At 61.4% G+C, this 56447-nt stretch carries 56 protein-coding genes (2 of these 56 cut by a window edge); 29 read left to right on the top strand and 27 right to left on the bottom strand.

Annotation, left to right across the window (positions count from 1 at the left end):
* Positions 1 to 1073: the 3' portion of an efflux RND transporter periplasmic adaptor subunit gene (locus EA797_RS16755; protein WP_122167242.1), read on the top strand. 229 nt of this gene lie to the left of the window's left edge; the window shows 1073 of its 1302 coding nt (coding positions 230–1302); its start codon lies off the left edge, out of view; the stop codon is at positions 1071 to 1073.
* A gap of 2 nt (positions 1074 to 1075) precedes the next feature.
* Positions 1076 to 3175, top strand: coding sequence for a site-2 protease family protein (locus EA797_RS16760; protein ID WP_122167244.1), 2100 nt, complete (start codon positions 1076 to 1078; stop codon positions 3173 to 3175).
* 12 nt (positions 3176 to 3187) lie between these two features.
* On the opposite strand, the gene EA797_RS16765 is transcribed toward EA797_RS16760, so the two are convergent.
* Positions 3188 to 4084, bottom strand: a complete 897-nt coding sequence (locus EA797_RS16765) for a peptidoglycan DD-metalloendopeptidase family protein (protein WP_122167246.1) — start codon at positions 4082 to 4084, stop codon at positions 3188 to 3190.
* Between the two features lie 167 nt (positions 4085 to 4251).
* Positions 4252 to 5166 carry a response regulator gene (locus EA797_RS16770; RefSeq protein ID WP_122167248.1) on the bottom strand — a complete coding sequence of 305 codons (915 nt, stop codon included), beginning with the start codon at positions 5164 to 5166 and terminating at the stop codon, positions 4252 to 4254.
* A 181-nt stretch (positions 5167 to 5347) separates the two neighbouring features.
* On the opposite strand from EA797_RS16770, the gene EA797_RS16775 reads away from it, so the two are divergent.
* The 6 genes from EA797_RS16775 (at position 5348) to EA797_RS16800 (ending at position 11189) form a co-directional block, all read left to right on the top strand.
* Entirely contained in the window at positions 5348 to 6133 is a 786-nt protein-coding gene (locus EA797_RS16775) for a universal stress protein (RefSeq protein ID WP_122167250.1), read from the top strand.
* Between the two features lie 460 nt (positions 6134 to 6593).
* On the top strand, positions 6594 to 7802 hold the full coding sequence (locus EA797_RS16780; protein ID WP_122167396.1) for an ABC transporter substrate-binding protein: 1209 nt from the start codon (positions 6594 to 6596) through the stop codon (positions 7800 to 7802).
* A 2-nt stretch (positions 7803 to 7804) separates the two neighbouring features.
* A complete protein-coding gene (locus EA797_RS16785) occupies positions 7805 to 8614 on the top strand; it encodes an ABC transporter ATP-binding protein (protein WP_122167251.1) in 810 nt (269 codons plus the stop codon).
* Positions 8607 to 9317 carry an ABC transporter ATP-binding protein gene (locus EA797_RS16790; protein WP_122167398.1) on the top strand — a complete coding sequence of 237 codons (711 nt, stop codon included), beginning with the start codon at positions 8607 to 8609 and terminating at the stop codon, positions 9315 to 9317. Before EA797_RS16785 ends, EA797_RS16790 begins: the two co-directional genes overlap by 8 nt.
* The gene (locus EA797_RS16795; RefSeq protein WP_122167253.1) at positions 9317 to 10204 is read left to right on the top strand and encodes a branched-chain amino acid ABC transporter permease; all 888 of its coding nucleotides are present in this window, start codon (positions 9317 to 9319) and stop codon (positions 10202 to 10204) included. Before EA797_RS16790 ends, EA797_RS16795 begins: the two co-directional genes overlap by 1 nt.
* A gap of 1 nt (position 10205) precedes the next feature.
* Positions 10206 to 11189 carry a branched-chain amino acid ABC transporter permease gene (locus tag EA797_RS16800; protein WP_122167400.1) on the top strand — a complete coding sequence of 328 codons (984 nt, stop codon included), beginning with the start codon at positions 10206 to 10208 and terminating at the stop codon, positions 11187 to 11189.
* A 1-nt stretch (position 11190) separates the two neighbouring features.
* Here EA797_RS16800 and EA797_RS16805 read toward each other — a convergent pair whose 3' ends face one another.
* Entirely contained in the window at positions 11191 to 11961 is a 771-nt protein-coding gene (locus EA797_RS16805) for a ParA family protein (RefSeq protein ID WP_122167255.1), read from the bottom strand.
* Positions 11962 to 12099: 138 nt separating this feature from the next.
* Here EA797_RS16805 and EA797_RS16810 point away from each other — a divergent pair, with 138 nt between their 5' ends.
* Complete coding sequence (locus EA797_RS16810; RefSeq protein ID WP_244214144.1) at positions 12100 to 13176, top strand: transporter substrate-binding domain-containing protein; 1077 nt, start codon at positions 12100 to 12102, stop codon at positions 13174 to 13176.
* Between the two features lie 18 nt (positions 13177 to 13194).
* On the opposite strand, the gene EA797_RS16815 is transcribed toward EA797_RS16810, so the two are convergent.
* The 3 genes from EA797_RS16815 to EA797_RS16825 all read right to left on the bottom strand — a co-directional run bounded on the left by EA797_RS16815 (position 13195) and on the right by EA797_RS16825 (position 15689).
* Positions 13195 to 13989, bottom strand: coding sequence for a thymidylate synthase (locus EA797_RS16815; protein WP_122167257.1), 795 nt, complete (start codon positions 13987 to 13989; stop codon positions 13195 to 13197).
* 106 nt (positions 13990 to 14095) lie between these two features.
* Entirely contained in the window at positions 14096 to 14896 is an 801-nt protein-coding gene (gene lgt, locus EA797_RS16820; protein ID WP_122167259.1) for a prolipoprotein diacylglyceryl transferase, read from the bottom strand.
* A 10-nt stretch (positions 14897 to 14906) separates the two neighbouring features.
* Positions 14907 to 15689: a sulfite exporter TauE/SafE family protein gene (locus EA797_RS16825; RefSeq protein ID WP_122167261.1), complete on the bottom strand. Its 783-nt coding sequence runs from the start codon at positions 15687 to 15689 to the stop codon at positions 14907 to 14909.
* 155 nt (positions 15690 to 15844) lie between these two features.
* On the opposite strand from EA797_RS16825, the gene EA797_RS16830 reads away from it, so the two are divergent.
* Complete coding sequence (locus EA797_RS16830; RefSeq protein ID WP_122167404.1) at positions 15845 to 16609, top strand: NRDE family protein; 765 nt, start codon at positions 15845 to 15847, stop codon at positions 16607 to 16609.
* A 4-nt stretch (positions 16610 to 16613) separates the two neighbouring features.
* On the opposite strand, the gene ptsP is transcribed toward EA797_RS16830, so the two are convergent.
* The gene (gene ptsP, locus EA797_RS16835; RefSeq protein WP_122167263.1) at positions 16614 to 18887 is read right to left on the bottom strand and encodes a phosphoenolpyruvate--protein phosphotransferase; all 2274 of its coding nucleotides are present in this window, start codon (positions 18885 to 18887) and stop codon (positions 16614 to 16616) included.
* A 19-nt stretch (positions 18888 to 18906) separates the two neighbouring features.
* Positions 18907 to 19386, bottom strand: coding sequence for an RNA pyrophosphohydrolase (locus EA797_RS16840; RefSeq protein ID WP_122167406.1), 480 nt, complete (start codon positions 19384 to 19386; stop codon positions 18907 to 18909).
* 177 nt (positions 19387 to 19563) lie between these two features.
* Here EA797_RS16840 and EA797_RS16845 point away from each other — a divergent pair, with 177 nt between their 5' ends.
* A complete protein-coding gene (locus EA797_RS16845) occupies positions 19564 to 20217 on the top strand; it encodes a histidinol-phosphatase (protein ID WP_122167407.1) in 654 nt (217 codons plus the stop codon).
* A 39-nt stretch (positions 20218 to 20256) separates the two neighbouring features.
* Here the strand turns inward: EA797_RS16845 and EA797_RS16850 are convergent, their stop codons facing one another.
* Positions 20257 to 20697, bottom strand: a complete 441-nt coding sequence (locus tag EA797_RS16850) for a DUF2269 family protein (RefSeq protein WP_122167265.1) — start codon at positions 20695 to 20697, stop codon at positions 20257 to 20259.
* A 21-nt stretch (positions 20698 to 20718) separates the two neighbouring features.
* The gene (gene ilvA, locus EA797_RS16855) at positions 20719 to 22233 is read right to left on the bottom strand and encodes a threonine ammonia-lyase, biosynthetic (RefSeq protein ID WP_122167267.1); all 1515 of its coding nucleotides are present in this window, start codon (positions 22231 to 22233) and stop codon (positions 20719 to 20721) included.
* Between the two features lie 175 nt (positions 22234 to 22408).
* Here ilvA and rpiA point away from each other — a divergent pair, with 175 nt between their 5' ends.
* Entirely contained in the window at positions 22409 to 23080 is a 672-nt protein-coding gene (rpiA, locus tag EA797_RS16860; protein WP_122167269.1) for a ribose-5-phosphate isomerase RpiA, read from the top strand.
* 245 nt (positions 23081 to 23325) lie between these two features.
* Complete coding sequence (locus tag EA797_RS16865) at positions 23326 to 25284, top strand: autotransporter domain-containing protein (protein WP_244214145.1); 1959 nt, start codon at positions 23326 to 23328, stop codon at positions 25282 to 25284.
* Positions 25285 to 25340: 56 nt separating this feature from the next.
* Here EA797_RS16865 and EA797_RS16870 read toward each other — a convergent pair whose 3' ends face one another.
* The 3 genes from EA797_RS16870 to EA797_RS16880 form a co-directional block, all read right to left on the bottom strand.
* Positions 25341 to 26267 carry an SdiA-regulated domain-containing protein gene (locus tag EA797_RS16870; RefSeq protein WP_122167273.1) on the bottom strand — a complete coding sequence of 309 codons (927 nt, stop codon included), beginning with the start codon at positions 26265 to 26267 and terminating at the stop codon, positions 25341 to 25343.
* A gap of 90 nt (positions 26268 to 26357) precedes the next feature.
* The gene (locus tag EA797_RS16875; RefSeq protein ID WP_122167275.1) at positions 26358 to 27023 is read right to left on the bottom strand and encodes a fumarylacetoacetate hydrolase family protein; all 666 of its coding nucleotides are present in this window, start codon (positions 27021 to 27023) and stop codon (positions 26358 to 26360) included.
* A 67-nt stretch (positions 27024 to 27090) separates the two neighbouring features.
* A complete protein-coding gene (locus EA797_RS16880; protein WP_122167411.1) occupies positions 27091 to 28485 on the bottom strand; it encodes an FAD-binding oxidoreductase in 1395 nt (464 codons plus the stop codon).
* Between the two features lie 198 nt (positions 28486 to 28683).
* Here EA797_RS16880 and serA point away from each other — a divergent pair, with 198 nt between their 5' ends.
* Positions 28684 to 29913, top strand: a complete 1230-nt coding sequence (serA, locus tag EA797_RS16885; RefSeq protein WP_122167409.1) for a phosphoglycerate dehydrogenase — start codon at positions 28684 to 28686, stop codon at positions 29911 to 29913.
* A 67-nt stretch (positions 29914 to 29980) separates the two neighbouring features.
* Here the strand turns inward: serA and EA797_RS16890 are convergent, their stop codons facing one another.
* The 4 genes from EA797_RS16890 to EA797_RS16905 all read right to left on the bottom strand — a co-directional run bounded on the left by EA797_RS16890 (position 29981) and on the right by EA797_RS16905 (position 33712).
* Positions 29981 to 30253: a hypothetical protein gene (locus tag EA797_RS16890; protein ID WP_147456823.1), complete on the bottom strand. Its 273-nt coding sequence runs from the start codon at positions 30251 to 30253 to the stop codon at positions 29981 to 29983.
* 133 nt (positions 30254 to 30386) lie between these two features.
* On the bottom strand, positions 30387 to 30728 hold the full coding sequence (locus EA797_RS16895) for a hypothetical protein (RefSeq protein WP_122167279.1): 342 nt from the start codon (positions 30726 to 30728) through the stop codon (positions 30387 to 30389).
* A 125-nt stretch (positions 30729 to 30853) separates the two neighbouring features.
* Entirely contained in the window at positions 30854 to 31945 is a 1092-nt protein-coding gene (locus EA797_RS16900; protein WP_122167281.1) for an AI-2E family transporter, read from the bottom strand.
* Between the two features lie 66 nt (positions 31946 to 32011).
* Positions 32012 to 33712 (bottom strand): OPT family oligopeptide transporter, encoded by a 1701-nt coding sequence (locus EA797_RS16905; RefSeq protein WP_122167283.1) that lies wholly within the window; start codon positions 33710 to 33712, stop codon positions 32012 to 32014.
* A 280-nt stretch (positions 33713 to 33992) separates the two neighbouring features.
* Between EA797_RS16905 and EA797_RS16910 the strand changes: the two genes are divergently transcribed.
* The 5 genes from EA797_RS16910 (at position 33993) to csgH (ending at position 37017) form a co-directional block, all read left to right on the top strand.
* Complete coding sequence (locus EA797_RS16910; RefSeq protein WP_122167413.1) at positions 33993 to 34577, top strand: helix-turn-helix transcriptional regulator; 585 nt, start codon at positions 33993 to 33995, stop codon at positions 34575 to 34577.
* Positions 34565 to 34984 carry a CsgE family curli-type amyloid fiber assembly protein gene (locus EA797_RS16915; RefSeq protein ID WP_122167285.1) on the top strand — a complete coding sequence of 140 codons (420 nt, stop codon included), beginning with the start codon at positions 34565 to 34567 and terminating at the stop codon, positions 34982 to 34984. The genes EA797_RS16910 and EA797_RS16915 overlap by 13 nt, the downstream gene beginning before the upstream one ends.
* A gap of 116 nt (positions 34985 to 35100) precedes the next feature.
* The gene (locus EA797_RS16920; RefSeq protein WP_122167287.1) at positions 35101 to 35586 is read left to right on the top strand and encodes a curli production assembly protein CsgB; all 486 of its coding nucleotides are present in this window, start codon (positions 35101 to 35103) and stop codon (positions 35584 to 35586) included.
* A 44-nt stretch (positions 35587 to 35630) separates the two neighbouring features.
* Positions 35631 to 36560, top strand: a complete 930-nt coding sequence (locus EA797_RS16925; RefSeq protein ID WP_122167289.1) for a hypothetical protein — start codon at positions 35631 to 35633, stop codon at positions 36558 to 36560.
* 28 nt (positions 36561 to 36588) lie between these two features.
* A complete protein-coding gene (csgH, locus tag EA797_RS16930) occupies positions 36589 to 37017 on the top strand; it encodes a curli-like amyloid fiber formation chaperone CsgH (RefSeq protein ID WP_244214146.1) in 429 nt (142 codons plus the stop codon).
* Here csgH and EA797_RS16935 read toward each other — a convergent pair.
* Complete coding sequence (locus EA797_RS16935) at positions 37003 to 38154, bottom strand: acyltransferase family protein (protein ID WP_122167291.1); 1152 nt, start codon at positions 38152 to 38154, stop codon at positions 37003 to 37005. The two genes, csgH and EA797_RS16935, sit on opposite strands and share 15 nt — an antisense overlap.
* A 403-nt stretch (positions 38155 to 38557) precedes the next feature.
* Here EA797_RS16935 and EA797_RS16940 point away from each other — a divergent pair, with 403 nt between their 5' ends.
* From EA797_RS16940 to EA797_RS16970, 7 genes are all read left to right on the top strand, one after another.
* Entirely contained in the window at positions 38558 to 39568 is a 1011-nt protein-coding gene (locus EA797_RS16940; RefSeq protein ID WP_122167293.1) for an SDR family oxidoreductase, read from the top strand.
* Between the two features lie 133 nt (positions 39569 to 39701).
* Entirely contained in the window at positions 39702 to 40307 is a 606-nt protein-coding gene (locus tag EA797_RS16945; RefSeq protein WP_122167295.1) for an outer membrane protein, read from the top strand.
* A 67-nt stretch (positions 40308 to 40374) separates the two neighbouring features.
* Positions 40375 to 41052 carry a response regulator gene (locus EA797_RS16950; RefSeq protein WP_122167297.1) on the top strand — a complete coding sequence of 226 codons (678 nt, stop codon included), beginning with the start codon at positions 40375 to 40377 and terminating at the stop codon, positions 41050 to 41052.
* On the top strand, positions 41049 to 42446 hold the full coding sequence (locus EA797_RS16955) for an ATP-binding protein (protein WP_122167298.1): 1398 nt from the start codon (positions 41049 to 41051) through the stop codon (positions 42444 to 42446). The genes EA797_RS16950 and EA797_RS16955 overlap by 4 nt, the downstream gene beginning before the upstream one ends.
* Positions 42447 to 42533: 87 nt before the next feature.
* Positions 42534 to 42977: a ketosteroid isomerase-related protein gene (locus EA797_RS16960; protein ID WP_122167300.1), complete on the top strand. Its 444-nt coding sequence runs from the start codon at positions 42534 to 42536 to the stop codon at positions 42975 to 42977.
* A 105-nt stretch (positions 42978 to 43082) separates the two neighbouring features.
* Positions 43083 to 43739: a DUF2238 domain-containing protein gene (locus EA797_RS16965; protein WP_122167302.1), complete on the top strand. Its 657-nt coding sequence runs from the start codon at positions 43083 to 43085 to the stop codon at positions 43737 to 43739.
* A 173-nt stretch (positions 43740 to 43912) separates the two neighbouring features.
* Positions 43913 to 44224: a hypothetical protein gene (locus EA797_RS16970; RefSeq protein WP_122167303.1), complete on the top strand. Its 312-nt coding sequence runs from the start codon at positions 43913 to 43915 to the stop codon at positions 44222 to 44224.
* A gap of 179 nt (positions 44225 to 44403) precedes the next feature.
* On the opposite strand, the gene EA797_RS16975 is transcribed toward EA797_RS16970, so the two are convergent.
* From EA797_RS16975 to EA797_RS17015, 9 genes are all read right to left on the bottom strand, one after another.
* Positions 44404 to 46059, bottom strand: a complete 1656-nt coding sequence (locus EA797_RS16975; RefSeq protein WP_122167305.1) for a proton-conducting transporter transmembrane domain-containing protein — start codon at positions 46057 to 46059, stop codon at positions 44404 to 44406.
* Positions 46056 to 47552, bottom strand: a complete 1497-nt coding sequence (locus EA797_RS16980) for a complex I subunit 5 family protein (RefSeq protein WP_122167307.1) — start codon at positions 47550 to 47552, stop codon at positions 46056 to 46058. The genes EA797_RS16975 and EA797_RS16980 overlap by 4 nt, the downstream gene beginning before the upstream one ends.
* Entirely contained in the window at positions 47549 to 48973 is a 1425-nt protein-coding gene (locus EA797_RS16985) for a complex I subunit 5 family protein (RefSeq protein ID WP_122167309.1), read from the bottom strand. The genes EA797_RS16980 and EA797_RS16985 overlap by 4 nt, the downstream gene beginning before the upstream one ends.
* Positions 48970 to 49251, bottom strand: coding sequence for an NADH-quinone oxidoreductase subunit K (locus tag EA797_RS16990; protein WP_122167311.1), 282 nt, complete (start codon positions 49249 to 49251; stop codon positions 48970 to 48972). Before EA797_RS16990 ends, EA797_RS16985 begins: the two co-directional genes overlap by 4 nt.
* Positions 49241 to 50155: a hydrogenase subunit MbhD domain-containing protein gene (locus tag EA797_RS16995; RefSeq protein ID WP_122167313.1), complete on the bottom strand. Its 915-nt coding sequence runs from the start codon at positions 50153 to 50155 to the stop codon at positions 49241 to 49243. The genes EA797_RS16990 and EA797_RS16995 overlap by 11 nt, the downstream gene beginning before the upstream one ends.
* Positions 50148 to 50444, bottom strand: a complete 297-nt coding sequence (locus EA797_RS17000; protein WP_122167315.1) for a cation:proton antiporter — start codon at positions 50442 to 50444, stop codon at positions 50148 to 50150. Before EA797_RS17000 ends, EA797_RS16995 begins: the two co-directional genes overlap by 8 nt.
* On the bottom strand, positions 50437 to 50688 hold the full coding sequence (locus EA797_RS17005; protein ID WP_122167317.1) for an MrpF/PhaF family protein: 252 nt from the start codon (positions 50686 to 50688) through the stop codon (positions 50437 to 50439). Before EA797_RS17005 ends, EA797_RS17000 begins: the two co-directional genes overlap by 8 nt.
* Positions 50688 to 51179: a Na+/H+ antiporter subunit E gene (locus EA797_RS17010; protein ID WP_122167319.1), complete on the bottom strand. Its 492-nt coding sequence runs from the start codon at positions 51177 to 51179 to the stop codon at positions 50688 to 50690. The genes EA797_RS17005 and EA797_RS17010 overlap by 1 nt, the downstream gene beginning before the upstream one ends.
* 225 nt (positions 51180 to 51404) lie before the next feature.
* Positions 51405 to 53462, bottom strand: coding sequence for a methyl-accepting chemotaxis protein (locus tag EA797_RS17015; protein WP_122167321.1), 2058 nt, complete (start codon positions 53460 to 53462; stop codon positions 51405 to 51407).
* A 412-nt stretch (positions 53463 to 53874) separates the two neighbouring features.
* Here EA797_RS17015 and EA797_RS17025 point away from each other — a divergent pair, with 412 nt between their 5' ends.
* The 3 genes in view from EA797_RS17025 to EA797_RS17035 are tightly spaced (each overlapping or abutting the next) and all read left to right on the top strand, a layout consistent with a single transcriptional unit that may run on beyond the window.
* Complete coding sequence (locus EA797_RS17025) at positions 53875 to 55557, top strand: carbon starvation CstA family protein (RefSeq protein WP_122167325.1); 1683 nt, start codon at positions 53875 to 53877, stop codon at positions 55555 to 55557.
* Positions 55554 to 55817, top strand: coding sequence for a cory-CC-star protein (locus EA797_RS17030; RefSeq protein WP_122167327.1), 264 nt, complete (start codon positions 55554 to 55556; stop codon positions 55815 to 55817). The genes EA797_RS17025 and EA797_RS17030 overlap by 4 nt, the downstream gene beginning before the upstream one ends.
* Positions 55808 to 56447: the 5' portion of an ArsA family ATPase gene (locus EA797_RS17035; RefSeq protein WP_122167329.1), read on the top strand. The gene runs 365 nt beyond the window's last position; only the first 640 of its 1005 coding nucleotides appear in the window; the start codon lies at positions 55808 to 55810; its stop codon lies beyond the right edge, outside the window. Before EA797_RS17030 ends, EA797_RS17035 begins: the two co-directional genes overlap by 10 nt.

Below are 56447 nucleotides of genomic sequence, written 5' to 3' on the forward strand. Positions count from 1 at the left end.
CGCAGACGCCGGAGGCGCGGATAATAGCCCACAACACCCTCCCCGAAGCGCTCGCAAGCGACTGGAACGAGTGGCTGCCAGATCAAGCGATATGGGTGCCGCTCGGCGATGACGGCGGCGTACTGTTTGCCCGCGACCTGCCCTGGCGCGAGAGCGAAGTCGCGTTGGTGGGCGAATGGGCTGGCATCTGGCATCACGCCTGGCAAGCGCATCAGTCGCCGAAACGCTGGAGGGGCCTGAGCCGCCGCACAAAGCCGAACACCACGCCCTCGCGCCATCGCTGGTATTGGGCGCTGGCCATAGGCTTGCTCGTGCTGATCCCGGTGCGGCTGACGGTGCTTGCGCCCGGCGAACTGGTGCCGGCCAATCCGGCGCTGATCCGCGCTCCGCTGGAGGGCGTTATCGACACCTTTCATGTACAGCCAAACGAAACAGTGCGTCAGGGCCAGCCGTTGTTCGGCTTTGACGAAGCGCTGATCCAGAACCGCCTCGAGGTGGCGCAACAGGCACTTGCCACTGCTGAAGCCGAATACCGGCAGACGGCCCAGCAGGCGTTAGCCGACCCACGCGCCAAAGCACAATTGGCCGTGCTCACAGGACGCATCGAGGAGAAACGCACCGAAGTAGCCTTCGGCACCGATCAGTTGAGCCGCGCCCGAGTGCTCGCGCCACGGGACGGCATCGCGCTGTTCGACGACCCATCCGAATGGATAGGACGTCCGGTGGCAATCGGCGAACGCATCATGCGCATCGCAACACCGCAGGATGTAGAGGTCGAAGCCTGGGTGCCCCTGGCCGATGCCATCCCGCTGGCCGAAGGCAGCCGGGTCGCATTGCATCTAAACGCCAGCCCATTGGCCCCGGCCAGTGCGACGCTGCGCTACTTCGCCCACGATGCGGTGGAGCGATCTGACGGCGGCTATGCCTACCGTGTGCGTGCACGATTGGACGCACCGACCGAGCACCGTGTCGGCCTCAAAGGCACCGCCCGTTTCAGTGGCGGCTGGGTGCCGCTGGGGTATTGGGCCCTGCGCCGGCCACTCGCCAGTTTGCGCGCTATGATCGGCTGGTGAAGATGACTTGGCCTTTGCTACGAGAGGAGCTGGCGTTGCTGCCCGGCCCGAAGCTGGCTGACGGCCAGCCGAGCTGGACGCTGCATGACCCTACTCGCAATCGTTTCTTCAGCATCGACTGGTTGACGTTCGAAGTACTGCGCCGTTGGTCGATAGCCGACGCTGAGGCCATTGCCGAGAGCGTCAGCCAGAACTCGACCCTGAGTCTTAACACCGACGATGTCGAACAGGTATCGCGCTTTTTAGGCGAGAACCAACTGCTGCAGACACGACCCGGCACTGCCCGCCAGCAGGCCGAGCGCCTGAGCAAGGTCCGCGGCAGCCGCTTCAAATGGCTGCTGCATCACTACCTGTTCTTCCGAGTGCCGCTGGTGCGCCCGGATGCCTGGCTCGGCCGTTGGCAGAGTTTGGCGACCCTTTTTAGCAGCCGCAGCTTCGCCTTTCTGACGCTGGCGGCACTGCTGCTCGGGCTGACTCAGGTGGCCCGGCACTGGGAGAACTTCACCGCATCGCTGGTGAATACCTTCACCTGGAGCGGCCTGGCCGCCTACGGTTTGGCACTGATCGTGGTCAAGCTGCTACATGAGCTGGGCCACGCCTTTACCGCCAAGCGCTACGGTTGCAGGGTCCCGACGATGGGCGTGGCTTTTCTCGTGCTTTGGCCGATGGCCTATACGGACACCAACGAGACCTGGCGCCTCACCAGTCGCTGGCAGCGCCTGCGTATTGCTGCCGCCGGCATCGTCACCGAGCTCGGTGTGGCGGCATGGGCAACGCTGGCATGGGGGCTGCTGCCCGACGGCGAGCTACGCTCCGCCGCATTCGTGCTGGCAACCACCAGCTGGATAGCCACGCTGGCGATCAACGCCAGTCCTTTCATGCGCTTCGACGGTTACTTCATTCTCTCCGATTGGTTGGACATGCCGAACCTGCACGAACGCAGCTTCGCCCTGGCCCGCTGGAAGCTGCGCGAATGGTTGTTCGACCTTGGCGAGGAGCGCCCCGAACGCTTTTCACCTGGAAAGGAACGGGCACTGATCATCTTTGCCTGGATCACCTGGGCATATCGCCTCGTGGTGTTTCTCGGCATTGCCGTACTGGTCTATCACTTTGCGATCAAGGCCGTCGGCATCCTGCTGTTCGTAGTCGAAATTGCCTGGTTCATCCTGATGCCCATTCGCCAAGAGTTACGTGCCTGGCAGCAACGCTGGCCAGCGATTCGCCGCCGCCGGCGCAGCCTGTTGAGCCTCCTGTCGCTGATCACACTGATCGGTTTGGCAGTGCTACCTTGGCCAGGCCGGATCAGCGCCAGCGGCATGCTGACTCCGGTAGCGGTTTGGCCCGTGCATGCGCCAGGCCCTGCCCAATTGGAGGCCATGCCTCATGCGGAAGGCGCGATCGTCGAGGCCGGCGAACCGATAGCCCGGATGGTCTCACCTGCCCTACTTGCACGTCGCCAAACAACAGCGGCACAAATCGAGCGATTGCGCTGGCTCGCGGCGTCGGCCGGCTTTGGCAGCGACTCGCGAAACCGCCTGCAAAGTACGCAGGAAGAGCTGGCAACGGCCGAGGCCGAGCTTGCCGGCCTGGACCGTGAGCTGGCCCGCTACGAGCCCCGCGCGCCTTTCACCGGCCGCCTCTATGATGTCGATCCGGACCTCCACCCGGGCCAATGGCTCACTGACAAGGAGCGCCTGGCCCTGTTGGTCGGCGACAAAGGCTATCGGGTTGAAACCTATCTCGATGAAGAAGCGATCAAACGCATCCAGCCGGGGAACACGGCGCGATTCGTCAGTGATGGCGGTGAAGGCGCGGTACTACGCCTGCAGGTCAGCCACGTTGACATCGATACCACCCGAGTCCTCGACGACGGGCGCCTTGCAGCCCAGAGTGGCGGCCATGTATTGGTTCGTGAGAGACGTGGCCAGCTTATACCCGAGCAAGGGCTGTATCGGGTGACGCTGGCGGTGGAATCACCGATCGGTGCGCTGGCCGGCCAATCCTGGCGCGGCACCCTGGTGATTCATGGAGAGGCGGAGTCGCTGGCCGGGCGTTACCTTCGCAACGCCCTTAGTGTGCTTTTGCGCGAAGCGGGCTTCTGATTTAGGCCGGTCTCAATCGCCACCGACGGCGAAGTTGGGAAGACTGTTCACCGGCTGGGCGAAATCGAAAGGAATGGATTCAACGGCCAGTCCCACGTTGCGCTGGACCACGAAGTGCAGGTGTGGGCCAGTGCTGTTGCCGGTGTTGCCCGAGCGCGCGAGCAGGCTGCCGGTTTCGATGCGCTGGCCTTCGCGGACGTTCACCGATCCCTTCATCAGGTGCAGGTAAACGCCCATGGTGCCGTCATCGTGCAGCACTCGAACGAAATTACCGGCCGGGTTGTTACCACGCCCGGTCTGTTCATTCTCGATCTTCACTACCATGCCGCCGCGCGCTGCCACGATCGGCGTGCCTTCGGGCATGGCGATGTCAGCGGCGTAACGGCCTTTCGGCGTGAAGTGGCTGTATTTGCCGTTGGCACCCTGAGTAAGGCGGAAGGGACCGCCCCGCCAGGGCAACGGGTAGCGGTAGGGTTTGGGCAGCATGCGCGGATCACCCAGCGCGTGACGCAGCTTGGGCGTGTACTTGAGTGGCTTGGATGAGTCGAGCGGCGCGAGTGTTGCCAGTCGGATCTGGCTGCGAGGAGGCAGCACCCAGCGGATAGGTTTGTCCGGTGCGCCGACGGCGTTGTGTACGCCGGTCAGTTTGAGTTCGATATCCACTGGCGCAAACAGATCATTGCGCACCACCAGGGTCTCACCGCCGGCATGTTTGCGGGTTTCCAGCTTCACCTGCGTGTCGAGCTTCTCGACCATTCGGTCGCTGAAGGTGAACACCTTCGCGCCCGGTGCGGCCTGGTCGCTGTAGGTGACCACGCCGTTGGCGTCAGTGTATTTGTAGATGGTCAGCGCCGACGCGGACGACGCTAGCCAGAACGACCCGAGAACGAGAATGATGCGCCACGACATAACGGCAGACTTCATAGGGTTATGCAGTAAGAGGGCTGCAGACTAGCAGCGCAACGGAGCACACGCGAGCCACCGACCGTCGGCCTGTGAATTTGTTCCGGCAGCAGCGCGAGGTTTCGGATGAGCGGAGTGTCGTTCAGCTGAGCAAGGGGGATAGGCGCCCCGGTTCACGCGCCTGGTACGAAGTGCCGTTGTGCTGTGCCTCGCGCGATGAGGCGCGAGAGGTAGTCGAGTTTCTGCGGGTCGCGGTCGACGAAACGGAAGGTCAGCTGCAGCCATTCGCTGTCTGGCTTCGGCTCAACGGCCGCAACGGCGTGCAGGTAACCGTTGAGGCGCGCTACCTCACCGCCTTCGCTCTGCTCAAGATCGAGCACGGCACTTTCCAGCACCTGCGGCAAGGTCTCGCCACGCCTGACCACCAGCAAACCTTCCTTGAGGCTCAACGCCTTGATCACGCAAGGCAGCGTACCCGATGCCAGGCGCAGCTGACCTTGCCCACGTCCTGAATTCGCGGCGGCGGCCGCAGCTGGTTTGCCGGCCGGAGGTCGGATCAGAGGCGACGCTGCAGCAGGCGACGGCGCATTAGTGGCAGCGGGCTTGACGACGTCGGCCTTGCCTCCCGTCAGTGCCGCGAGCGAGTCATTGGCCATCCCTGTATTGGTCGGGCGGGCAGGCGCGCTGGCGGCCAGCGCATCGAGCTTGCCGGCCCGGCCCAGCGCCTTGCGCACCTTGGTGGTCAGCTGTTCGTTGGAGAACGGCTTGCCGATAAAGTCGGAAACCCCGGACTGGATAGCCTGGACCACGTTTTCTTTGTCGCCACGACTGGTGACCATGATGAACGGGGTGGTCTTGAGCTTGTCTTGGGCACGGCACCATGTGAGCAGTTCGAGACCGGACATTTCCGGCATTTCCCAATCGCAGAGGATGAGGTCGAAAGAATCCCGATCGAGCATCTGCTGGGCCTTGCGCCCGTTCACGGCGTCTTCGATGCGAATTCCCGGGAACTGGCTGCGCAGCCCCTTCTTGATCAGATCCCGAATGAAGGGCGCGTCATCCACCACCAATACACTGACTTTGCTCATCACTCGCTCCTGCTTGAATGGTCGTCAGCATAGCGTTAGCAGCCCAACGAAAAAAGCATTCCGGATCAACGCGCAGAAATGCGCCGCCAGCCTGAAACGTAGAGCTCCGTGCGTCATCACCACAGATCAGTTCATGCGCGGCATACTGCGCCAATCCACTTCCGCTATCGCGAGGCTCCAGATGGTTCAGCATATCCTCGTCGCCCATGACCTCAGCCCTGATGCTGACTTGGCCCTGGCCCGCGCGGCTCGACTGGCGCAGCAGGCCAGGTCCAGGCTAAGCGTGTTGCACGTTCTGGAAGGCGATGCTGACGAGCGGAACGCGCGTACCAAGTTGCATGCAGCACTCGAACAGCACGCGCCTGGTCAGCAGCAGCTCTGGATCCGACAGGGCCGCGCCGCTGACGAAATTCTCACTCAGACGGCGGGTCTCGAGGCCGATCTGTTGGTGATGGGCCGCCATCATCGCTTGTCCCCGCAAGGGTTCGCCGGCACGACCCTCGAGCAGGTACTGCAAAGCTGCCCTGCCCCGCTGCTGCTTGCGGTCGCCCCGATTGCGCCGTACTCACGTGCGCTGGCTGCGCTGGACTATTCGGGCTGCGCCAGCCGCGCGCTGCAAACGGCATGGGGGCTGCTGTCGGCAACTGGCGAACTTACGGCACTGAATATCCATGAAACCTCTGAGCTGCAGCAGCCGGACGAATCGGAGCTGTCGCTGCAACGGGAGCTGTTCGAACAACTGGTCGCCGACCTGCGTGCAGACCTCGGCGAGAACGATCGTCAACTTCATAGCAGCCTTCGCTACGGTGAGCGCAATAACTGCCTGGATTCGGCCATCGCCGCAGTACAACCGCAGCTTCTCGCACTCGGCAGCCACAGCCGCGGCGAAATCAGCGACGCATTGCTCGGCAGCTTGACGCGGCAATACCTCGACCATCCTCCCTGCGACATTCTCATCGCACGCTGATAACAGTGCGGGACCTCATCATGTCGTTTGGCCCCGAAGGGGGCTAGCCTGCGCCGCTCAGCCGCTGGGCTTCCTGTGCCGGCTTTTGCCGTTGCCTGGTCATCGCAGCGGCGCAGTTGCGTCTGCCTGATCCCCTGCTACGTTTAGTTCTACAAAACAATAACAAGAAGAACCCTATGCCAGCTCGATCCCTGTCGCAGCCTCCGGCGCTCATCGACTGTCGGCGCCAGCTCCACACGGCGCATCACGCTTATCGAAACGACCCCTTTCTCAACCTTAGCCATGTCAGGGCCGTGGGTTCTTTAGTGCGCGTTTTTGACAGCACTGCGTCATCCAGCCACCGGCGCATCTCTACCGGGCCAAGCAGCCAGGCGACCGAAACCATCCAACCGTTCAGTGCGCAGACAGGCCGCATGCTTCGCCCTGCCTGCGCTCAACCCCAGCAAGGAGACAGGCGATGATGAAGCTTCTGGCATTGGCAACGGCTACCCTGGCCGCAGCAACCGCGCTACCGGCGCTGGCAGCGGAAATTTCCGATGGCAAGGTGAAGATCGGAATCCTCAACGATCAATCTGGCGTGTACGCCGACTTCGGCGGCAAATGGTCATTCGAAGCGGCGAAAATGGCGGCGGAAGATTTCGGCGGCAAGGTTCAAGGGGCAGCCATCGAAATTGTCACCGCCGATCATCAGAACAAGCCGGACATCGCATCCAACATTTCCCGCCAGTGGTACGACCGCGAGCAGGTGGACTCCATCATGGAGCTGACCACCTCGTCCGTGGCGCTGGCCGTGCAGGGCATCTCCAAGGAAAAGAAGAAGATAAATCTGGTGACCGGCGCAGCCACCACGGAGCTGACCGGCAAGCAGTGCTCGCCGTATGGGTTTCACTGGGCCTATGACACTCACGCGCTGGCGGTGGGCACAGGCGGTGCGCTGGTTTCTCAAGGCGGCAAGAGTTGGTACTTCCTGACTGCAGACTATGCCTTTGGCTACTCGCTGGAGGAGCAGACCAGCAAGTTCGTCCAGGCCAACGGCGGTGAGATCAAAGGGTCTGTGCGCCATCCGCTGGCGACCAACGATTACTCCTCTTTCCTGCTGCAGGCCCAGTCGTCCGGCGCTGAGGTCATCGGGCTGGCCAATGCGGGGCTGGATACCGCCAACGCCATCAAGCAGGCCGCGGAATTCGGCATCGTCGCCAGCGGCCAGCGCCTGGCAGCGCTGCTCTTCACCCTGTCCGAAGTTCACGGCCTTGGGCTGGAAGCCGCTCAGGGGCTGACGCTGACCGAGAGTTTCTACTGGGACCGTGACGATCAATCGCGCGAATTCGCGCAGCGCTTCTTCGAGCGTACCGGGCGCATGCCGAACATGGTCCACGCGGGGACCTATTCAGGCGTGATGCAGTACCTCAAGGCAATCGACAAGGCCGGGACAGACGAAACCGAAGCAGTGGCCAAGGCCATGCACGAGATGCCGGTGAACGACCTGTTCGCCCGTGACGCCAAGGTCGGAGCCAATGGTCGCCTGATCAGCGACGTCTATCTGATGGAAGTGAAAAAGCCGGACGAGAGCGAGAAGCCCTGGGATTACTACAAGGTGCTCGCCACCGTGCCGGGCGATGAGGCTTACATCAAGCCCGCCGACAGCGGCTGCGACCTCGTGAAGCAATAAGCATGTCGGCCAATAGCAGAAAAGCTGAAAGGTCGGCGGCAGCGCCAGCGACAGACGAGCACTCGTCTGTCGTACTCTCGGCGCGCGGGTTGCGCCGGGATTTCAAGGGATTCGTCGCCGTCAACAATGTCGACCTGGACGTGCATCACGCCCGCGTTCACGCGTTGATCGGGCCCAACGGCGCCGGCAAAACCACGGTGTTCAACCTGCTGACCAAGTTTCTGCAACCGTCTAGCGGCACCATCACCCTGCTTGGCGAAGACATTACCCGCGCGGATCCGGCCAGGGTGGCACGCATGGGGCTGGTGCGCTCATTCCAGATTTCGGCCGTCTTCCCGCACCTGAGTGTGCTGGAGAACGTGCGCGTCGCCCTGCAGCGGCCCGGTGGGCTGGCGACGCAATTCTGGCTACCGCTGCGCTCGCTGAATCGGCTAAACGACAAGGCCATGGCGCTGATCGAGTCGGTCGGCCTGGCGGATGCCTGTAATAGCCCGGCCGCAGACCTGTCCTACGGTCGCAAACGGGTGCTGGAGATCGCCACGACCCTCGCGCTCGAACCCAAGGTGCTGCTGCTCGACGAGCCGATGGCAGGGATGGGCCACGAGGACGTGCACATCGTCTCCGACCTCATTCGCGAAGTGGCCCGCAGCCGGGCGGTGCTGATGGTCGAGCACAACCTGAAGGTCGTCGCAGACCTCTGCCACCAGGTGACTGTGTTGCAACGCGGGGAGATCCTCACGTCTGGCGATTACCGCAGCGTGAGCCAGGATCCTCGCGTGCGCGAGGCTTACATGGGGACCGATGATGAGTGAAGCGAAGCCGCTGCTGAGTGTTCGCGAACTCAACGCCTGGTATGGCGAAAGCCACGCGCTGCACGGGATTGACCTGGAGGTGCGCCAGGGTGAGACGGTCACCCTGCTCGGCCGCAACGGCGTGGGCAAGACCACGGCGCTGCGCTCGATCATGGGCATCATCCGTAAACGCTCGGGCACCATCCATTTCGATGGCCACGACATGATGCGCGTACCGCTGCATCGCGCGGCCCACACCGGTATGGGCTTCGTGCCGGAGGAGCGCGGAATCTTCGCGACGCTGACCGTCGACGAAAACCTCAATCTGCCACCCATCATCGCCAAAGGCGGCATGAGCACCGTCGAAATCTATGAGCTGTTCCCCAACCTGAAGGAGCGCCGCAACAGTGCCGGGACCAAGCTGTCGGGCGGCGAGCAGCAGATGCTCGCCATCGCACGCATCTTGCGAACCGGAGCGAAACTGCTGCTGCTCGACGAGCCCACCGAGGGCCTGGCACCGGTCATCGTTCAGCGCATCGGCGACGTGTTGCTCACGCTCAAGCAGCGCGGCATGACCATCCTGCTGGTGGAGCAGAATTTCCGTTTCGCCAGCAAGGTCGCCGATCGGTTCTATCTGGTTGACCACGGCAGGATCGTCGACAGCTTCGACGTCAGCGAACTGCCAGACCGCATGTCGCTGCTCAACGAAACCCTGGGGGTCTGATGACGGAGATCTTCGGCGTGCCCATCCAGGCCTTTCTCGGCCAGCTGCTGATCGGGCTGATCAACGGCTCCTTCTACGCCATGCTGAGCCTGGGCCTTGCAATCATCTTCGGGCTGCTCAAGGTGATCAATTTCGCCCACGGCGCGCAGTACATGATGGGAGCCTTCGCCGGTTACCTGCTGCTGGCGGTGCTGGGCATCGGTTACTGGCCGGCGTTGATCCTGGCGCCGTTGATCGTTGGCCTTGCCGGCGCGGCGGTGGAGCGGCTGGCGCTATCGCGCCTGTACAACCTCGATCACCTCTATGGCCTGCTGTTCACATTCGGTTTGGCGCTCGCGCTCGAAGGCGCCTTCCGCTACTACTACGGCTCATCCGGTCAGCCCTATGCGGTGCCGAGTCTGCTCTCTGGCGGCTACAACCTGGGCTTCATGTTCCTGCCCAAGTACCGGGCGTGGGTGGTCGTGGCATCGCTGCTGATCTGCCTGAGTACGTGGCTGCTGATCGAAAAGACCAAGCTCGGCTCCTACCTGCGCGCCGCCACCGAGAACCCCACCCTGGTACGCACCTTCGGCATCAACGTGCCGCTGCTGCTGACCTTCACCTACGGCCTCGGCGCCGGACTGGCGGGGCTGGCCGGCATTCTCGCAGCGCCCATCTATCAGGTCAGCCCGCTGATGGGTTCGAACCTGATCATCGTGGTCTTTGCGGTAGTGGTGGTAGGTGGCATGGGTTCGATCCTTGGCGCCATCATCACAGGTTACATGCTCGGCATCCTGGAAGGCCTGACCAAGGTGTTCTACCCCGAGGCATCCAATATCGTGATCTTCGTGGTCATGGCGATCGTGCTGCTCGGGCGTCCAGCGGGCCTGATGGGAAGGGATGGCTGACATGCAGCAAGCTACCGCAACGGCCGCAGCGAAGCACAAGCGCTGGAACGCCGAGACGCTACTGATCCTGCTCGGCGTCGCCACGCTGATCCTGGCGCCGCTGTACTTCTATCCGGTGTTCCTGATGAAGGTGATGTGCTTTGCACTGTTCGCCTGCGCCTTCAACCTGCTGCTGGGCTACACCGGTATTCTCTCGTTCGGTCATGCAGCCTTCTTCGGTGGTGCAGCCTATTTCACCGCCCATGCAGTGAAGGAATGGGGCCTCACGCCCGAGCTGGGCATACTCGTCGGGGTCGCAGGGGCTGCGGTGCTGGGCCTGGTAATCGGCTTTCTGGCAATTCGGCGGCAAGGCATCTACTCGACGATGATCACCCTGGCACTGTCGCAGATGTTCTTTTTCTTCTGCCTGCAGGCGCCCTTCACCCACGGCGAAGACGGCATTCAGGGCATTCCCCGCGGGCATCTGTTCGGTCTGATTGATCTGAAAGAGCCGCTTAACATGTATTTCTTCGTGCTGACGGTGTTCGTACTCGGGATGCTGGCTATCTGGCGAATCATCAATTCCCCGTTCGGCATGATCCTCAAGTCGATCCGCGAAAACGAGAACCGTGCGATATCCCTCGGCTATTCAGTCTCACGCTACAAGCTCGGCGCCTTTGTCATGTCGGCGGCACTGGCAGGGCTGGCCGGAGGACTGAAGGCACTGGTGTTCCAGTTCGCCACGCTCACCGACGTGAGTTGGCAGATGTCCGGTGAGGTGGTGCTGATGACGCTGCTTGGCGGGATCGGCACCCTGGTCGGCCCGGTTTTCGGTGCCGCACTGGTAACCAGCCTTGGCAACTATTTCGCTACGTCCGAGCTGCCGGTCACCCTGGTCACCGGCATCATTTTCATGGTCTGTGTGCTGGTGTTTCGCCGCGGCATCATCGGCGAGCTGTATGCCTCGCGCCTGGGCCGCCGAATCGAACGCTCACGTGAGGACTGAATCAACTGCCCTCCAGATGCCCGTGCAACTCTACGAACTGCTGGGTCAGCTTATGCCTGGGGTCGAAATGAATCAGCGGCATGCAGACCTGATGGGACTCCCGCATCCTCACCGAACTCATCAGGTGAACGGGCAGTACCGGCAACCCTTCAGCCAGTAACTCGTCGATCATCTGTTGCGGCAGAGCGGCCCTGGGCTGGAACTGGTTGACGATGATGCCCTCGACCTGGAGCCCTTCGTTGTGGTCTTCCTGCAGTTCTTCGATCTCGTTCAGCAGGCTGTATAGCGCCTGGCGGGAAAAGCTGTCGCAGTCGAAAGGGATCAGGCAGCGGTCAGCCGCGATCAACGCGGACACTGTGAAGAAATTCAGCGCAGGCGGCGTGTCGATGTAGATGCGTTCGTACTCTTCGGAAAGGCTTTCCAGCAGTTTCCGCAGCTTGTTGATCTTGTGCTTGGCTTCGAGCTTGGGCTGCAGGTCCGCCAGTTCCGCGGTGGCGGTGATGATGTGCAGGTTCTCGAATTGCGTTTCGGTGATTGGGGGGCGCGCCTTCTTGCCCGCGGCTCCTCCGGTCAGCACCTGTTTGAAGTAATCGGCGATGCCGGTGGGCAGCGACTCGCCCGTAAGCCCGGTGAGATAATGGCTGGAGTTGGCCTGAGCATCGAGATCGATCAATAGGGTGCGATAGCCCTGCTCGGCACTCACCGCTGCCAGATTGCACGCAATGCTCGACTTGCCGACGCCGCCTTTCTGATTGAACACCACCCTTCGCATGCTCCGCCCTCGCTGTCTGTTTTGATCTGGAGTCTATACAACGCAGATGGCATTGGGGCTACTGCTTGCCTTTCCCAAGCTCCCTGCGCCGGACACCGCTTTGCTACCCTGCGGCAAAAACAAGCACAGGAGTCGCTCGTGACCAAACCCCTGCTTTCCCTGCTGCTCTGCTTCCTGGCATACGCATCGGTGCCCGCGACCCTGGTCGCACAAGAGCGCCAGCAGGCGCTGCGTGTGGGTATCACCGAGGTTCCACCCTTCGTAATCCGGGAGGCCGACGGCAGCTGGAGCGGTATCAGCATCGAGCTGTGGCAACGGATCGCCGAGCGCAACGGCTATCGTTACGAACTTTTACCGATGCCCTTCGACAGACTGTTGCCGGCACTCGAGGATGGGCAGCTGGACGCCGTAGTCGGTGCGCTGACCATGACCGCCGAACGGGAAACGCTGATCGACTTTACCCATCCTTTCTACCGCACTGGCCTTGCGATTGGCCTTCCGGCGCAGACGAGCGGTGGCTGGAGTGCGCTTCGGGCCTTGTTCTCGTGGCAGTTCCTGAGCCTGGTGATCGGTTTGGCAGCGCTGCTTCTGCTGGTAGGCGCAGCGCTCTGGCTGTTCGAACGCCGACGCAACAGCGAACAGTTCGGCGAATCATCCGTACGCGGCCTGGGCAATGGATTCTGGTGGGCGGCGGTCACCATGACCACCGTGGGATACGGCGACAAGGCGCCCGTTACGCTTGGCGGACGGCTGATCGCGATCATCTGGATGTTTGCCGCGCTGGTCATGGTGTCGACCTTTACCGCAGCGGTGACGACCACATTGACGTTGGGCAATCTGCAAGGCGGCTTGCAGGGTCCGGAGGATCTGAGACGGGCTCATGTGGCAACCGTAGTCGGCACCGTCAGTGAGGCCTATCTGGATAATCAGCGCATTCGCGCCAGTCGTTATCCTGACCTGCGCCAGGCAATGCTCGCGGTGCAGTCAGGTGAGGCCGAAGCGGTGGTCTACGATCTGCCGATCCTGCAATACCGTAATGGCGAGCTGGACAAAGGCGGGCTGCGCCTTCTCCCGGGCACCTTCGACAATCAGTCCTACGCTTTTGCCGTACCCAGGCAGAGCCCGCTACGCGAGCCCATCAGCCAGGCTGTCCTGCAGATTACCGGGGACAATTCATGGCAGCAGATCCTGCAGCGCTACCTGGGTACGCCCTGATGCCCAGACGTTTGATCGTCAGACCGCGACCGGCGCCTTGATATGGGGGTAGGCTTCATAGCCTACCAACTCGAAGTCTTCGAAACGGAAGCCGAACAAGTCTTTCACGGTCGGATTGAGCTTCATGGTCGGTAACGGCAGCGGCTCGCGGGTCAGCTGAAGATCGGCCTGCTCAAGATGATTGGCATAGAGATGACAATCACCGCCGCTCCAGATGAACTCGCCTGGCTGCAGATCGCATACCTGGGCCACCATCAAGGTCAGCAATGCGTAGCTCGCGATATTGAAAGGCACCCCGAGAAAGATGTCTGCCGACCGCTGATACAGCTGGCAGCTGAGCTTGCCGTCAGCGACGTAGAACTGGAATAACGCATGGCACGGCGGCAGAGCCATCTGATCGACCAGCGCCGGGTTCCAGGCTGAGACGATCAGCCGGCGCGAATCCGGATTCTTCTTGATCATCGCCAGCAAATTGGCGATCTGATCGATCGACTCGCCATTGGGCGCCGGCCAGCTGCGCCACTGATAGCCATATACAGGGCCCAGCTCACCGTTCTCGTCGGCCCACTCGTCCCAGATGCGCACGCCATTTTCTTTCAGGTACTTGATGTTGGTGTCGCCCTGAAGAAACCACAGCAGCTCATGAATGATGGACTTGAGGTGGCATTTCTTGGTGGTCACCAGCGGGAAGCCCTCGGCCAGATCGAAGCGCATCTGATGGCCGAACACGCTGTAGGTGCCGGTGCCAGTGCGGTCGCTCTTGAAGGTGCCGGTCTCGCGCACATGGCGCATCAGGTCGAGATACTGTTTCATCGATGGGCTCGAAGCGGGCGCCTGGGCGCGATGGAAAGAAAACCTGCAAATAGTAAAAGTTGGCGCCCGGCTTGTCGCGTGCATGCGACAAGCCGGGCGTTGTCATTCAGGCCGATGCCTTGACCGGCTCGTGACGATAGCCCCAGACGATCATGCCGAGCCCGATCAGCACCATGGGCACGCACAGCACTTGCCCCATGGTCAGCCAGCCGAACGCCAGGTAGCCGAGCTGCGCGTCAGGGACGCGGACAAACTCGACAATGAAGCGGAAAATCCCATAGCAGACGGCGAACAGCCCGGACACTGCCATGGTCGGACGCGGCTTGCTCGAGTAGATCCAGAGAATCACGAACAGCGCGACGCCTTCGAGCGCGAACTGGTAGAGCTGCGAGGGGTGCCGCGCCAGCTGCTGCGGATCGGTCGGAAAGACCATTGCCCAGGGCACATCGCTCGCCTTGCCCCAAAGCTCGGCATTGATGAAGTTACCGATGCGGCCCGCACCCAGGCCGATGGGCACGAAGGGCGCGATGAAATCCATCAGTTCGAAGAACTTCTTGCCGTTGCGCCGCGCAAATATCCAGGTGCATAGCAGCACACCGATCAGCCCGCCATGAAACGACATGCCGCCTTTCCAGACCTGAAAGATCAACGTCGGGTCGCTGATGTAAGCGGCAAGATCGTAGAACAGTACGTATCCCAGCCGCCCGCCGACGATTACGCCCATGGCCACCCAGAACACCAGGTCGGACAGTTTGTCCTTGTCCCAGCTCGGGTCGAAGCGATGCACTCGGCGTGAGGCCAGCAGCCAGGCGCCACCGATACCGATCAGATACATCAGGCCGTACCAGTGGATTTGCAACGGGCCTAGAGAAACGGCAACAGGGTCTATCTGCGGATAAGGCAGCATCCGGGTTTCCTCAGATCAAAAAGTTGATTCCGACGCCCAACAGCAACAGCGCAAACAGGCGCCGTAGCACAAGGGGCGACAGGCGGTGCGCGAGCTGCGCACCAATACGGGCGAAATACATGCTGGTGATTGCAATGCCGACCAGCGCCGGCAGATAAACGAAACCAAGGCTCCACTCCGGCAGATGCGCATCCTGCCAGCCAACCACGGCAAAACTCAACGCACCGGCAATGGCAATCGGCATACCGCAGGCGGCCGAAGTCGCCACGGCCTGCTGAATCGGAACGCTGCGCCAGGTGAGAAAGGGCACGGTCAGCGAACCACCACCAATCCCGAATATCGCCGAAGCCCAGCCAATCACTATCCCGGCCCCCGTCAGCACGGGCTTGCCTGGCACTCCAGCGCTGGATTTTGGTTGCAAGGAAAAGCCCATCTGCACGGCGATGGTGATGGCGAACACACCAATGATCTTTTGCAGCATCGGCCCCTGAATCGCAGCAGCGGTAAGGCTCCCAAGCGCTGCGCCAATCAGAATGCCAAGTGTCATCCAGCGCACCACAGCCCAGCGAACGGCGCCCTGGCGATGATGCGTGAGAATCGAGTTGAGCGAGGTGAACACGATGGTCGCCAACGAAGTGCCAACCGCCAGGTGAGTCAGGATCAGCGGATCAATGCCTTGCGCGGTAAAGCTGAACACCAGCACTGGGACGATGATCAAGCCGCCACCGACGCCAAACAGGCCAGCCGTGATGCCCGCAAATCCGCCCAGTATCAGATAAAGCGCGAACTCCATCGGGCCACCCAGAAAAACAAAGCGGCATGTTAGCGGAAAATGCCCTGACGGCGGAGCAGGCGCCGATGCTCCAAGGGGACCCGTTACATCGTCGGCTGGCGACCTCGATGCGTTTTGGTCTAGCCTCGCAGTTCCGCTTAGCTGGTTACGCTTATATGTGTCTGATCGTATTTGCCTGGCACCCGGACCACGCGCTGCCGTTGATCGTCGCCGCCAACCGTGACGAATTCTATGTGCGCCCAACGCTCCCGCTTGGGCATTGGCAGGATGCACCTGGCATCGTCGCGGGCCGCGATCTTCAGGCCGGGGGGACCTGGATGGGCGTTAGCACGTCCAAACGCTTCGCCGCGCTGACCAATATTCGCGCACCGGGAGCGGCGGCCGGCTCGCGCTCGCGCGGTGAGCTGCCGGAACGATATCTACGCGGTCAGCTCACTCCTGAAGCGTATCTGAACGAACTGGCGGGGCATCTCGAACATTACGCTGGCTTCAATCTGCTGGTCGGCGACGAGCATGAGCTGTGGTACCTGAATTCGAACGCAGCGGTAGCCGAACAACTCCGACCGGGACTCTACGGCCTGTCCAACGCCGCGCTGGATTCGCCATGGCCAAAGCTGCTTCGCGCACGTGCCGCCCTGCAGAGCCACATTGAAGCGCCTGAAACGGTCGACTTGATGCAGATGTTGAACGACCCTGAGCTCGCCGCGGATGCGGACCTTCCGAGTACCGGCGTGCCTTACGAGTGGGAAAAGCGGCTATCGAGCATATTCATAACCAGTGCCGACTACGGGACCCGGGCGAGCACCGTACTGATCCGTCGCGCGGATGGCTCGCTGGATATCACCGAACGCAGCTTCGGCGCGACTGGCGCGCTTGGCGACAGCAACATCAGCCTGCCTCCCGCAGATTCAATCGAGTGAAGGACTAGAGCGCCGCCGATGGATTAACCATGCGATCGAGGCCGAGATTTCGCAAGGTCAGCTGCAGCGTGGCACGAATCACCTGAGGGCTGTCCATCACCATCACTTTGGCCAACAGCTCGCGGGCCGTCACCGAGCTGATCTGGCGCAGCATCCACTTCACCTTCGGCAGGTTGGTGGCGTTCATCGACAGGCTGTCGAAGCCCATCGCCAGCAGCAGCATGGCTGCACCGGGGTCGCCAGCCATCTCACCGCAGATGCTGACCGGCTTGCCCTCTTCATGGGCCTCACGCACCACACGCTGCAACGCTTCGAGAACGGCCGGATGCAAGTAGTCGTAGAGATCGGCCACCCGAGGATTGTTGCGATCGACCGCCAGCAGATATTGGGTCAGGTCATTCGAGCCGACCGAGATGAAATCCACCTGGCGCGCCAGCTCGCGGGTCAAATAGACCGCCGCAGGCACTTCGATCATCACGCCGACCGGCGGCATCTCGACGTCGGTGCCTTCGTCACGTACTTCGCCCCACGCGCGATGGATCAGATGCAGCGCTTCTTCCAGCTCACGCGTGCCGGAAATCATCGGTAGCAGGATGCGCAGGTTGTTAAGGCCGGCACTGGCCTTGAGCATGGCGCGGGTCTGGAGCAGGAAAATTTCGGGGTGATCCAGGGTGACGCGAATCCCGCGCCAGCCCAGGAAGGGATTCTCTTCCTTGATCGGGAAGTACGGCAGGCTCTTGTCACCACCGATGTCGAGGCTGCGCATGGTCACCGGCAACGGATGGAAGGCTTGCAGCTGTTCGCGATAAATCGCCATTTGCTCCTTCTCGCTGGGGAAGCGCTCTTTGATCATGAAGGGCACTTCGGTGCGGTACAGGCCGACACCTTCGGCGCCACGCTCCTGCGCCCGCACTACATCGGCCAGCAGACCGGTATTCACCCAAAGCGGAATGCGCAAGCCGTCAGTGGTTTCGCATGGCAGCTCGCGCAGGATATCCAGGCCTTCAGAAAGCTGGCGCTCCTGCTCGGCCAGGACCAGGTATTGCTCGCGCAGCACCTTCGCCGGGTTGGTAATGATCTCGCCACGGGTGCCGTCGATGATCAGCTCAATGCCATCGACCTTTGAATACGGCAGGTCTACGGCCCCCATCACCGTGGGGATCCCCATGGCGCGGGCCAGAATTGCCACGTGCGAGTTGCTTGAACCCAACACGGAAACCATGCCCATCAGCTTGCCTTCAGGCACCTCGCCGAGCATGGCCGGGGACAGCTCCTCGCTGACCAGAATGGTGTTGTCCGGATACGTCAGGGTCTGTTGGCGCGCCTGCTGCAGATAACCGAGAAGGCGGCGACCGATGTCCTTGACGTCCGAGGCGCGCTCTCGCAGGTAGGCATCGTCCATCATTTCGAAGCGCCCGACGTGATCGGCGACGACCTGGCGCAGCGCGCCCTGTGCCCACTGGCCGGTGCGGATGACCTTGGACACTTCGCCACCCAACGCGGAATCGTCGAGCATCATCAGATAGACGTCGAACAGTGCGCGCTCTTCTTTGCGCATCTGCGTCGCGAGCTTCTCCGACAGTGCCCGCATGTCGGCGCGCACAGCTTCCAGCGCAGCCTCGAACAGTTCCAGCTCTGCCGGGATGTTGGTGATGGACTTGTCCGGCACGACATCCAGATCCGCAGGCGGCAGGACGACCACTGCCGTGCCCACCGCTGCACCAGGCGCGCCGGGTATGCCGATGAAGCGGGTTTCCTGAATGCCCTTACCCTGACGACCAAGGCCGCGGATCGAACCGGTCGCCTCGGCATGGGCGATGACCCCGGCAAGCTGCGCGCTCATGGTGACGAGGAAAGCCTCCTCACCTTCGTCGAACAGGCGCTGCTCTTTTTGCTGGATGACCAGTACGCCCATCACCCGTCGGTGGTGGATGATCGGCGCGCCGAGAAAGGAGGCGTAACGCTCTTCGCCGGTCTCGGCGAAGTAACGATAACGAGGGTGTTCGGAGGCATGTTCGAGGTTGAGCGGCTCCTCGCGGGTACCCACCAGGCCAACAAGGCCCTCATTGGGGGCCATGCTGACCTTGCCGATCGCCTTCTTGTTCAGGCCCTCGGTAGCCATGAGCACGAAGCGCCCAGATTCCGGATCGAGCAGGTAGACCGAGCAGACCTGGCTGGCCATGGCCTCCCGAACTCTCAGCACGATAATGCCCAAGGCCGCCTTGAGGTCCTTGGCGGCGTTCACTTCCTGGACGATCTTGCGCAGCGTGCCGAGCATGCTCAGGGGCTTTCTCCCGTCAGTCCCGCGCCAGTAGGCGCGGAGCGAGTTCTTTTAAGGCGCGACGGTAAACCTCGCGCTTGAAGGTAACCACCTGGCCCAGCGGGTACCAATAACTGACCCAGCGCCAGCCGTCGAACTCAGGCTTGCCGGTGAGATCCATGCGTACTCGATCCTCCGCGCCGGTGAGGCGCAGAAGGAACCATTTCTGTTTCTGACCAATGCACAGCGGCTGGCTGTGAGTGCGAACCAGACGCTGCGGCAGACGATAGCGCAACCAACCCCGGGTGCAGGCGAGGATTTTCACATCCTGCTCTTCGAGACCGACTTCCTCGTTGAGCTCGCGATAAAGAGCTTCTTCTGGCGTCTCGCGTGGATTGATCCCGCCTTGCGGAAATTGCCAGGCATCCTGATTAATCCGCCGGGCCCAAAGCACCTGTCCGACATCATTGGTCAGGATGATGCCGACATTTGGGCGAAAACCATCGGAGTCGATCACGGCAACAACCTCGCAAACGCATGTCGCGGCATTGTTCCACAAAAATGCGAAAAGCAGAAAGCGCACAGCAAAGCCGTCGATCATCAGGGCTCGAGGCCAGGAGGAGGCAGTCAGTGGCTGCCATTGAGGGGTAATCCCGCTATGCTTCGCCTCCTTTCACCGACCGAGGAACGCAGCGTGCGCCTGGCCCTTTTCGATCTCGACAACACCCTACTCGCCGGCGACAGCGACCACGCCTGGGGCGAGTTTCTCTGCCAGCGCGGCCTCGTCGATACCGATTCGTATCGTGCGCGCAACGATGCCTTTTATCAGGACTACCTGGCTGGTGCACTGGATGTTCAGGCCTATCAGAATTTCTGCCAGGAACTGCTAGGGCGCAGCGAGATGGCGCAGCTCGAGCAATGGCATGCCGAATTCATGCGTGACCACATCGAGCCCATCGTCCTGGCCAAGGGTGAGGCGTTGGTGCGCCAGCATCATCAGGCCGGTGATCGGGTGGTGATCATCACTGCCACAAACCGCTTCATCACCGGGCCGATTGCCCAGCGACTTGGCGTGGATACACTGCTGGCCACCGAATGCGAGATGCAGGACGGTCGCTATACAGGTCGCCTCACCGATGTGCCCTGTTTCCAGGAAGGCAAGGTCACTCGGATCGAACGCTGGCTCCTTGAAAACGACCAGAGCCTGGACGACAGCTATTTCTATAGCGACTCGCGTAACGATCTGCCGCTGCTGGAGCGGGTCAGCCATCCGGTTGCGGTAGACCCTGACCCGACGCTGAGGGAAATCGCCCAACAGCGTGGCTGGAACATCATCAGCCTGCGCTGACCGATAGCCGCAGGCTGGTACGCGACTTCGCCGATGTGGCTAGACCGGTTTGGCGCCCATCAGGCCCATGATGGCGATCAGTATCACCAGAATAAGACCGGCATAGACCAGCGCAAACCGCGGCAGGCGTGCCGGTGCCTGTGTATCGCCTAACGCCTGCCAGGCGCGTAGTCGGCCACCGAGCAGCAGCCCGAGCGGCACCAGCACCAAGAACAGAATCGAGCTGGCAAGCAACCACAGCTGGCCAAGCGGAAAGCCTGCCAGATGCGCGAGCCACCAACCGGTCACCGGGAGCAGCAGCGCAAATACCGCGAGCAACGGCAGCGACATCAACCGGGTCCGCCGCAGCTTCTGTCGCAGCACGGCGGGATCGGCACGCCGCCACGCCTTCCAGAGCATGATGATGTGGGCGATCAGCCCTAGCGTGAGCAGGATTGCCAGTGCAGCATGGACGATATTCAGCAGCTGATAATGTTCCATCAATCCTCGCGGTATGGCTGGTCAGCCAAGAAACAGTTGGTAGGCAGGGTTGTCCGATTCGTCCCAGTAGCGATAGCCGATCTTGTCCAGCGCGGCGGGTAGCAGGTGACGTTCCTCGGCTGGCACCTGCAGGCCGGCAACCACCCGGCCATCTGCCGCACCGTGGTTGCGGTAGTGGAACATCGAGATGTTCCAGCGCCCGCCCAGGTTATTCAGAAAGTTGAACAGCGCACCGGGCCGCTCTGGAAACTCGAAGCGGTAGACCACCTCGTCGCTGACGCCGGAAGCATGTCCGCCGACCATATGCCGAGTGTGGAGCTTGGCCAGCTCGTTGTCGGTGAGATCCAGTACCGGAAAACCTTTGGCCCTCAGTCCCTCTACCAGTGCAGCGCGTGGGTCGTTCTCCGGATGGGTCTGCACGCCGACGAAGATGTGAGCCTCACGGTCCTGGTGGTAGCGGTAGTTGAATTCCGTGATCTGGCGCTTGCCGATGGCTTCGCAGAAGGCCTTGAAGCTGCCGGGCTCCTCGGGGATGGTCACAGCGATGATCGCCTCGCGCTTCTCGCCTAGCTCGGCGCGTTCGGCAACATGGCGCAAGCGGTCGAAGTTAACGTTGGCACCGGAGTCGACACCAACAAGCACCTGGCCCTCGATGCCCTCGCGCTCCACGTAACGCTTGATCCCAGCCACCGCCAGCGCGCCCGCCGGCTCGGTGATCGAGCGTGTATCGTCGTAGATATCCTTGATTGCAGCACAGATCTCGTCAGTGCTGACGGTGATCACCTCGTCGACGTAATCCTTGCAGATATCGAAGGTGTGCAGGCCGATCTGGGCAACGGCAACCCCGTCGGCAAACAATCCGACCTGCGGCAGCACCACTCGTTCGCCGGCAGCCATGGCCTGCTGCAGGCAGTTGGAATCATCCGGCTCGACACCAATGACCTTGATGTCCGGTTTCAGATATTTGATGTACGCCGCGACGCCAGCGATCAAGCCACCACCGCCCACGGGTACGAAGACCGCATCGAGCCGGCCCTGATGCTGACGGAGTATTTCCATCGCCACGGTGCCCTGCCCGGCGATCACGTGCGGATCGTCATACGGGTGGATATAGACGTAGCCCTTTTCCTCGACCAATTTCAGCGAATAGGCCAGCGCCTCGGCAAAGGCGTCACCGTGCAGCACAACCTTGCCACCACGGGCACGCACGCCCTGCACTTTCAGCTCCGGCGTAGTGCGCGGCATGACGATGGTCGCCTTGATTCCCAGTTCGCGCGCCGCCAGCGCCAAGCCTTGCGCATGGTTGCCGGCCGAAGCCGTGACCACACCGCGCGCCAGCTCCTCGGGCGATAGCTGCGCCAGCTTGTTGTAAGCGCCACGAATCTTGAAGGAGAACACCGGCTGCAGATCCTCGCGCTTGAGCAGAATCTGGTTGCCGAGCCGCTCGGAAAGCTGGCGCGCGGGCTGCAACGGAGTTTCCACCGCAACGTCGTAGACGCGCGAGGTGAGGATCTTCTTGACGTATTGTTCGAGCATCGTGGGCTATCTTGGCGGGCATTGCGGGGCAGACGAGTCTACTCTGCGAAAATCCCGCCGACCACCGGCAATCTGCGCAGAAAAAGGCCAGACAGTCTCAGCAGACAAGACCCGGCACTCGGGGCGCCGCTATACTTTCCCACCACGTTTTCTCTCAGCCCGGACCCATAACGCCATGACTCAGGATCAACTCAAGCAGGCCGTCGCCCAGGCCGCCGTCGACCTCATCGTCCCGCAGCTTACCGACCGCAGCGTCGTCGGGGTCGGCACCGGCTCGACTGCCAACTTCTTCATTGATCTGCTGGCCAAGCACAAGGGTTTCTTCGACGGCGCCGTAGCAAGCTCAGACGCTACCGCCGAGCGCCTCAAGGGTCACGGGATTCCGGTCTACGACCTGAATTCGGTATCGGAACTGGAGTTCTACGTCGACGGCGCGGACGAAACCAACAGCCATCTGGAACTGATCAAGGGCGGCGGCGCAGCGCTGACCCGCGAAAAGATCGTCGCAGCAGTCGCACACACCTTCATCTGCATTGCAGACGGCAGCAAGCTGGTCGAACGCCTCGGCGAGTTTCCCCTGCCGGTCGAAGTGATCCCGATGGCGCGCAGCCATGTGGCGCGCGAACTGGTCAGGCTGGGTGGCGATCCGGTCTACCGTGAAGGCGTGGTGACGGACAACGGCAACGTCATTCTCGACGTGCACAACCTCATGATCGGCTTCGCGCCAGACGTCGAGGCACAGATCAACAACATCGTCGGTGTAGTTACCAACGGCCTGTTCGCTGCTCGCCCGGCCGACATCCTGCTCCTCGGCACAAAGGACGGCGTCCAGACGCTCAAGCGCTGAAGCTCTTAAACAGGCGCAGCGCTGACCTGCGCCTTGTTTCGCAATAGGGCGGCTTTCATCCACTTGCTACTTTATGGATCGCCGCCGGCACATTGCCGGGGCGGAGAACTGACCGAATAACTGGTTGACGACAGCTTGTCGCCCGTCGCGCCGTACGATGCGTCATTCGTCCGCCGAACTTGCTAAATCGCCGGCCGGCGTGCTTCTTGCTTATGGCCCTTTACCATAAAGACAAGGAGGCTCCTGTGAGCAAAGCCACAACGCTTGCACTCATCATTACCAGCTTGGTTGCCGCACCCAGCGCCCTAGCATATGAATACGGCCAATATGCCGATACCACGCTTGATCGATTGATCAACGACTATCCCGGCCGCTACCGCGGCACCGCCAACTTCGAAGGTGCCAGCGATTGGATGCAGGCACGCCTGGGATCGGGCTATGCCCTGTCCCGCCAGCCCTTCTCCTGGGTGGTCGCCGGGGCCAGCCGAAGCTCACAGAATGTTATCGCCACTGCGGCCGGCGTCACCGGACGGAGCCTAGTGGTCGGTGCGCACTTCGACACCTTCTTCGGCCGCCCTACCCTTCAAGGACTGGACGACAACGGCTCCGGTGCTGCGGTGCTCACAGAGATCGCCCGAAACCTCAGCGGTCTGGACCTGGAAGATGGCTTGACCTTCCTTGCCTTTGGCGCCGAGGAAGAAGGCTTGCGGGGCTCGCGAGCTTACGTGTCTTCGCTCGATGCTGAGGCACGCGCGAGCCTGACCGGCATGATCAACATAGACAGCCTGATTACCGGAGACAAGATGTATGCCCACGCCGGGGGCAACAGCATCGCGAACCCCGCGCTCGCATCTTTGCGTGAGCATGCGTTCCGCATTGCCGAAGAGCTCGGCATCGAGCTTTTCACCAATCCAGGCCTGGACCCTGCCTACCCGATCGGGACGGGCTGCTGTAGCGATGGCGATTCGTTCAACGCCGCCCTGGCGATTCCAGTGCTTTACCTGGAGTCAACCAATTGGGAAATAGGTGATTTGGATGGCTATACACAGACCACCAACCCAGCGATCCCCGGCGGAGCGACCTGGCACAATCCTGCACTGGACAACGAGGCCGTACTGGTGAGCGCATTCGGGCGAGAGCGCATCGATCAGCGCCTGCGAGACTATTCCCGCCTGCTAACACGTTTGGTACTTGAAGCGACCAACACCGATTTGCGTTACTCGACTGCCTCGGCGGCTCACACAATGAGAGCAGTGGAAGAGGGTCTCGCCCGCCAGCACCAGAACCTCGGGCAGCTGCACGAACGCCGCTGGTTGCTCCTGCAACTCGACTCTCGGGAAGTGGGCAGCTTCGATGGAGCCATTGGCGCAGAAGGCGGTGCAAACCCTAGCGGTGGGTTTGACGATGGCGTGCAAGGTCGCGCTCGCCATGCTGGGATATATGCACTGGGCGACTATCAAATAAGCCCAACCCTTAATATCGGCGCAAGCCTGAGCTACGGTGGTGGCAAGCAGGATCTGCAGCACGGCGGAAAAATCGAAAGCGACACCTGGCAGGCTGGCGTTTACGCGCAGCTGAACGACGGTGGCCCGCTCTGGCTGAATGCCGATCTGCGCGCTGGTCGCAGCGATCTAGACCTCACACGCTCTCTGGTTATTCAGGGCAATGGTGGAGGGCCGGTTGTACTGAACCAACGACTGAGCGGCGACACAGACGCGACATTTTGGGGCGGCCGCTTATTGACCGGGTATGACTTCAGCTTTGGGCAGCTGCGCAGTGGGCCGCTGGCTGGAATCGAATACACGCGCTACGTCATCGATGGTTTCACGGAGAAACAGGCTTTGCGAACCGCACTCGACTATCAGACGGAGCGATATGATTCAGTCGAACTGAGCTTAGGCTGGCGCGCCTATGGCGATATCGAGTTCGATCGCGGGCTGAAAGTGCAGCCGTATGCGAGCCTCGCCTGGGTCGAAGAGTTAGGCGACGGCTTCTCGGACAGTTTCAGCGCCGTGAGCCGTGGCGACGGAGCCACTCGCACGACACGAGTGAGCAACGTGGACAAGCATTTTGCCCGCGCTCAAGTTGGCGCTCAGTTAGCCATCAACGAGTCGCTAGGCCTCTATGCGGAGGCCAACGGCCGGCTACAGCATGACGATGGCGAAGCTACCGGCTTTCTGATCGGCGCTCAGTGGGCGTTCTAGCTCTGGCAAAGCGGAGTCGCCGTTGACTCCGCTTTAGGCCCCACCCATGCCCCGGCCTACCTGGCGTGGCCGGGCTTGGTGAAGGTGTAGAAGAGATTAGGTTCACTGGTGATATAAATCGTGCCGTCGGGCCCCATGGTCACGCCCTCGGCTTGCGGGACATCATTGCGCAGCCCGTGCTTACTCTCTTCCAGTGACAGACTGCTGATCGCCTCGCCCTCAGCATCCAATTCCACCAACAGGCGCGACTCATCCGACAGCACCAGCAGATGATGGTATTGATCAACGTAATGCAGGCTTGAAATATCAGTCACGAACAAACCGTCGTCGCGCAACGTGTTTTCCTGCACATCTACCGCCAGCGGCTCAAGGCCCTTGGACGGCGGGAAGCCTTTGACTTCAAGAATGCGAAGAGGATTCTGTTCCTTGCCCACGAAGAGACGCCGAGTGGAAGCATCATAAGCAAGACCTTCGAAACCTTTGTTCTTTTCTCTCAGATCGAAGTTGAGCGTCAGGCGCTCGGACTGCTCCAGATCCACCGAACGGGTTTCATCATCAATCTCGATACGAACCAGCTGTTGCAAACGTTCATCCGCAATGACCAACACACCCGGCTCGATGTACTCCACAGCCTCAGGGTCGAGAAACCCAGTCAGCTCGATCTCTCGCAGCAGCTCACCTTCCAAACTCAATTCCAGCAGTAATCGGCTGCCATTGGTCACTGAGAACAGCGTGTTCCGGTGGTGATCGTAGGTCAATGCCGACAGGTCATCCTCGACGCCTTTAATCGGCTGCGCTTGGATCTGTACCTGATAGTCGTCTAGCCAGACTGATTTACCCTGCCACTGTTCGGCCCGCGCGTCCTGCCCTTGCTTGAAGAGCCACTGCTGCGCAGTAGACGAGATTGGTAACGCATACGCGAAGGAAACCAGCACAACGCCTAACAGAAGCGCTGCACTCGTGCGTTTTAGGGTAAGGAACATCGAGCTATCTCGGACTTAAAGCGGGCCAGCAGAAATACCACAACGTGGATGAATTGAAACTTAATTCTGCCAGCCCGGGTGCATCGACGGTTACAGCACACGACTCTCGAAACGCGACAGACCGAGCAGCTCCAGCACCAGTTCATCGCCTTGGTTCAGAGGGCCGACGCCGACCGGTGTGCCGGTCAACACCACATCACCTGGCTGCAGGCTGAAATGCCCGGCGATGTGCTGCAGCAGCGGCAGTATCGCGTTGAGCATCTGGTTGCTGTTGCCGTCCTGACGCACTTCACCGTTAATGGTCAGCCGAACTCCGATGTCGTTCAGGTCCTGTACCGCATCGCCCGGTACGAAAGGTGCCAGCACGCACGCGCCGTCGAAGCTCTTGGCGGTTTCCCAGGGATGACCCTTTTCCTTGAGCTTGGCCTGTACATCGCGCAGTGTGAGGTCTAACGCCGGGGCGAAGCCGGAGATCGCGTCGCGCACCTCTTCTTCGTTCGGCTTGCGTGACAGCGGCTTGCCGATCAGTACGGCGATTTCCGCTTCATAGTGCACCACGCCGCGGTCGGTCGGGATATTGAAGCCGCCTTCCAGCGGTACGGTGCAGCTACCGGCCTTAATGAACAGCAGCGGCTCGGTCGGCACCGGATTGTTCAGCTCCTTGGCGTGCTCGGCATAGTTGCGTCCGATGCAGACCACCTTGCCCAGCGGATAATGAATGAGCGTGCCGTCGGTGTACTGGTGTTGGTAATTCATCGAAGCTCTCGTCTGTAGGGCGGGACTTGCCCGCCGTTGCCGTTGGCGGGTCATCCCGCCCCTACAATCAAACCGCGAATATCTTGCCTGGATTCATGATGCCGTTCGGGTCGAATGCCGCCTTGATCGCCTTCATGTAGCCGATCTCCGCCTCGGAGCGGCTGTAGGTCAGGTAATCGCGCTTGGTCATGCCCACGCCGTGCTCTGCCGATATCGACCCGTTGTACTTTTCGACCGTCTCGAACACCCATTTGTTGACCGACGCGCACTTGTCGAAGAACTCGTCCTTCGAAAGGGCTTCGGGCTTGAGGATGTTCAGGTGCAGATTGCCGTCTCCAATGTGGCCGTACCAGAGCACTTCGAAATCCGGGTAGTTGCCCGAGACGATGGCGTCGATGTCCGCCAGGAAGGCCGGCACTTTGGATACGGTGACCGAGATGTCGTTCTTGTATGGTGTCCGGTGGGAGATGGTCTCGGAAATGTACTCGCGCAGCTTCCACAGGTTCTGCAGTTGCTGGTCGCTCTGGCTCATCACACCATCCACGACCCAGCCCTCGTTGACGCAATGTTCGAAGGTCGCCAAAGCCTGCTCAGCGCGCTGATCGGTGGTGGCCTCGAACTCCAGCAGCGCATAGAACGGAGTGCGGGTTTCGAAGGGTGCGGGTACATCACCGCGTTCGAGGATCTTGTCCAGGCACTTGTCGGAGAAGAATTCGAAGGCCGTCAGGTCCAGCTTGTCCTGAAAGGCATGCAGCACCGGCATGATCGAGTCGAAATCCGGCGTGCCCAGCACCATTGCGGTGAGGTTGGTGGGTTGACGCTCAAGACGCATCGTCGCCTCGACCACGAAGCCCAGCGTGCCTTCGGCGCCGATGAACAGCTGACGCATGTCGTAACCGGTGGCGTTCTTGGTCAGGTCCTTGTTCAGTTCGAGCAGGTCGCCCTTGCCAGTCACCACTTTCAAACCCGCCACCCAGTTGCGGGTCATGCCATAGCGAATCACCTTGATCCCGCCAGCGTTGGTGCCGATATTGCCGCCGATCTGGCTGGAGCCGGACGAGGCGAAGTCCACCGGGTAGTAGAGGCCCTTGTCCTCGGCGAACTGCTGCAGCTGCGCGGTGATCACGCCCGGCTGGCAGACCGCGGTGCGGTCCATCTCGTTGAACGAGAGGATCTGATTCATGTAATCGAAAGAGACCACTACTTCCCCGTTGGCCGCTACGGCCGCCGCAGAAAGGCCGGTCCGTCCGCCAGAGGGCACCAGTGCAACCTTGCGCTCGTTGGCCCAGCGCACGATGGCCTGCACCTGCTCGACACTTTTCGGGAAGACGATGGCCGTGGGCGCTGGGGTGTAATGCTTGGTCCAGTCCTTGCCGTAGGTATTCAGCGAATCGGCATCGGTCAGCACCTTGCCGGGCTCGACCAGGGTCTTCAGCTCATCGATCAGGGCGGGATCGGTCATCATGTGAACTCTCATTCAATTCATGGTCACCCTGAGTACGCTTCAGCTCAGGACATAGGGTGTTTCGAGGGGGCCGTATGCTAGCATACGCACCCTTTTGAAACGTGCCTCGGCAGACTCCCGACACCGCTGATACCGGGTCGGCCAGCCTTCGCTGGACACTTCGTCCTACCCTTCGGCCTTAAGGTTTAAATGCAGATGAGCCAGACCTCACTCGACAAGAGCAAGATCAAGTTTCTTCTTCTCGAAGGCGTTCACCAGAACGCTGTCGATACCCTCAAGGCCGCCGGTTACTCCAATATCGAGTACCTCAAGACCGCGCTGACCGAGGAGGAGTTGAAGGAGCGGATCGCCGACGTCCATTTCATCGGGATTCGTTCGCGCACTCAACTCACCGAGGAAGTATTCGAAGCCGCCAACAAGCTGATCGCTGTCGGCTGCTTCTGCATCGGCACCAACCAGGTTGACCTGAACGCCGCCCGCGAGCGCGGAATCGCAGTCTTCAATGCCCCCTACTCCAACACCCGCTCGGTGGCCGAGCTGGTGCTGGCCGAAGCCATCCTGCTGCTGCGCGGCATTCCCGAGAAGAACGCCTCGTGCCATCGCGGCGGGTGGATCAAATCGGCGGCCAACTCGTTCGAGATCCGCGGCAAGAAGCTCGGCATCATCGGCTATGGCTCCATTGGCACTCAGCTGTCTGTACTCGCCGAAAGCTTAGGGATGCAGGTTTATTTCTACGACGTGGTGACCAAGCTTCCGTTGGGCAACGCAACTCAGATCGGCTCACTGTATGAGCTGCTGGGCATGTGCGACATCATTTCGCTGCACGTCCCCGAATTGGCGTCCACCCAATGGATGATCGGCGAGAAGGAAATTCGCGCCATGAAGAAAGGCTCGATCCTGATCAACGCTGCCCGCGGCAGTGTGGTCGAGCTGGACCATCTGGCCGAAGCAATCAAGGACGAGCACCTCATCGGTGCAGCAATCGACGTGTTCCCGGTCGAGCCCAAATCCAACGATGAAGAGTTCGAAAGCCCGCTTCGTGGCCTGGACCGCGTGATCCTGACCCCGCACATTGGCGGTTCGACTGCCGAAGCCCAAGCCAACATCGGACTGGAAGTGGCCGAGAAACTGGTCAAGTACAGCGACAACGGCACGTCGGTGTCCTCGGTCAACTTCCCCGAGGTCGCTCTGCCGTCTCACCCGGGCAAGCACCGTCTGCTGCACATCCACCAGAACATTCCGGGCGTGATGAGTGAGATCAACAAGGTGTTCGCCGACAACGGCATCAACATCTGTGGCCAGTTCCTGCAGACCAATGAGAAGGTCGGCTACGTGGTGATCGACGTGGACAAGGACTATTCCGACCTGGCTCTGGAAAAGCTGGTGCAGGTAAACGGCACCATCCGCAGCCGCGTCCTGTTCTAACCAGCAGCGCACGCAAAAAAGGGAGACTTCGGCCTCCCTTTTTTTATGCTGCTATCCAACGAGAGGATCAGCGGTTGGACGCAGGTTTCTCCGCCTCGCCGCGCACATCGGCATCGCTATCCCGCGGCGACTGCTCAGTCGTTGGCAGTTCCCTTGGAGTCTCCAGCGTCGCTGGCCTAGGCTGGTTCTGGCTGCCACTCGCACCCTCGATTACGTCCTGCCTAGGCTCGCGGGTATCGAGCGGATGCTCGCGGCTTTTTTCGGGAAGCGTCGGCCCGGTTCCGGTAGCCAGAGCCAAAGGCGAAACCGCCACCATCATCATGAATACGGGTATACGCATGTTCATGGTTCCACCTCATGTGAGGGATGGACAGTTCAGCGCGATCAACTAGCTCGCAACGACTGTGCGCACGGGGCTGCCCTAAAAAAAAAGCCCCGACCAGGGCCGGGGCTTTCATCTGGCTACGCTGGCATCAGTTGCCAGCGCCACCCGCTCCGCCTGAACCGGAGCCCGAGCCTGCGCCCGTAGCGCTGTTGCCAGTTCCGGTGGTGTTACCCACGCTAGTACCGGTGCCAGTGCCGGGGCCTGCTTCTTGGCCAGAGCCGGTGGTGGTGCCAGTGCCAGTGCTCATGCCGTTGCGGTTGGTATCGTCGGAGGTGTTGCCATCCATCGTCGTACCGCTATGGCTGCCGCTGTTCATCGAGCCGTGGCCGTCTTTATCTTTCATGTGATCGCTGTCGGCGGTACCGGCTGCGAAAACGCCGGTGGACATCAAACCGGCCAGGGTAAGCGCTGCCAATTTAGTCGTTTTCATGGTCGTTCTCCTAATCACAAAGGGTTCCTATAATCGGGCACCCATCCGCCGCAGGGGTTTCATCGGACGCATTACAAAATTTGTATCTGTGCGGCTCAAAGCCCCGGGCCGTGCTTTCAGATGCCCTACCGTTCATCGTAATCTTCGGCAGCGTGCCGTTCTTCTCGCCCCGGACGATCACCGAGCACGTCTTCGACATAGAGCATTCGGATCATCACCATTCCTACAGCGCCCAGAGGTGTGGCCAGCAGCAGGCCCAGGGTGCCGGCAAGCAAGCCGAACAGCAGTTGCAGGGAGATGGTGAGGGCCGGCGGCACGGACACGATCCGGTTCTGCATCCAGGGCGTGAACACGTAGCTCTCAAGCGCTTGGACCAAGGCGTAAAGGCCGGCGACGTAGAGCATCGTCCGGGTTCCCTCGAGCGAAGCCAGCAACAGCGCAGGAACCAAAGCGATCACCGGCCCGATATTGGGTATGAAGGACAACAGCCCGGCAATCAGCCCCAGAACCAGAGCCAGTTCGATGCCCAGCAACCACAGGCCCAAGGTAGTCAACACGCCGATCAACAACATCTCGATGAGTTTGGCGATCAGCCAGGACTGCAGCGTCGAACCACTCTCGCTTAGCACCTCCTTGGTGCGTGCGCGGTAACTCAGAGGAATCAGTTTGACGAATCCGTCAACGTAAACCCGAGGATTGATGGCCAAGCAGACGCCGATGGCAAACGCCACCACGAAGCTGGTAAGCGCTCCTCCGAGGGACGCCAGCACAGCCGTCACCACGCTGAAGCCATCACCCGGTGATACGGCTTCGCTCAGACTGCCCTGATACTCCATGATTCGACTGACCCATGCGGAATCATCGGCGCGCTCGCGCAACCGCTCGACTGCCTCGGGCAGCGACTCGGAAAGCGCATCAACCTGTTCGGAAATGCTCGGCGCGACCAGCCAACCGAACAAACCGACCGAAATCAGGAACAGTACAAAGAACACGCCCATCGAAGCTTTTCGCGACAGCGGCGTCTTTTCACTGATCCAACAGCTGACACCGTTGATCAGCACGCCGAAGAGAATGGCTGCAAACAAAAGCAGAAGAAACTCGAAGGCCAGCCACGCCACCACCACCAACAGCGCAACCACAACCAGCACGCTCACCTTGATCAAGCTCCGGCTGGCGACCCCTCTCGCACTCTCGGTTTCATTGTCTGCGTCGCTCATGCCATCCCCTTCTCGAAGTCTGAAGTTGGGACATGAGGCCGATGGAGAAATTCAGGTGCAGCCGCTCTAGTGGAGCAACTGCCACAGCGAAATCCCGATTCCGGCCAGACTTTCGCCGGCCACCAGACCCGCGGCGGTAACAATCACGAATCGCTCGGCGAGGCTGCCCCAGCGAGCAGCGAAGAGCCAGGCCAGTAGCGCCCCGAACGCCATCATCAAGGAAATCGAGGCGGGGATGATGAAGGCCAACCCTAGTGCCGCGGAGCTCGGCAACCAGCGCAGGCGTGAGGCCGGCGCCAACCCTTCGGGTATCCCCAGCGCCACTCCCGCCATGGCACCGGCCAGCATAGCCCAGCGGATATCCGGGCTGATGGAGCCGAGCCCCGATGTCAGCGCCTCCGCCACGGCCTTCCAGGTCGCCACCGCGGGTGCCGGCCATTCCGGTGTGATCAGCATTGTCTGGGGGTCTGGAATCAACAGCTGATAGGCCAGTACCCCAACCAGGCTGCCGACCAGAATGCCCAGGCATTGCGCGATTACCTGCCGCGACGGCGTGGCGCCGATCGCATGGCCGACCTTGAAATCGTTGAGCAGATCGGTGCACTGACCGGCGGCACCGCCAGCGGTATTGGCGCTCATCAGGTTGATCCCCACCTGCCCCGGTGCGATGGCGCCAAAACCGAGCTGCGACAACTGCCCGATTGCCCCGATAGGCGGGATGCCAGTCGCCCCCACGACCCGCGCCGCAACCATTGCCAGCAACAACGCCAGTGGGATCGAAAGCGCCGCCATCAGCGGATGAATGCCGAACAACGTCATCTGCAGGATGATTACCAGAATCGCAGCCAGACCTAGCCCGAGCGCGGGCAGCAACGCCGGTCGGCGCATAGCCATCCTCCTGGGCCCGCCCGCACTACGGGCACGCAGAAAACGCAGCCCAAGGGCCGTCAGGGTGGAGCAGACCATCAGGCTCACCCCCGGCCAGAGCAGCCACTCGATGAGCAACGCGAACTGCGGCCCGCTGGCACCTGCAGGCATGCGAACAAGGCCTTCAGCGAGTAACCACGGTGCAATCAGCCCCCATGCGATCGCCGCCCCCAGCAGCAGTGACAAGCCCACCCGCAGGCCGATAATCCCACCAAACCCGAGCAGCAACAGCGACGGTTCGAGGTTGAACGTCAGCCGCTCCAGCTGCGCACTTGGCGCCCAGCGCGGCAAGTTCCACAGCAGGCTATCGATCAGTTTGGCTCCTGCCGCCAGCAATGCGGCCGAGCTCAGCACCCATAGTCGCCGGGCCGCCTCGGCGCCGTGACTGTAAATCTGCTGCATCGTCGCCAGCGTCGCCATGCCTTCCGGAAAGCGCAGCTGTGATTCGACGATCAGCGAGGGCCGCAAGTACCAGGCGACCCAGATTCCAAGAAAGCTCACCGAGAACACCCAGGCCATCAAAGGCAGTGTGTCCAGCTGGTGGCCGGTAATCAGCGTGAGGGCGGGTATGGGCGCCACTAGCCCGCCGGAAATGATCGAGGCTGCAGAAGAAGCTGTGGTCTGATTGATATTGCTTTCGTGCAGCGTCCAGGACGGACGATTCAACAGCTTTGCCAGGTTCTGCCAGAAAGCGAAACCGACCAGCAACGCAATGATCGACATGTTGAATGACCAGCCGATCTTCAGGCCTGAATAAATGTTCGAGGGCGTCAATATCGCCCCTAGGATTAGCCCTGTGATCAGCGCGCGGCACGTCAATTCGCGAGAGGGTTGATTCATGCCGTCTCCATCGAACGGGTGATTGACTGACCTTAGACCATTCACTCCACCTTGGCATTAACTCGACCGTCCGTCGGGTTGTCAGCGTCTGAGCGCAGATGCCTGCCTAATCGCAACCCGAACGCTGAACTTCATCTTTTTCGCCCGGTCGGTTAGTAACTTTTCTACGCGGCATAACGGTACCCAAGACCAAGGATTGAACATGGACGAAGCGGATTTCACCCACCAGGAAAGTAACCGGCCTACTGTGACCCTGCTCACCGGTAATGAGCTACTGGGACTGTTCTTCAAACACTTTCTCGGCGAACAGGCTCAGGTGGAAGTCGCCCTGGCGAGGCTTGAGAAGATTGCCCCAGGCGAGACCGACCTCTACCTGCTGGATTCGGGAAACAGCCAGACCGAGCAGCTTTCGGCGCTGCTGGATCAACTCGACGAGCAGACCCCCGTGGCCCTCGTCAATATTGCTCCGGATCAGGCAGAGCAACTGGTCGACAAACACCCGGCCATTCGTGGCGTGTTCTACAGTCACGCAACGCGCGAGCATCTGCTCGACGGCATTCAGGTATTGCTCGAAGGCGGCGACTGGCTGCCGCGCGTGCTCACTCAGCGGCTACTCAGCCAGTGGCGTCGCATGCGTCAGCTGGCAGGTAGCAAACCGTCGCTGACACTGCGCGAACGTGAAATTCTCAGCCTCGCAGGCAAGGGCCTTTCCAACGCCGAGATCGCCGAACAGCTGTGCCTGAGTCCGCATACGATCAAAAGTCATATCCATAACCTGCTGCGCAAGATCGGCGCCTCCAACCGTGCCGAAGCCGCCTTCCTGCTGCGCGGTCGGCTGGATTGGTCCGAGTCGTGTCACGCCTGACGCTGGGGCTGCTCCTGCTTTTCGCCCTTGCGCCGCTGCGCGCGCAGGAGCAGCCGATCGAATCGCAACAGGCCGAGAGCGAAGCCGAACTGAGCGGGCTGATCATCGATAACGCGATCACCCGCTTCGGTCACGATTTCCATCGTTACCTGAGCTTTGCCCTGCAGGATGCGACGGACTTGGACGGCGACCTCGTGGTACGCGAACGGCCCTCGGCACGCTGGGGGAGCCTGGTGTGGGTCGAGCATGGGCAGCGCATCGTCTACCGCCGCTTTCTGCAACCTAATGTCGCGGAGATCGAAACCATCGCCAACGAAGCCGCTCGCCTTATCCAGGAAGACATCAGCCGCAACAAGCTGCAGAACCTGTTACTCGACACCTACGATATGGATCGTGACGAGCTGTAAAAAAGGTATGGCTTAATCCCCTGAACCTGTCTTTAACCTGTTGTTTTACACCGTTCGATGGATATTCACCGCCTCGCCTGCGGTCAAGAATCCGAACACTATCAAGAGGTGCCTGCATGGATCGTCTAGCCCTACTCCGCCGCGGCGTTCTTGCCGCCCTGATGCTCACCAGCTACGGGCTTCTGGCCAATGACCTGATGGACAACGGCGACCTCGCTGGAGGCTCGTACAACCTGTCCAGTCCTGCGATGGGGTCCTTGCAGCTTCCTGATGGGCAGCTTGCGCGGGTATTGCAGGAAGGCAGCGACAACCTGGCTGACGTGAGCCAGACCGGCACCAACCAGCTGGCCAACATCGTTCAGCAGGGCAGTGATCAGCAGGCCTTCATCCTTCAACAGGGTGACAACCAGCTGGCCACCATCCTTCAGATCGGCTCCGGCAATATCGCCGACATCAGCCAGATCGGCAGCGACAACGAAGCTGCAATCGCACAGATCGGCTCGAACAACGCCGCGAGCATCGAACAAATCGGCAATGGCCTGAGCAGCAGCGTCGTCCAATACGGCAGCGGCCAGCGGGTCGAGATCGTTCAGCATCGCTAACCACGTCGCCACCTAACTCCATCGCCAGATCTATAAGGAACGATATGCGCAGCCTGCATTTCCTCGCGTCAGCCGCTCTACTGGCTGTCGCCATTGGCGCTCATGCCGACACCAGCGCCAAGGTCGTGCAGACCGGCGACTATAACGACTCGACCATCGAACAGAGCGGACCACTCAACGAGGCGGTCGTACGCCAGAACGGTACGGATAACAGTGCTGCGGTCTATCAACTCGAGAGCGGCGAATCGAACCTGACCTCTATCGTGCAAATCGGTAGCAGCAACGATGCTGCCATCTACCAGGGCCCTGACAGCCACTTCGGCACCGCGAGCGTTTATCAGGAAGGCAACGGAAATCGAATCGAGGTCGAGCAGACCTGGTACGCAAACGAGATGCTGCTCAGCAGCATCGGCGACAACAACTTCATCGCCGCTACTCAGCGAGGCTTTGCAGAGGCTCAGGCATATCAGATCGGTAACGACAACTCGGTAACCCTGACCCAGGACGGCGTCTATCACGGCACCAAATTGGCGGTATACCAGGTTGGCGATGAGAATGACGCGACCATCGATCAGGGCGATGCCGGTGACATCAAGCTTGCTCAGAACGGCAACTCGAACAGCGCGGACATTACGCAGTACACCCTGTTCGGTGAAATCGCGTTCAATCAGGCGGGTGACAACAACCTGCTGTCCGTCGAGCAGACAGGCCGCGGCAATGCATTCAGAGGCTCGTCGACCGGTAATGACAACAGCGTGGAGCTGGTCCAGCAATTCGATGGCAATCAGGCCAGCGTGGTGCAAAACGGTGATGGCAACCTCGCCGCGATTCGTCAGTTCGCCGAATACAATGAGGCGCGCATCACTCAGACCGGCGCGACGAACCAAGCTGCAATCACGCAGAGCGCAGCCCTGATGAACGCCATGATCATGCAAACCGGAAGTGGCAATCAGGCCACTATCACGCAGCAGTAGACCGCATCTATATGGGGTGAATACGCCCATGCTCACTACAGCTCTTGCCACCGTGCTGCTTGCCACAGCAGCATCTGCCGCACCGGTCGAAGCACGGCTGGAGCTGCTACCTGATAACGATCGCCTGCATCTGCGGCTGTGTTTCAGCAGCGCGAAGCCTCACCAGCTCACCTACCAGCTTGAGGTGCGTACGATCGGTAAGGCAGGCACCAGCCGTAGCCGTCAATCAGGGAGGCTGACCAGTGGATCTGAAGCGCAATGTCCGTTGAATAACCGCCTTGGCCTGGCCAAAGACAGCCGCATCGAGGCGACGCTTACCTGGTCCGTAGACGGTGAAGAGCAGCCTGCACTGCATCAAGCCTACCCCGCCGTGCAGCCAACCAGCCCAACGCCCGGTTCGTCGCCGGGCGAAGAGCAAACCGAACAGATCGCCAGGGCCGACTCACACCTGCGATAGCGGCCGCGGCTCGCTACGTGACAGGCGCCTTCCGGTCTGTATCCCCTTCAACTCGACGAAGCGATACGTCAGCGTAGAAACCGCCAGCACAATTGCCAGCTCCAGCAAGGTCAGCAGATCGTCGACCAGTGTGCTGCCCGAGCTTACATAGCGCATGATCTGGTCGCTGTCCGGCTGCTGCAGAATCAGCGTGTATTCCGTCCCGGTGAATTTGGATAACACGACCGCCGCGCTGGTGAATGCAAAGATCACGGCCGCGTGAGTCAGGTAGATCGAAAAGGACAGCTCCCCCAAGCGTATGAAGCTTTTGCGCTGCAGCAGTCGCGAGATGGCGCCACGCTCGCTGGCAAAAACCAGCACAGCCGGACAGAACAGTAGGCTGGCGATGATGCCCTGATGCGGCAGCTCATGGGTCAGGGTTCGGTACACCAGCAACAAGCAGAGCAGCTCGAGCCCGGTAAAGAACGGCCGATCATCAAAACGGCTGATCGTAGGTTCAAGCTTCTGATAGAGCCGGTAGGTCAACGCTCCGGCAAAGAAGCAGGATGCCCCGCGCCAGATGAAAGGCTTGATCACTTCCAGGTCGACATAAAGCGCCGCAAAGGACACCAGGGTCGCCAGCGCCAGGATCTGGCCGCAATATCGCGGCATCGCCAGCAGCAGAACGCCAAGCACCATGTACAGGTAGTACTCGATGCTGATGCTCCATGCCGGCGTATTGAACGACAGGCTGTTGTAGTCGCCAATCCAGCTCTGCAGCAGCAAGGCGTTGGGCAGAATCTCGCTCGGCGCCGTCTTGCCGGTGAACGCCGCGTCGTTGAAGGAGAAACCATGATGCTCGGCCCACAACTTGCCGAACTCGAGCCCGATGAACACCAAAAGCATTACCAGGTGCAGCGGATATAGACGGAACGTACCGCTGATGACGAATCGCCTGAGCATGTCGGCCGAGAACGGGCGCGAGCCGTAGGCGTGAAACATGACGAAGCCACTCAGCACGAAGAAGAACTCGACGAACAGATCGGCATGCCTGAAGAAACTGAGTTCTGAAAAACTCAACAGGATCTGAGTGTGAAACAGCACCACCGCAACCGCGCAGATGCCTCGAAAACTATCCAGCACAACGAAACGCTTCATTCCTAAACCTTGCTCGACATCCAGGCATGCCCGCTACGCGATCCAGCGCGCGGATTTGCTGATAAACGGGGAATACCGGAAAAGGCTCCCGGCCTGGATGAGAGCAATTGGCCATCAAAAGAGTTCCGGCGCATCTAGACAGTTCTGCATTCGGCTTCGATCGAGAAGCCCGCTCGGGCGGTGAATCAGACGGGCGCTGGATGCCCAGCGCTGCTTATCCACCAGCAGTGGGAAAACACCGCGTTAAGGCCACGGCAAAAGTGGCGTTCCACAATCAATCCACGAGCTCCACATACAGAATCTCGCTATCCAGCCGCTGCCATCCATCGCCTGCCCGGAACGCCAGCGGCGCTAAGGCTTCTACCGAGCCAAGGTTTCCCAACGGTTGACTGGAGGAGTTCTGATGCACATTTCCTTGAAACCCCTGCGCGAGCAGGTCGTTGTCATTACCGGTGCGTCCAGCGGTATAGGTCTGGCCACCGCGCGGATGGCCGTCGAACGCGGCGCACGCGTGGTGCTGGTGGCGCGCAATGAAGAAGCCCTGCAGGACATCAAGCAACAGCTGAACGCCGGCGAGCGCGTCCTGCACGTGCAGGCCGATGTAGGCGATCGCGAGCAGCTCGAACGCGTTGCCAGTGAAACCATTGCGCACTTCGGCGGCTTCGACACCTGGATCAACAATGCTGGCAGCTCGGTATGGGGACGCTTCGATCAGGTCAAGGACGAGGATCACCATCAGGTCATGCAGACCAATTTCTGGGGCACCCATTACGGCTCTTCGATTGCGGTGAAGCACCTGCGTGACAAAGGTGGCGCGCTGATCAACATCGGGAGTGTCGAGTCGGCCAATGCACTGCCATTTCATAGCAGCTACAGCGCCAGCAAGCACGCAATCAAGGCGATGACGGACGTGCTGCGCGTCGAGCTGCAGAAATCCCGCACACCCGTTTCGGTAACCCTGGTTCGCCCGTCATCGACCGATACCCAGTTCATGGACCACTCCAAGAATTACCTGCCCAGCGCGCCGGTCTTTCCGCCGCCGGTCTATGCACCCGAAGTGGTTGCCCGCGCAATCCTCAACGCCGCCGAGCACCCTCAGCGCGACGTTTACATCGGCAATGCGAAGCTGCTTTCCAAGCTGGCGCAGAACGCTCCACGGCTGGCCGACTGGATCAACCGCACATTCGTTTACGATGCCATTCAAAGCGGCCGCCCGGACCAGCACCCACGCGGAGCCCTGCACGACAGCGATGTCGGCGCGGCCGGTGACGGCAAAGCCAGCGGCAACTATCCCGGCATGGTTCTCAAGCGCAGCTTGTACACCCAGGCGACACAACATCCGCTCGCGACGACGGCAGCGGTGGCTGTGGGCGCAGCAGCATTGGTTGCCTTGCTGGGGCGCCGGGGACGCTAGCGCAGCGGTGGCGCAGCCGTTGCTGCGCCACCTTCACGTCGTTCAGCTGAGGTTCAGCCAGGGTTCAGGAGCGGTTCAGGGGCTCGCAGGCAGGATGAATGCGTAACTTTTCAGCCCTGCACAGGAGCGACATATGAACAAGCTGCATACCCTGGCCATCGCCACTACTCTGAGCGTCTTCACCCTCGGCGCCCAAGCCGCCGACAACTTCGCCGGCCTCACCTGGGGCAAGAGCACCGTCAACATCGATCGCTCCAGCACCCTGAAGCAAACCATGCCCGGCAAGAACCGCTTCGACGACACCATCAAGAACAGCGGCACCTGGGGCGTACGTGCCGGTCAGATGACTGACGAAGCGCGCTACTATGCAACTTACGAGAACGTATCCGACGACTACGGCAGCTCGCTCAAGCTGCGCCAGCAGAACCTGATCGGTAGCTACGACATGTTCCTGCCGATCGGTGACACCACTCGCCTGTTCGGCGGTGCCAGTGCTGGTCTGACCAAGCTCGAGAACGAGTCCAGCGGTTACAGCCGCGACAGCGACATCGGCTACCTTGTCGGCCTGCAGGCAGGCGTACTGCAGCAAGTCGGCAGCAACACGTCGCTGGAAGCAGGCTATCGTTACCTGCGCAGCAATGCCGGGACCGAAGTGTCCGAGCGCGGCGTGGGCAAGGTCGGTTCCATCGACGTTCATAGCAGCAAGCAGGCCTATCTCGGCGTGAACTATCACTTCTAAGCCGAGCGGTTTGCTTCACAGGACCACGGCCGGGATCGTCCCGGCCGTTGCATGACGGGAGTAAGCAATGAAAGTGCTGGTGGTGGAGGACGAGGCGCTGCTGCGCCACCACCTGTTGACTCGCCTGAGCGAAAGCGGTCACATCGTTGACGCCGTGGCCAACGCTGAAGAGGCGCTTTACCAGACCCGTGAATTTCATCATGACCTGGCCGTGGTCGACCTAGGCCTGCCTGGCATCAGTGGCCTCGACCTGATCCGTCAACTGCGCACCAATGGTCTACGGTTCCCCATTCTCATTCTTACCGCTCGTGGCAACTGGCAGGACAAGGTCGAAGGACTCGCCGCCGGTGCAGACGATTACGTGGTCAAACCCTTCCAGTTCGAAGAGCTGGAGGCAAGGTTGAATGCACTGTTGCGACGATCTTCAGGCTTTACCCAGGCCAGCATCGAGGCCGGCCCGTTGAAGCTCGACCTCAATCGCAAACAGGCGCTGGTCAATGATGAGCCGCTTGCACTGACGGCTTTCGAATACCGCATCCTCGAATACCTGATGCGCCATCAGCAGCAGGTAGTCGCCAAAGAGCGGCTGATGGAACAGCTCTACCCGGATGACACCGAGCGCGACACCAATGTCATCGAGGTACTGGTTGGCCGCCTCCGCCGCAAGTTGGAAGCGCAGGGCGATCTGAAACCCATAGATACCGTCCGCGGCCTGGGTTACCTCTTCACTGAGCGCTGCCGATGAGTCGACGCTGGCGCCGCTGGCTAGTGCTGGCGAGAACCACGCGTAACGGCACGCTTTCGCTGCGCCTGCGCTTGATGCTGGGTGCGACCTGCCTGGCGGTGGTCTTCATGCTCGCGCTCTTGCCGGTACTGCAGGCCGCGTTCAGCCTTGCCTTCGAGCGAGTCATCGAAGAACGTCTGGCCGCCGATGCCAACACCCTGATCAGCGCGTCGCGCATTGAAGACGGACAACTGGTGATGCCCAGCCGGCTGCCCGATGAAGAATTCGACCTCCCAGATGCCAAGCTGCTGGGGTACATCTTCGACCCCCAAGGCAAGCTCCTCTGGCAGTCGCGCTCGGCCGAAGATGAGCAGATCGACTACCACCCGCGCCTTCATGGCGACATCACCGAGTTCAAGCGCGTGCGTGACGCCGATGGCCAGGAGTACTTCGTCTATGACGTCGAACTTCGCCTGGCTGGCGAGGGGCGTCAGGCATTCAGCTTCGTCACCATGCAACCCACCAGCGAATACCGCAGCCTGTTCGATGAGTTTCGCCAGCAACTTTACCTCTGGCTTGGGGGAGGCCTGCTGGTCCTGCTGACTCTGCTGTGGCTGGGCCTGACATGGGGCTTTCGCTCACTCAAACGCTTGAGCCACGAACTCGACCAGGTCGAATCAGGTCGATTGGATCGGCTTAGCGACCAGCACCCCAAGGAGCTGTTGCGCCTGACCCGGTCGCTGAACCGATTGCTCGATGGCGAGCGGCGACAACGGGAGCAGTACCGCAACTCCCTGGGCGATCTGGCCCACAGTCTTAAAACGCCACTGACGGTGCTGCAAAGCGTGGGCGAAGTGATCAGTGCCCAACCGGACAACCGCGAGCAGACCCGTATCATGCGAGCGCAGATCGAGCGAATGAGCCAGCAGATCGGCTACCAGTTGCAACGTGCATGTCTTGGCCAGAGCGGCTTGGTGCGATACCGGGTGGCGCTGCAGCCCGTACTGACGCGGCTGTGTAGCACGCTGGACAAGGTCTACCAGGACAAACGCGTACAGGTCGACCTGCAGCTGCCTCCCGGTGCCACCCTGCCGCTGGAGCAAGGTGCGCTGATGGAGCTGCTCGGCAATCTGCTGGAAAATGCCTACCGGCTGTGCCTCCACCAGGTACGCATCACGCTGCTTGAAGACGGCGATCGACTTCTCTTGAGCATCGAGGACGACGGCCCAGGCGTGCCCGTCGACCAGCGTGCACGCATCCTGCGCCGCGGCGAGCGACTGGACGCTCAGCATCCGGGTCAGGGCATCGGGCTGGCGGTGGTCAAGGACATCCTCGACAGCTACGGCGGGGAGCTCAAGCTCGATGACTCCAGTCTCGGTGGTGCCGCGTTCCGGCTGCGGTTGCCGCCGGACTGAGCCGACGAACTGCTCGGCGGATGGATGCTGCCCCTGACCGCTGCTGCTACAGTTCACACTCTCCTCACCGCACATGGACGCATCGGAATGTCACTGGATGACAATAAACGGGTGGTTCGTAACCACATCGACCTGAGCTGGAATCGCGGTCATCTTGCCCTCGCCGAGCAGCTGCACAGCAAGGATTTCCTGTACAAGAGCTCCTTCGTCGGCCGCGCAATGAACAGCAGCGAATTTGCCGCAATGGTTTCGCAGATCCGCACGGCCATGCCGGATCTTGAGGTGGTCATCGAGGAGTGCGTAGCCGAGGCCGACAAAGTGGTCACCTGGAGCACGCTGATCGGCACCATTGAGAACGAAGCGCTGGGCTATCCACCCAGCGACAAGGTGCTCAGCATCTCGGCGATGGCTTTCTGGATACTGACCCCGAGCGGACAGATTCGCGAAATCTGCACCATGTTCGACATGGAAAGCTTTCGCTCCCAGCTTGGGCTGGTCACCCGCACCTACGCCGAGAAAGCCCTGCCCTGACCTGCGCCAACTGACAATGGCGGGGCATTCATCGCCTTACGGCAGTCAGGCGACCGGTTTCGCTGTCCACTGTGCATACACCCAAATCCGAAAAAGGCAGGTTGAATGCACCGTAAGCAGTTGCTCAGGATACTGGTGTGCCTCGTCGTACTTGCCTTGGTGGCGTCTGCCATCGATCCCCATGACCGCACCACCTGGCTGCTGGAAATCCTGCCCGCGGCCATCCTGCTGCCGGCGCTGATCTACAGTCACCAGCGCTTTGCGCTGTCGTCGCTGCTCTATCTGTTACTCGCTACTCAGGCGCTGGGGCTGATTGCTGGCGGGCACTACAGCTTTGCGCGCGTGCCTTTGGGGTTCTGGCTGCAGGACTGGCTGGAGCTCAGCCGCAATCCCTATGATCGACTGGGGCACTTCATCCAAGGCGTGGTGCCGGCGCTTATCGCTCGTGAGTTGTTGCTGCGCAACGGTCATGCGTTGGGGCGGCACCTACTGCCGTTCGTTTGTGTGTGTATGGCGATGACCCTCAGCGCCGTCTATGAACTCGTGGAATGGGGTGCAGCGCTCGCCCTTGGCCAGGGCGCGGAGGAATTCCTTGGCATGCAGGGCGATCAATGGGACACCCAGGCCGATATGTTTTGTGCGCTGCTCGGTGCACTGACGGCAATGACCATTCTGGTCCCGCTGCACAACCGCAGCATGGCCGCAATCAACAAACCAAACCGTGTGCGATCTGACGTACAAGGCGAAACCGCGATCCGGTAATTAACTGATCATATCGGCCTGATTGAATCTTATGATTGGCTGCATAGATCATTACCTCCCGACTCGGTGTTACATCACTATTGTCGATTTGCACTATTGATACGTGCGCGTTTGTACATTGAGTCCTCCCCCGTAGCATAGGTCCCGTACCCAACTACCTCGAGGACGACATCATGAAAAAGTTATTTGCAAGTATGATCCTGGCCAGTGTCGCGTCCACCGCACTTGCTGTCCCACCGAGCCAACCACAGCCACTTCTTGGCGAAGTACAGGGCACGTCGACAGTATTCGAAGAGATTCGCGCAGATCGTACGCTCTCGGAAAACGGCTTCGATCGCACCCCTTTGAGCGAGCAATTTGCTGAAGATGGTTTCGATCTGACCCCACAGGCTGATCAGATCGCTGACGATGGCTTCGAGCGTACGCCGCTGGGCCAATTGCTGGCAGAGGATGGCAGCGAGCGCACTGGGCTTGGTACTTCTTGAACCTCATGAAAAAACTCAAGGCGCCGTCGGCGCCTTTTTTATTGCCCGAGTACTTAGTGTGTAAACAATAATGAATAACTAGCGAACCGTTATTTAAAGTTGTTTCAGCACTTTGATATAACTTGCGAAGTTGCCCTGGCGCACTCGCAATTACCTGCTGTAACTAACGCCTGACGCCACTACCACAACCATCCCAACCAGAGCAGAACAGCCAGAAGCCAGGCGCTTATTGCAAGCGCGCCCTTGTTCCAGAAACGATTCCAGCGGCGTTCGCGTTGCCGCCAACGCTGGGCATCGGGGCGGGCGGTGGGCACGGCCAGGGGCGGCTGCATGACCAGGCGCTTGAAATACAGAGACAGCGATAGCGCCGGGTTGGGGAGGTTGGCCAGGCGAGCCGGTATTCTGAAACCGCTCCTCACGACCACTCCTGCCACCCCTAGAGCCATAAGCAGAGGCCAGAGCGACGACCAGATCCCACCGGGATACAAGCCATGCAGCATGGGTTCACGCAAGGCGGGCCAGAGCCAGGGGAGCAGCAGCGCCAGGATGCTCAGCAACGCCCAGGGCAGCAGCTGCAACGGAGGCGGAGGCCCAGGGGGCGCGTCGGCGGCATCGCAGCGCAGCAGCCAGAGCGCGCGAGCCAGCAACAAAGCTGTGGTCAGGCTGCTGACGGTCAGCCAAAGCAACCAGCCTTCGAATTCGCCGGCGTACCAGACATCCTTCAACGCCGTCTTTACGGCGCCGCCGGTGGTCAGCGGCAAGCCAACAATCGCCAGCGCCGGTAGCGCCAGCAGTACCCAGCCGATACGAGGTAGGCGACCGGCGTGGATCAGACCAGCTGCAAGGAACAGCGCTCCTTTGGCGAACCCATGATGTACGCCATAGATCATCAGCACGATCGTCATGGCCTGATGCTGCTGCGGATGCCGCCAGGCCAATGCCATGAGGATCACCAGATAGCCCATCTGGCTGACTGACGAATAAGCCAGCACGGCTTTGGCCTTACCTGCAATCAGCCCGAGCAGCGCAGGATAGATCGCGCCGAATACTCCTGCGACGAGCAACACCTGCGCCCAATCAGACAGCAGCGGATCATCCTCGGGCAGACAGCGCCAGATGCCGATGAGTCCGGCCTTCAGCATTGCGCCGGACAGCACAGCACTCGCCGGCGCTGGCGCGGCCGGATGTGCCAGCGGCAGCCAGACGTGCAGTGGCCAGAACCCAGCCTTCAAGCCCAGCCCGAACAGCAGAAGCGCAAGGGTCAGCCCATCCATGGGCACCGCCTGCCAAGCCGAGAATGAGAAATCGCCGCCTGTGGCATGGCTGCGCAGCATCAGCCCGGCAAGCAGCGCCATCTCGCCGCAGATCGCCAACTGCAGATACAGGCGCCCGGCGCGCCGCGGGCCGGGACCACCCTGATGGACGATCAGGCCATAGGCGGACAGGCTCATGGCGCTGAAGCCGAGATAGAAACTCAGGGCGTCGGCGGCGATGATCAGCAGGAGATTGCCCGCGAGGGCCAATAGCCAGAAGGTCCAAAAGCGCATTTGCCCGGCGTCGCCCTTCTGGCTGCTGCTGGCGAAGACCCCGGCGCAACCCCAGAGCAGCGCCGTAAACCCCAGCCAGGCGCGACTGAGGTCATCACTCGATCCCCAGCGGATCCCGTCCCAGAGCATCGGCAGATCCAGAGTCGGCATCGGCTGGAAGACCAGCACCAGCGCCGGAACGCAGACCAGCCACAGCCAGGCAATGGCACGTCCGCGCCAGATCGCCAAGGCACATGCGCCCATCAATGGCGCCAAAGGCACCAGCAACCAGAGCCAGGCGCCGGTCATATGCGGAACTCCCGGTCGACGATCAGCTCCGCCCAGCCCAATGGACTCAGTGCCGTGCCGGCCAGCAGCCCTACCAGCACTGACAAGGCGGCGGTAAACAGTGCGGGTAGCAGCAGCATCCAATGCGTCTCCCAACGCTCTTCGCGCCAGTTGTCCTCATGCCAATCAGCCGGCTCGGCGAACCAGCCACGCCACAGTAACGGCAGGAAGTACCCGGCATTGAGCAGCGCCGAACCCATCAGAACCAGCAGCACCCAATCCTGGCCCACCTCAAGCGCGCCCATGCCCAGCGCCCATTTGCTGACGAAGCCGGCGATGGGTGGAATTCCGATCATGCCCAGCGCACCAATGCTGAACGCCGTCATGGTCAAGGGCATGCGCTTGCCGACCCCATCCATTTCGCGGATCCGGTGAATACCCAGGGTTTCGGCGAAATTGCCCGCGCAATAGAACAAGGTGACCTTCATCAAGCCCTGGTGCACCAGATGTACCAGCCCGCCAACCGCCGCAATCGGGCCGAGCAAGGCGACCCCGAGGGTCACGTAGGACACCTGGCTGATGGTCGAGTACGCCAGGCGCTTTTTCAGCTCCTGCTGTTGCAGCGCACGCACGGAGCCGTAAAGAATGGTTGCCGCCGCCAGCCAGAGCAGCGGCCCGGCGACGTCCAGCAGCCCCATCGCCTCCGCACCATAGACGTCGTAAACCACGCGGATGATGCCGAACGCACCCGCCTTGACCACCGCAACGGCATGTAGCAATGCGCTGACAGGAGCAGGGGCGACCATCGCCTTGGGCAGCCAGCCATGCAGGGGTAGCAATGCCGCCTTGACCCCGAGCCCCGCGATCAGCAGGACGAATGCCACGCGCAGCGCCAGATCGTGCTCGCCGACAGCAGAGAGCAGATAACCGCCTGGCTGGAAATCAGGGCCGCCCGCCAGGCTATGCAGCAGCGCGACGCCCATGAGCACCAGGGCACCGCCGCCGACCGTGTAAGCCAGATAGACCCGGCCCGCACGGAGCGATTCGGGCGTGCCGCGGTGCACCACCAGCGGAAAGGTGGCCAAGGTCAGCATCTCGTAGAACAGAAGGAAACTGACCAGATTGCCCGCCAGCGCCAAACCCACGGTGGCGCTGACGCAGAGGCTGAAGTAACCGAAGAAACGCGACCGCAGCGGTGACTTTTCCAGATAACCAATGGCGTAGATGGTCGTTGCCATCCAAAGCACCGATGACAGCGCGACGAACAACAATGAGAGCGCATCGGCTTGCAGCACCAGCGGTGCCCCGGGCAGAAATGGCAGGCTGAAGCGAAACTCCAGGCCACGGCTGACGCCGACGATCATCGCTACCACCAGCAGCAACTTGATCACCACGCCGCAGATATTGAGCCCAACCCGCAATCGCTGTTGATCTTCGCGCAGGGTGAAGATGAACAGCCCCGGCAGCAGCGAACTGAGCACGATCGCGAGCGGCAGCCAATTGGTCCAGATCATCGTGCCACCCCTCCGAGCCAGAGCAGCAAAGGCTCGCTGATCAGTGCCAGGCTCAAGACAAGCAATGCGGGAAGCATTGCCAGCCATTGCGCGACGGGATCAGGCTTGATGCTGGGTGGATTGGGGCGGGCACGATCGAAGCCCAGCGCCACGACGCGAAAAACATAGGCGGCAGACATCAAGGTCCCCAACAGCACGCCGAACGCCCAGGGCCAGTGCTGTGGCTGTCCGAACAGGGGTTGCAACAACAACCATTTGGCCAGAAACCCGCCACTCGGTGGCAGGCCAATCAGACTGCCGCCCGCCACGGCGAAGGTCGCCATGGCCACCGGCATGTTTTGACTGGCACCTTTGAGTGCACGCACCCGCCGCGTACCGAGCACCCGTTGCAGTTCGCCAGCGGCGAGGAACATCGAAACCTTGGCCAAGCCGTGGGCCAGGATGAACAGCCACAGGGCCGCTTCCATCCGAGGCTCCTGCAAGTGCAGCAGCAGGCCAAGCGTGAGCAGTGCGTAACCCAACTGGGCTACGGTGGAATAGGCCACCAGCATCTTCAGTCGCGGCGCACGCAGGGCCGACCAACCACCGGAAATCAGCGCAAGGATGCCAGCCCCGGCAAACAACGCGCCCGCGGGCTGGCCCAGCTCCGGCGGCGCAATCTCGCTCCAGACCAGCCAGAGAATGTAGATAGGCCCCTTCACCACCAACGCTGAAAGCAACGCACTGACCGCCGTCGGCGCGCCGGAATGTGCTGGTGGAAGCCATAGATGCAGCGGCCACAACGCCGCCTTGAGCATCAGCCCCAGGCTCATCAGCAACAACGCCAGCCGCGTGGTGGCGTCCGCCTGGGCCAGCTCGGCCAGCACCGAAACGTCCAGCACGCCGTAGCGACCATAGAGCAGTGCGACGCCGAACAGGTACGCCAGCGATCCGGCCAGCGACAACATCAGGTAATTGAACGCCGGTCGATAGGCCTTACGCCCCGCCAGCGCCACCAGTGCAACCGCGCAGAGGCTCAGCAGTTCGAGCGTGACGTAGAGGTTGAACAGATCCGCTGAAAGCCACAGCGCGACCAGCGCTGCGTGTAACAGGCAGGACAGCGGCCAGTAATCCTCGCTGCCCGTGGAGTGCGGGCTGCGCGCGGCGTAAAGCGCAACGAGCAGATGCAGCCCGGCTGTGAAAACCATCAGCAACGCCGTCAATGGCGTCAGCTGGAAGCGAATGGCCAGCGGCGCTTCCCAACCGCCGATCTGCAGCAGTTGTGGGCCGAACTGCATCACTTGATGCAGGGCAAATCCAGCTGCGATCAAACTGGCCAGACTTATCGCGATCACGCAAAGCCCGCTGCGCCGCGGTTTCAGCAGCACCAGCAGCAGGCCGGTGACCAGCGGCAGCGACAGGCTTAGCAGGGCCGCATTCATTGCCGCGGCTCCTGTGTGTCATGCGCCACTGCGGCAAGCCGCAGCGCTAAGGCGGTCGCGCTGACCGCCACCACCAGCCCGGTCACCACCAGAGCCACCAGCAACGGGTCACTTGGCTGCTGACGGGCGGCCAGGGCAATCATCACCAGAAACACGCCGCTGCCCATCAGGTTGAAGGCGATGATCCGACGCAGTGCCTGGCGCAAGGTCAGCAGCCCGTGCAAGCCCAGCAGCCAGAGTGCAGCGCCGATGATCATCCAGAACAGGCTACTGCTCACGAGCGCTCCCCTCCCCTTCGCCCACTACCAGCAGACTCAGGCTCGCGGCGATGGAAAGCGTCGCGACCGTCTCGATCAGCAGGATGATCGGTTTGGCGGCACCCGCGGGATAAGTCAGCCAGCCCTGCCCCAGCCAGGCGGTCAGCATCGCGACACCTAGGAATACCAACAAGCCGCCTAGTACCAGGAGGCGCAACGGCATCGACGACCAGCGTAGCCGCGGCAACAGCCCCGACAGCCGCAACAGCACGACCCCGGAGGTCAGCAGCGCGCCGGCCTGGAAGGCGCCACCCGGTGCGCTGGCGCCGCGCCAGAGCACGTAACCGGCGGCCAGTACCAGCAAAGGTGCCAACACCCGCGCCCAGGCCCGCAGCAGCGGCCAGGGTTCTGCCAGGTCGAGCGGCCTTGGACCGAGCTGACGCGCCCCGAGCACCGCCAGCAGCAGGACGGCCAATTCCAGCAGCGTGTCCCAGGCTCGGTAGTTCAACAGCACGGCCGTCACCGGATGCTCGACCCCGGTTTCGCCCAGATTCTGCGCAATCAAGGCTGGAAGGCGGGGCTCGCCCTCGCTCAGCGGCGCAAGACCCTGCACCATTAGAAACAGCAATGGCAGCACCACTGCCGCAGCGCCCAGACGCAGGCGCGTGCCAGTGACCTCAGGCATGTCCGCTGCCGGCTGACGTGCCAGGGCGGTGAACAGCAGAACGCCGGTCAACCCGGCACCGATGGCCGCTTCGGCAAGCGCCAGATCCGCCGCACCCAGACGCGCCCAGATCAGCGCCAGCGCCAGGCCGAAGGCGATGAACAGCAACACGCTGGCGTAGAGATTTCGACCATGTAGCGCCCCAAATGCCAGGCCCAGCAGAAGCACGCCAAGCACGCCGTCGAACAGCCACTCAGTCATCCTTGCGCTCCTCGTCGGCATGCCGCGCCAGCAGCTGGCACGCAGTAGCGCCAGACGCCAGCAGCAACAACCAGATCAGCACCATCTGACCGACTTCCCAGAAACTGTCGGCACGCAGAGAAAGACCGGTGATTACAAGCCCGAGACCGAGCGTGTCCGCTTTGGTCAGGGCATGCAGACGGCTGACGGTGTCAGGAAATCGGATCAGGCCGACGCTACCCGCCACGAAGAACAATAGCCCGCCAATCAGCAAAACCCAGCTGAGCCCATCGCGCAGCACTTCAATCATGACGGCCTCGCCGCAACAGCTGCACCAGTGCTGCACTGGCCACGGCGGCCAACAACCCCAGCAGCAGCGCAACGTCACGTAGTGCCGGCTGGTCCTGCCACTGCGCCAGAACCAGCAGCAAAGCCGTGCCCGTAGTGCCGAACAGCTGGATGGCGAGCAGCCGATCGACCCGACTTGGTCCAAGCACCACACGACCCAAGCCAATGACAATGGTCAGCAGCAGCAGGGACGAGTACACCGCCATCAACGTGGGATCTCCTGCGTAAGCAGGCGCTGTAGCCGCCGCTCCAGTTCCCGGACCGTGGGTTCCCAGGCCTGACGCTGGTCAAGCACATGGACGCGCATGCTGTCGCCATCCACGCGCGAGGCCAGGGTACCGGGCAGCAGCCCGACCAGGGCCGAAAGCACCAGCCGTACCTGCGCGGAGCGGGCAGTCAGCGGGTAGACGAGCCAAGCCGGTTGCAATGACCGTCCAGGATGCAGCGCACGCACGGCGACGTCCCAGGCACCGGCGACCATCTTGGCGAGAAAGAAGCCGATGAAGCCCGGCAGTACGGACAATGATGGATGCCAGGGTCGCATGCCTAGACAGAGCGAAACTCCAGCAGCGATCAGAACGGTGGGCGCGCCCAGAGACCAGCCGCCGCCTTCGCTGAATAGAGCCCAGAGCACGGCGTAGATCAACGCCCAGCCCAGCCCATCGCTCAGGCGGTGCTGCCATCCGGTCCGCTCCATTTCGGTTCTCTTTAATCGACACATCGTGTTTGTTGGACTGAACCCAGCGCAGGCGTTCCGTCACAGAGCGCAAGTAGGGTGTTTCCAGCCATTGCGATGGCGTGCCGCGCTCGTTCCCGTTGTCTGAAGGGGCAAATGAATGCGCCCATGGGGAAAAAGTGAGCCATTAGCCAGGGAGGGCGGAGCGTCTTGGCCCAGGACTGTCCATCCGCCCCAGCAGTAGGGTCAGCCGAGCCGGAACCGAGCGGTGTTCTGCGCCAGGCTGCGTGTGCCCTCGCCAAGCTGATCAGCTACCCCATGCATTGCCTGAGCGCCTTCGAGCAGAACCAGGGCCGCCTGATCTACGCGCTGGATATTGCCGCTGACATCCTCTGCTGTGGCGGCCTGCTGCTCCACAGCAGTGGCGATCTGTACGATCATGTCGCTGACCCGCTGAACGGCCCCGGCGATCTCGCCCAGGTGGTCGCCCAGTTCGGTGACGGCACCAGCATCGCTATCGGCCTGGCTACAGGCGGCGTCCATCAGATCCACCGCTTGCTGCACTACCCGTTGCAGCGCCTCGACGGTTGAGCTGATTTCCCTTGTGGACTCCTGAGTGCGCTGCGAAAGGCTGCGCACCTCATCGGCGACCACCGCAAAACCACGGCCCTGCTCACCGGCCCGCGCGGCCTCGATGGCTGCGTTGAGTGCCAACAAGTTGGTCTGCTCAGCGATACCTTTGATGACGTCGACAACACGGTCGATCTGCTGCGCCTGATCGCGCAGTTGGCCCAGCGCCGCAGACGTCTCGCCCATGCGCTGGGTAAGTTGCCGCATGCTGGCGGTGGTCTGCACACTTCGCTGATTGCTCTGTTCGGCGATCTGGCGTGTCTGCGCGGCATCCTGCGAGGCTTGCTCGCAGCTTTCGGCAACTGCCTGGGCGGTCGCCGCCATCTCGGTCGCGGCAGTGGCGATCTGACTGACCTGCGATTGTTGATCTTCCACCGAGCGCAAGGACTGCTGCGCCTGCCCTGTGAGCGCTTGCACCGTTCCGCCAAGCACGGCGCTCTGCTGGTTTACACCTTGCAGTGAGCTACGCAGCTGCGCCACCGCCTCATTCAATGCCGTACCGATCAGGGCCAACTCATCGTGGCCATGGGTACGTGTTTCGCAGCGCAGATCCCCGTCACGCAGCGATTGCGCCATGGCGGTGATGCGCGCTGTACTGGCGCGGATCGAAGCCTGCAGGCAGACCAGGGTGTACAGCGCCAGCAGCACCAGCAGGCCGAATGCAGCGGCGGTCAAAGCCAGCGCCTGCAGTGCTTGTTCACGGTATTCGGCCAGCCGCTGATCGAGCGCCCCCAGTGTCGCTGCCTGCAGTTGGTGCACCTGCTGGAGTGTGGCGTCCATACCTTGCTCGAATGCCCTGGCGTCCAGCTTGACGCTGCCATCGAAAAGGTCGCGGTCGAGCTGCGCTATCCATCCGTCGATCGCCTGCAAGCTGCTGCGATAGCCCTGCTCCCATACGCTCAGCGAAGCGGGCAGTTTGCCTTGCAGGTGGTCACCATATTTACCCAGCTGGGTGCGCTGAGCTTCGCTGGCGCTACGTATTTCGCGCAGCTGCAGGCGACTCTGCATACTGAACTGGCCGGAGGCGACCACCCCTTGGCCGACGCTCGCGAGCACGCCGAGTTGCTGCAGCAGGCTTGGCGCGCCCTGCGTGACCATCTGCATCATCAGGTAGGTTTCCAGCCAGGGGTCGAGGATCAGGCCGCTGTCAGTGGCGATCTGCTCGCGCACCCTCACCACTTGTTGCAGCCCATCGGTGAAGCGGTTGTAGGCATCCGGCCACCAGGCTGTGCCCTGCAGCGCCCCGGTACGCAAACCATCTCGCTGCGCCTGGAGCTGGGCCACTGAAGCGAGCACCTCCGCGCTGGAACCCTCCTCGTTCAGTCGAGCCTGCAACTCGACGAGGGCGCCGTCGAGCTGGGACTCGCTGCGCTGCATGGCGTCCATCAGGACGCGAGTTTCGCTGCTGATTTCACGGTTGGTTTCGCTGGCCTTCCAGCGTGCCGTGAGGTTGCGTTGCGCGACCAGCAGCGTCTCGACCTGATCCAACGCGATCAGTTGCCGAACACCGGAGCGCTCGCTGGCGACCAGTTGCAATTTGTCCGTATAACCATGACCAATGGCCCAGACCGCGTAACCCAGCGGCAATACGAACATCAGCGCCAGCAGCTGGAACTTGCGGGCGAAACTGATGCGTTCGAGGGTGCGCACTCCTGGCAACAACAAGGCATTCATCACCGATCTCCTTGATCGTTCACTGCATTCACCAACGGGCGAGCCGGTGCAAGGCCGGAACCGAAGCAAAGGGCGCGCCATGCACGGTCATCACGTACCTGGCGAGGCAGCCATGCACCAATAAAAGCACTGTGCCATCAACCCAGCTTCGGAAGTCTAGTCAGCCGGCTGGAATCTGCCGGCAGAAGTGCCCAACCGCGAGCATGCTTCAATCGCGCGCGCACCAAATTCAGCCGCAGCGCCCCATGCTTGAGCGCTGCAGGGAAACCTTTGGCCGCCTCGCCGCTCGAATCACCAACGTCGGTTTTACTCCGACGCAGCGAACCGCCACCCTCGTTGGTGGTATGGATCACTGGGCAGCAGCCCAAGCCTGCGTGATGCCTGTCCCGGGCACGCGTGCGAGGAGCCTTCGATGAGTGCGATTGCGTTGATGATTGTGGGGCTGGCGGCGATGTCGCTGGGGTATCTGTTCTACTCGAAGTTCATCGCCGAGAAGATATATCGCCTTGATCCCAACTACCGTACCCCCGCCCACACCATGCGCGACGGCGTGGATTACGTGCCGACCAACAAGTTTGTGCTCTGGGGCCACCACTTCACCTCGGTGGCGGGCGCCGCTCCCATCGTCGGGCCAGCGATTGCGGTTATCTGGGGTTGGGTTCCAGCTTTCATGTGGGTGGTGCTGGGGACGATCTTTTTTGCCGGCATCCACGATTTCGGCGCGCTCTGGGCCAGCGCTCGCAACCGCGGGCAATCGGTCGGGATGCTTAGCGGCCGGCTGATCGGCTCACGTGGACGCAGCCTGTTCCTGGTGGTGATCTTCCTTGTGCTGCTGATGGTCAACGGCGCCTTTGCGGCTGTGATCTCCAACCTGCTGGTCTCGACGCCGACCTCGGTGATTCCGGTGTGGGGCGCAATCGTCGTCGCGCTGGTGATCGGCCAGCTGATCTACCGTTACAACGTCAAGCTGCTGTGGCCTTCTCTGGGCGGCGTGATCGTGCTCTATCTGCTGATCCTGCTGGGGAGCCAATTCCCAGTCTCGCTACCTGACACAGTGCTGGGCCTGAGCGCCAAGTCGTTCTGGATTCTGCTGCTGTTCGCCTATGCCGCCATCGCTTCGCTGCTGCCGGTATGGGTACTGTTGCAACCGCGTGATTACATCAACGGCCTGCAATTGTTCGTCGGCCTTGGCTTGCTCTACATGGCTGTGCTGTTCGGCGCGCCGGAGCTGGTGGCGCCTGCCTACAACAACGAGCTGCCGGCCGATAGCCCAAGCATCGTGCCGCTGCTGTTCGTCACCATCGCCTGTGGTGCGATTTCCGGCTTCCACGGGCTGGTCGCCTCCGGCACTACGTCCAAGCAGCTGGATAAAGAAACCGACGCACGCTTTGTCGGCTATTTCGGCGCTGTGGGTGAAGGCATGCTCTCGCTGGCGGCGATCATCTGCTGCACCGCCGGCTTTGCCACGCTGCTGGACTGGCAGCAGGTCTACACCGCCTTTGGCCAAGGCGGGGTGAACGCGTTCGTCCAGGGTGGCGGCACGCTGCTCGCCAACGGCCTCGGCCTGCCGGCGGACCTCGGCGCAACCATCCTCGCGGTGATGGCGATCCTCTTCGCCGGCACCACGATGGACACCGGTCTGCGTCTGCAGCGCTTCGTCATTCAGGAGGCCGGCGAACTGGCTGGGATCAAGGTGAACACCTTGGTGGGCACCTTCATTGCGGTCGGCGTATGCATGGCGCTGGCTTTCGGTGCCGGCGCCGAAGGCAGTGGCGGCATGGCGATCTGGCCGCTGTTCGGCACCACCAACCAACTGCTGGCAGGCCTGACGCTGTCGATCATCACCGTGCTGCTGATCAAGCAGGGCCGCCCGGCTATGTACACCCTGGTGCCGCTGGTATTCCTGCTGGCGATGTCCATCTATGCGCTTCTGGTGCAAATGGGGCAGTTCTACCGGGCCGAGAACTGGCTGCTGCTGGGCATGGACGTGGTGATCCTGATCGCCGCGCTGTGGGTCACCCTGGAATCGGTGATCGCCATGCGCAAGGGCCGCGACCCAGCTGCCGACATGACCACGGACGAGCCGTTGCCATGACCCAGCAGCCGTTCTTCGAACGCCTTTCGCACGGGCTCAAGGAGTTCTACGTTGCGCCGTATCGACGTACCTTCGCCCGTGCCCGGCGTGACGAGGACGACCTGTTCATGTTGCTGGTGTTCTCCGAAGCACTGGGCGTGCCCAACCCGGCGGCCTGGTACACCCTGGAGCTGATGCCGGAACTCTACGAACGCTTCCATGACTGGCACCTGCGCATGGGCATGGAGCACTCGCCGCTGGACCACATCGGATGCTGCTAGAACTTGCGACCCGGCGCCGCGTGCTGTTCGTAGGCGGCAAGGGCGGCGTCGGCAAGACCACTGTTGCAGCCGCCACGGCGTTGCAGCAGGCGCGCACCGGGCGCCGCGTGCTGCTGATCTCCACCGATCCGGCCCACAATCTTGGGCACCTGTGGAATCGCTCGATCGGTTCGAACATCGTGCGCCTGGCGGCTGGACTCGATGGCATGGAGCTCGACCCCGATGAGACCGTTCGCCAGCACCTCGACGAAGTCGGCGCAGCGCTGCGTCGGCTGATGCCGCCGCATCTCGCCGGCGAAGTCGACAAGCACATGGCGCTATCCCGCGACGCACCCGGCATGCATGAAGCGGCATTACTCGAACGGATCGCGGATACCCTCATCCAGGGCCTGGCCGACTACGATCTGTTGGTCTTCGATACCGCTCCATCGGGCCACACCTCGCGCCTGATGGCCCTGCCGGAAATGATGACCGCATGGACCGAGGGGCTGCTGCAGCGCCAGGAACGCAGCAAGCGCTTCGGCGATGTACTGCGCAATTTCGGCAAGGACGACAGCGGCCTAGGTGAAAGCGTGCTCGGCCAGGAGAAGGCGGACGGCGAAGACCGTCAACAGCGCGTGCGCCAGCTGC

Origin of the sequence: Stutzerimonas zhaodongensis, from assembly GCF_003696365.1 — a bacterium.
GTDB lineage: Bacteria > Pseudomonadota > Gammaproteobacteria > Pseudomonadales > Pseudomonadaceae > Stutzerimonas > Stutzerimonas zhaodongensis.

Bases quoted from the DNA above. Each gene is read 5' to 3' on its own strand.
- EA797_RS16760 (WP_122167244.1), top strand. From the start codon at position 1,076: ATGACTTGGCCTTTGCTACGAGAGGAGCTGGCGTTGCTGCCCGGCCCG.
- EA797_RS16765 (WP_122167246.1), bottom strand. From the start codon at position 4,084: ATGTCGTGGCGCATCATTCTCGTTCTCGGGTCGTTCTGGCTAGCGTCG.
- EA797_RS16770 (WP_122167248.1), bottom strand. From the start codon at position 5,166: ATGAGCAAAGTCAGTGTATTGGTGGTGGATGACGCGCCCTTCATTCGG.
- EA797_RS16775 (WP_122167250.1), top strand. From the start codon at position 5,348: ATGGTTCAGCATATCCTCGTCGCCCATGACCTCAGCCCTGATGCTGAC.
- EA797_RS16780 (WP_122167396.1), top strand. From the start codon at position 6,594: ATGAAGCTTCTGGCATTGGCAACGGCTACCCTGGCCGCAGCAACCGCG.
- EA797_RS16785 (WP_122167251.1), top strand. From the start codon at position 7,805: ATGTCGGCCAATAGCAGAAAAGCTGAAAGGTCGGCGGCAGCGCCAGCG.
- EA797_RS16790 (WP_122167398.1), top strand. From the start codon at position 8,607: ATGAGTGAAGCGAAGCCGCTGCTGAGTGTTCGCGAACTCAACGCCTGG.
- EA797_RS16795 (WP_122167253.1), top strand. From the start codon at position 9,317: ATGACGGAGATCTTCGGCGTGCCCATCCAGGCCTTTCTCGGCCAGCTG.
- EA797_RS16800 (WP_122167400.1), top strand. From the start codon at position 10,206: ATGCAGCAAGCTACCGCAACGGCCGCAGCGAAGCACAAGCGCTGGAAC.
- EA797_RS16805 (WP_122167255.1), bottom strand. From the start codon at position 11,961: ATGCGAAGGGTGGTGTTCAATCAGAAAGGCGGCGTCGGCAAGTCGAGC.
- EA797_RS16815 (WP_122167257.1), bottom strand. From the start codon at position 13,989: ATGAAACAGTATCTCGACCTGATGCGCCATGTGCGCGAGACCGGCACC.
- lgt (WP_122167259.1), bottom strand. From the start codon at position 14,896: ATGCTGCCTTATCCGCAGATAGACCCTGTTGCCGTTTCTCTAGGCCCG.
- EA797_RS16825 (WP_122167261.1), bottom strand. From the start codon at position 15,689: ATGGAGTTCGCGCTTTATCTGATACTGGGCGGATTTGCGGGCATCACG.
- EA797_RS16830 (WP_122167404.1), top strand. From the start codon at position 15,845: ATGTGTCTGATCGTATTTGCCTGGCACCCGGACCACGCGCTGCCGTTG.
- ptsP (WP_122167263.1), bottom strand. From the start codon at position 18,887: ATGCTCGGCACGCTGCGCAAGATCGTCCAGGAAGTGAACGCCGCCAAG.
- EA797_RS16850 (WP_122167265.1), bottom strand. From the start codon at position 20,697: ATGGAACATTATCAGCTGCTGAATATCGTCCATGCTGCACTGGCAATC.
- ilvA (WP_122167267.1), bottom strand. From the start codon at position 22,233: ATGCTCGAACAATACGTCAAGAAGATCCTCACCTCGCGCGTCTACGAC.
- rpiA (WP_122167269.1), top strand. From the start codon at position 22,409: ATGACTCAGGATCAACTCAAGCAGGCCGTCGCCCAGGCCGCCGTCGAC.
- EA797_RS16870 (WP_122167273.1), bottom strand. From the start codon at position 26,267: ATGTTCCTTACCCTAAAACGCACGAGTGCAGCGCTTCTGTTAGGCGTT.
- EA797_RS16875 (WP_122167275.1), bottom strand. From the start codon at position 27,023: ATGAATTACCAACACCAGTACACCGACGGCACGCTCATTCATTATCCG.
- EA797_RS16880 (WP_122167411.1), bottom strand. From the start codon at position 28,485: ATGACCGATCCCGCCCTGATCGATGAGCTGAAGACCCTGGTCGAGCCC.
- serA (WP_122167409.1), top strand. From the start codon at position 28,684: ATGAGCCAGACCTCACTCGACAAGAGCAAGATCAAGTTTCTTCTTCTC.
- EA797_RS16890 (WP_147456823.1), bottom strand. From the start codon at position 30,253: ATGCGTATACCCGTATTCATGATGATGGTGGCGGTTTCGCCTTTGGCT.
- EA797_RS16895 (WP_122167279.1), bottom strand. From the start codon at position 30,728: ATGAAAACGACTAAATTGGCAGCGCTTACCCTGGCCGGTTTGATGTCC.
- EA797_RS16900 (WP_122167281.1), bottom strand. From the start codon at position 31,945: ATGAGCGACGCAGACAATGAAACCGAGAGTGCGAGAGGGGTCGCCAGC.
- EA797_RS16905 (WP_122167283.1), bottom strand. From the start codon at position 33,712: ATGAATCAACCCTCTCGCGAATTGACGTGCCGCGCGCTGATCACAGGG.
- EA797_RS16920 (WP_122167287.1), top strand. From the start codon at position 35,101: ATGGATCGTCTAGCCCTACTCCGCCGCGGCGTTCTTGCCGCCCTGATG.
- EA797_RS16925 (WP_122167289.1), top strand. From the start codon at position 35,631: ATGCGCAGCCTGCATTTCCTCGCGTCAGCCGCTCTACTGGCTGTCGCC.
- csgH (WP_244214146.1), top strand. From the start codon at position 36,589: ATGCTCACTACAGCTCTTGCCACCGTGCTGCTTGCCACAGCAGCATCT.
- EA797_RS16935 (WP_122167291.1), bottom strand. From the start codon at position 38,154: ATGAAGCGTTTCGTTGTGCTGGATAGTTTTCGAGGCATCTGCGCGGTT.
- EA797_RS16940 (WP_122167293.1), top strand. From the start codon at position 38,558: ATGCACATTTCCTTGAAACCCCTGCGCGAGCAGGTCGTTGTCATTACC.
- EA797_RS16945 (WP_122167295.1), top strand. From the start codon at position 39,702: ATGAACAAGCTGCATACCCTGGCCATCGCCACTACTCTGAGCGTCTTC.
- EA797_RS16950 (WP_122167297.1), top strand. From the start codon at position 40,375: ATGAAAGTGCTGGTGGTGGAGGACGAGGCGCTGCTGCGCCACCACCTG.
- EA797_RS16955 (WP_122167298.1), top strand. From the start codon at position 41,049: ATGAGTCGACGCTGGCGCCGCTGGCTAGTGCTGGCGAGAACCACGCGT.
- EA797_RS16960 (WP_122167300.1), top strand. From the start codon at position 42,534: ATGTCACTGGATGACAATAAACGGGTGGTTCGTAACCACATCGACCTG.
- EA797_RS16965 (WP_122167302.1), top strand. From the start codon at position 43,083: ATGCACCGTAAGCAGTTGCTCAGGATACTGGTGTGCCTCGTCGTACTT.
- EA797_RS16970 (WP_122167303.1), top strand. From the start codon at position 43,913: ATGAAAAAGTTATTTGCAAGTATGATCCTGGCCAGTGTCGCGTCCACC.
- EA797_RS16975 (WP_122167305.1), bottom strand. From the start codon at position 46,059: ATGACCGGCGCCTGGCTCTGGTTGCTGGTGCCTTTGGCGCCATTGATG.
- EA797_RS16980 (WP_122167307.1), bottom strand. From the start codon at position 47,552: ATGATCTGGACCAATTGGCTGCCGCTCGCGATCGTGCTCAGTTCGCTG.
- EA797_RS16985 (WP_122167309.1), bottom strand. From the start codon at position 48,973: ATGAATGCGGCCCTGCTAAGCCTGTCGCTGCCGCTGGTCACCGGCCTG.
- EA797_RS16995 (WP_122167313.1), bottom strand. From the start codon at position 50,155: ATGACTGAGTGGCTGTTCGACGGCGTGCTTGGCGTGCTTCTGCTGGGC.
- EA797_RS17000 (WP_122167315.1), bottom strand. From the start codon at position 50,444: ATGATTGAAGTGCTGCGCGATGGGCTCAGCTGGGTTTTGCTGATTGGC.
- EA797_RS17005 (WP_122167317.1), bottom strand. From the start codon at position 50,688: ATGGCGGTGTACTCGTCCCTGCTGCTGCTGACCATTGTCATTGGCTTG.
- EA797_RS17010 (WP_122167319.1), bottom strand. From the start codon at position 51,179: ATGGAGCGGACCGGATGGCAGCACCGCCTGAGCGATGGGCTGGGCTGG.
- EA797_RS17015 (WP_122167321.1), bottom strand. From the start codon at position 53,462: ATGAATGCCTTGTTGTTGCCAGGAGTGCGCACCCTCGAACGCATCAGT.
- EA797_RS17025 (WP_122167325.1), top strand. From the start codon at position 53,875: ATGAGTGCGATTGCGTTGATGATTGTGGGGCTGGCGGCGATGTCGCTG.
- EA797_RS17030 (WP_122167327.1), top strand. From the start codon at position 55,554: ATGACCCAGCAGCCGTTCTTCGAACGCCTTTCGCACGGGCTCAAGGAG.